This is a genomic window from Kitasatospora sp. NPDC057965, from assembly GCF_042887135.1.
Taxonomy (GTDB): domain Bacteria; phylum Actinomycetota; class Actinomycetes; order Streptomycetales; family Streptomycetaceae; genus Kitasatospora.
Genome location: NZ_JBHVPZ010000010.1, coordinates 187692 through 242924, shown reverse-complemented (window position 1 = coordinate 242924; position 55233 = coordinate 187692). Strand labels below are relative to the sequence as shown.

Here is a 55233-nt window from a genome sequence, read left to right as displayed (position 1 = left end):
CCGGCGAGGTCGCCGCCTTCCACGAGGCCGGCGTCTACGACCTGGCCGACGCGGTCAAGGTGGTGGTCCACCGCAGCCGCCTCCAGCAGAAGCTCGCCGGCACCGGTGGCATGCTCGCCGTCGCGCTCACCGAGGCCGAGGCACTGCGCCGGCTCCGCCCGTACGGGGACGCAGTCTCGGTCGCGGCCGTCAACAGCCCCGGCTCGCTCACCCTCGCCGGAGACGAGGCGGCGCTGGCCGAGCTCGCCGCGGCGCTCACCGCGGAGCAGGTCTTCGCCCGGCCGCTGACCGTCGAAGTCCCGTACCACAGCGCCCGGATGGAGCTGATCAAGGACGAGCTGCTGGAGTCGCTGGCCGACCTCAAGGCCCGCCCGGCGCAGGTCCCGCTCTACCTCACCGGCCGTGAGGGCACCGCGCACGGCACCGAGCTCGACGCCGGGTACTGGTGGCACAACGTCCGCGACAGCGTCCGTTTCCGGCAGGCCGTGGAGCGGCTGGCCGACGACGGCTACGGGCTGTTCCTGGAGATCGGCCCGCACCCGGTGCTCGGCCGCTCGATCCAGGAGACCGTCGAGGCCCACCCGGGCACGGCGGACCGGCCCGAGGTGCGGACCCTGCCCTCGATCCGCCGCCAGGAGGACGAGCGGGTCGTCTTCACGGCCTCGCTGGCCGCGCTGCACAACCTCGGGGTCGCGCTCGACTGGTCGGCGCTCCAGCCGGCCGGCCGGATCGTCCCGCTGCCGCGCTACCCGTTCCGGCGCGACCGCCACTGGGTGGAGCCGCGGCCGGTCGAGCAGGTCCGGCGCGGGGAGGTCGACCACCCGCTGCTCGGCCGTCGGCTGCCCGGTGCCGAACCGGCCTGGGAGGCCCGGCTGGACGCCGAGGCCCTGCCCTACCTGGAGGACCACCGGATCCAGGGCGACGTGCTGTTCCCGGCCGCCGGCTACCTGGAGATGGCCGTCCAGGCGGTCCGCGCGCTCACCGGCGGCACGGACGCCGCGCTGGCCGACATCGAACTGCGCAAGGCGCTGTTCCTGCCGGACGAGGAGAGCCGCGCCGTCCGGCTCACCCTCAGCGCCGAGCACGGCTCGTTCACCGTCGCCACCGGCGAGGGCGCCGAGCGCACGGTGCACACGGTCGGCGCCGTCCGCCCCGCCCAGCGCCGCCGGCCCGGCCGGCCGCTGGACGTCGAGGCGGTGCGCGGGCGGGCCGTGCGCCGGCTCGCCGGGCCCGACTGCTACGCCGAACTCGCCGCGCTGGGTTACCACTACGGCCCCGCCTTCCAGGGCATCGAGGAGGTCTGGATCGGGCCCGGCGAGGCGCTGGCCCGGATCCGCCCGACGGCGCCGGTCGCCGGGCAGGGCGAGCGGCACCAGGTGCACCCGGTGGTGATGGACGCGTTCTTCCAGACCCTGCTGACGCCCCAACTGCTGGACGGCCGCCCCGAGTCCGCGGGCATCCGGCTGCCGGTGGGGATCGCGGAGGTCCGGCTGGACGCGGTCGGCGAGCGCCCGCTCTGGGTGCACGCCACCGTCACCCGGGACGGCGGCAGCGAGCTCGTCGGTGACCTCGCGGTGCACGACGAGAACGGTGCGCCGCTCGGCGGGATCACCGGCTTCCGGGCCGCCGACGTCGAGCAGGCGGCCACCGCCGTCGGCCTGGGCACCATCGACGGCTGGCTCGCCGAACCCTCCTGGTCGGAGCTGCCGGCCGCCGAGGACACCACCGACCTGCTGGCCGAACACCCCGACCACTGGCTGCTGTTCGCCGACCGCAGCGGGGTCGCCGACGCGCTGGCCGAGCGGATCGCCGCCCGCGGCGGCAGCTGCCTGCTGGTCCGCGCCGGCGGCGGCTACCGGCCCCCCGAGGGCGACCGCCCGGCCACCGTCGACCCCGGTTCGGCCGAGGACCTCGCCCGGCTGCTGGCCGACCGCCGGGCCGCCGGAGCCCCCGACCCGGCCGCCGTGGTCCACCTGTGGAACCTCGACCGGCCCGGGCTGGCGGGGGCCGACCACGCCGTCGTCGCCGGCCACACCGCCGAGGGCGCCTACAGCCTGGTCACTGTCGCCGCGCTGCTGGCCGCCGAGCTCCCCGACAGCCGGCTGCACGTCGTCACCCGCTCCGCCCAGTCCACCGGCCCCGGCGAGCTCGTGGAACCGCTGGCCGCCCCCGCCTGGGGCATCACCCGGGTGCTGCGCCACCAGGAACTCCCCTCCCACCAGGGCAAGCTGGTCGATCTCGGCCCGGCCGCCGAGACCGGGGCTGCCGCCGAGACCGGGGCCGCCGTGGAGGCCGAGGCGCTGCTGCGGGAGTTCGCGCTCGCGGACGAGGACGAGATCGCGCTGCGCGGCGGGCGCCGGCTGACCAGTCGGCTGCGGACGGCCGAGGGGCTGAGCCGGCCGCTCGCGCCGCGGCTGCGGCCGGACGCCGCGTACCTGGTGACCGGGGCCTTCGGGGCGCTCGGGCGGCTGCTCTGCCGCACCCTGGTGAAGCGCGGGGCGCGGCGGCTGATCCTGGTCGGCCGCAGCCCGCTGCCGCCGCGCGAGCGGTGGCGTGAGCTCGATCCGGCGAGCCCGGCCGGGGAGCGCGCCGCCTTCCTGCGCGAGCTGGAGGCGCTCGGGGCCGAGCCGGTCCCGGCACCGCTGGACGTCACCGACGAGGCCGCGCTGGCCGCCTGGCTGGCCGAGTACCGGCGGCTGGACCGCCCGCCGATCCGGGGCGTCTTCCACCTCGCCGGGCAGGTCAGGGACACCCTGGTCGGCGAGCTGGACCGGGAGACCTTCGAGGCCGTCTACGGCCCCAAGGTGCTCGGTGCCTTCGCCCTGCACCGGCAGCTGGCCGGCGAGCCGCTGGACCACTTCGTCCTGTTCGCCTCGATCGCCTCGCTGCTGACCACCGCCGGACAGACCAACTACGCCGCCGGCAACGCCTTCCTGGACGCCCTGGCGCACCACCGCCGCGCCCTGGGCCTGCCCGCGCTCAGCCTCGACTGGGGCCCGTGGGCCACCGGCATGATCGAGGAGCTCGGCCTCATCGACCACTACCGGTACAGCCGGGGCATGAGCTCGCTCGCCCCGGAGACCGGGATGGCGGTGCTGGAGCGGGTGCTCGGCCAGGACCGCGCCCAGCTGCTGGTCGCCACCGTCGTCGACTGGCCGGTGTTCCTCTCCTGGTACCCGGCCCCGCCGCCGTTGGTCGCCGAACTCGCCGCCGCGGCCCGGGAGACCGCCCCGGCGGCCGGGCGGACCGGCCTGCTGGACGCCCTGCGGGCGGCCGGCGAGGAGGAGCGGCGGGTGCTGCTCACCGAGCGGTTCACCGCGCTGGCCGCGACCGTGCTGCGGGTGCCGGTCGAGCAGATCGACCCCGCCGCGGGCCTCGGCGGCCTCGGCCTGGACTCGCTGCTCGCGATGGAGCTGCGGGCCCGTCTGGGCAGCGAACTCGGCGCCACCCTCCCGGTGGTGGCGCTGCTCGGCAACACCCCGGTGGCCGAGCTGGTCGCCCGGCTGCACGAGTCGCTGGCCGAGCTGCTGGACGAGCAGGCGGACGGCGCCGGCGCGGTCGAGGCCGAGCGCCACGAGGACGAGTCGGCCTACCCGCTGACCCAGAACCAGAAGGCGCTCTGGTTCCTCAAGCAGCTCAACCCGGACGGTTTCGCCTACAACATCGGCGGCGCCGTCGAGGTCCGGGTGGAGCTGGAGCCCGAGCTGATGGCGCTGGCCTTCCGGACCATGGTCGAGCGCCACCCGAGCCTGCGGGCCAACTTCGTGCTGGACGCCGGCCGGGCCGTGCAGCGGATCTCCGCCGCGGTGGAGCCGGACTTCGGGGTCTTCGACGTCGAGGGCCTGGCCTGGGACGACATCCACGCGATGATCGTCCGCGAGTACCGCAAGCCGTACGACCTGGAGCGGGACCCGCTGGTGCGGTTCCGGCTGTTCCGGCGCGGACCGGCCCGCTGGGTGATCATGAAGGCCGTCCACCACATCATCTCGGACGCGATCTCCACCTTCACCTTCATCGAGGAGCTGCTCGCCGTCTACGAGGGGCTGCGCCGCGGCCGGGTTCCCGAGCTGCCCCCGGTGGCCGCCCGCTACCTGGACTTCCTCAACCGGCAGAACGCCTTCCTGGCCGGCCGCGAGGCGCCGAAGATGCTGGAGTACTGGCGCTCGCACCTGCCCGCCGAGGTGCCGATCCTCAGCCTGCCCACCGATCGGCCGCGCCCGGCGGTGCAGACCCACAACGGCGCCTCCGAGTTCTTCGTCCTGGACGAGGAACTCAGCGCCCGGGTGCACGCGCTGGCCCGGGAGCACGGCGTCACCGTCTTCATGGTGCTGCTCAGCGCCTACTACCTGCTGCTGCACGCCTACGCCGGCCAGGACGACATCATCGTCGGCAGCCCGGTGACCGGCCGCACCGACGAGGAGTTCGCCGGCGTCTACGGCTACTTCGTCAACCCGCTGCCGCTGCACGTCTCGCTGGCCGGCGCCCCGACCGTCGCCGAGCTGCTGGACCGGGTGCGGACCACCGTGCTGGGCGGGCTCGACCACCAGGAGTACCCGTTCGTGCTGCTGGTGGAGAAGCTCGGGCTGCAGCACGACCCGAGCCGCTCGGCGGTCTTCCAGGCGATGTTCATCCTGCTCCACCACAAGGTGGCCACCGAGAAGTACGGCTACCACCTGGAGTACATCGAACTCCCTGAGGAGGAGGGGCAGTTCGACATCACCCTGTCCGCCTACGAGGACGAGGCCGAGCACCGCTTCCACTGCGTCTTCAAGTACAACACCGACCTCTTCCTGCCCGCGACGATGGCCCGGATGGCCGGCCACTACGTCAATCTGCTGGACGCGCTGACCACGGCCGGTCCGCAGCGCGCCGCCACCGGTCTCGAACTGCTCGGCCACGAGGAGCGCGCGGTGGTGCTCCGGCAGTGGAGCGGCGCCGACCGGCGGGTCCCGTTCGGTGAGCCGGTGCACCGGCTGGTGCTGCGCGCGGCGGAGGCGGACCCGACGGCGCCCGCGGTGGCCGCGCCGGCCGAGTCCGGCCCGACCGCCCGGCTGTCCTACGGCGAGCTGGCCGAGCGCTCCCGGCGGGCCGCCGCCCGGCTGCGCGCGCTGGGCGCCGGACCGGGCGGCGTGGTGGCGATCTGCCTGCCCAAGTCGCCGGAGCTGATCACCACCCTGCTCGCGGTGCTCCGCACCGGCGCCGCCTACCTGCCGCTGGACCCGGGCCACCCGGTGGACCGGCTGGCGTACATGGTGGAGCACGCGGGCGCCGCGCTGCTGGTCGGCGACGACGCCGAGCGGCTCGGCGCGCTGCCCGCCCGGCTGGTCACCACCGCCGAACTCGACGCGGACGACGACGGGTTCACCGACGCGGTGGTGAACCACCACGACCCGGCGTACGTCATCTACACCTCAGGCTCCACCGGCCGGCCCAAGGCGGTGCGGGTCTCCCACGGCAACCTCGCCTCGGCCTACCGGGCCTGGCAGGCCGAGTACCGGCTGGACACCGACGCCCGGGTCCACCTCCAGATGGCCGGCCCGGCCTTCGACGTCTTCACCGGGGACGTGGTCCGCGCGCTCTGCTCCGGCGGCGCCCTGGTGCTGATCGGCCGGGAGCTGCTGTTCAACACCGCCCGGCTGTACGAGGTGATGCGCGCCGAGCGGGTGGACGCCGCCGAGTTCGTCCCGGCGGTGGTCCGCACCGTCCTGGACCACTGCGAACGCACCGGGCAGGACCTGGCGTTCATGCGGCTGCTGGTGGTCGGCTCGGACGTCTGGAAGGTCGAGGAGTACCAGCGGCTGGGCGCCCTGTGCGGGCCCCGGACGCGGCTGGTCAACTCCTACGGCCTGACCGAGACCACCATCGACAGCGCCTACTTCGAGGGCCCGGCGGACGGCCTGGAGCCCAGCCGGATGGTCCCGATCGGGCGGCCGTTCCCCAACAGCGCCTTCTACCTGCTCGACGCGCAGGGCCGCCCGGTGCCGCCCGGCGTCACCGGGGAGCTGTGGATCGGCGGCTCCGGCGTCGCGCTCGGCTACCTCGGCGACGAGGAGCAGACCGCCGGCCGGTTCGCCACCCTGCCGCTCGGCGGCGCCGACGGCGGCGAACCCCTGCGGCTCTACCGCACCGGGGACCTCGCCCGCTGGGACGCCGAGGGCGGGGTGCACCTGCTCGGCCGGGCCGACACGCAGATCAAGGTCCGCGGCCACCGGATCGAGCTGGGCGAGATCGAGACCCAGCTCGCCGACTGGCCCGAGCTGGAGCGGGCGGTGGTCACCGTCCGGCCGGACCGCGACGGCGAGCACGTGCTCTGCGCCTACTGCGTGCCCGCCCCCGGACGGACCTTCGACCACCGGGAGCTGCGCCGCCACCTGGCCGGCTACCTGCCGACCTTCATGATCCCGACGCACTTCGTCGAGCTGCCCGCGCTGCCGCTCACCGCCAACGGCAAGGTGGACACGGCCGCACTGCCCGAGCCCCGCACCGACACCGCGGAGGCCGCCGAGCCGCCGGTCACCCTCTACGAGGTCCGGATGGCCGAGCACTGGCGGGCGCTGCTGGGGGTCGAGGAGCCCGGCCTCCAGCACGACTTCTTCGAGTCGGGCGGCTCCTCGATCAAGCTGATCGAGCTGATCCACGGTCTGCAGGCCGAGTTCAACATCAGCATCCCGGTCAGCCAGCTCTTCAAGGTCACCACCCTGCACGGGATGGCCAAGACCGTCGAGCACATCATCACCGGCCGGATCGAGGGCGCCCAGCCGTACCTCTGGTTCAACCAGGACCAGCAGCAGACGCTGTTCTGCTTCCCGCCGGCCGGCGGCCACGGGCTGGTGTACCGGCAGTTCGCGGCCCACCTGCCGGAGTACCGGACGGTCGCCTTCAACTACGTGTCGGGGGACGACAAGGTCGACCGCTACGCGGACCTCGTCGAGGTGCTCCAGCCGGAGGGCCCGTGCGCCCTGCTCGGCTACTCGCTCGGCGGCAACCTCGCCTTCGAGGTGGCCAAGGAGCTGGAGCGGCGCGGCCGGGCGGTGCCCAATGTGGTGATCATGGACTCGCACCGGATCCCGGAGTCCTTCGACCTCGGTGACGAGCACCTCCAGGCCTTCGAGCGGGAGCTGGCCGAGCACCTCCAGCGGCACACCGGCTCCGCCGCGGTCGCCCAGGAGACCCGCGAACAGGCCCGGGACTACCTGCGGTTCTGCAGCCGCACGCCCAACCTCGGGGTGGTCACCGCCGCGCTCAGCGTGATCTCCGACGACGAGAAGGTGGCGCTGTACGAGGCCGGGCAGCACGGCGCCTGGCACGGCAGCTCGGCCACCCGGACGGCGGTCTTCAAGGGCTTCGGCACCCACGCCGAGATGCTCGACCGCGACTTCATCGCCCACAACGCCGGGCTCGCCCGGTCGATCCTCACCGGAGCCGCCCCCCATGCGTCCTGAGACGGTCCGGGGCCGAGTCCCGAGTCTGCCCGCCCCCGCACGAGAGACGGATCCGCCCATGCTCCGCCAGCACCCGCCGCTGAGCTACCCCTTCGAGCCAAACGGCCTCGAACTCGACCCCCGCTACGCCGAGTTGCGCGAGCAGCCGCTGGTCAGGATCCGGATGCCGTACGGCGACGGCGCCTGGCTGGCCACCCGGTACGAGGACGTCCGGGCGGTGCTCGGCGACCCGCGGTTCAGCCTGGCCGCCGCGATGAGCGAGGACCAGCCGCGGATGCGCCCGGTGGCCCGCACCGGCGCCGGCCTGTTCTCCACCGAGCCGCCCGAGCACACCCGGCTGCGCTCTCTGGTGGCCAAGGAGTTCAGCGCCCGCCGGGTCGAGGGACTGCGCGTGCGGGCCCGGGAGCTGGCCGACGAGCTGCTCGACGGCATCCTCGCCAAGGGCCAACCCGCCGAACTGGTCGAGGACTTCGCGATCCCGATGCCGACCACCATCATCTGCGAGGTGCTCGGCATCCCGGCCGAGGACCACCGGATGCTCTGGCGGTGGGCGGAGACGGTGCTCTCCGCCGTCACCCCGGGCGAGGTGCTGGCCGTCGACGGGCAGGCGTTCATCGACTACATGGCCGGGGTGCTGGAGCTGCGCGGCCGCGAGCCCGGCGACGACCTGCTCACCACGCTGGTCCGGGCCTGCCGCGAGCAGCGGCTGATCAGCGAGGAGGAGCTGCTCTCCATCGCCTGCGACCTGCTGATCGCCGGCTTCGTCTCCACCACCAACCAGATCGGCAACTTCTTCCACCAGCTGCTGGTGAACCCGGAGGAGTCGGCGAGGCTGCGGGAGAACCCCGGGCTGATCCCCAAGGCCGTCGAGGAGCTGATGCGCTACGTGCCGCTGCTCACCGGCTTCAGCCTGCCCCGGTACGCCACCGAGGACGTCGAGCTGGGCGGGGTGGTGATCCGGTCCGGTGAGGCGGTGATGATCGCGACCGCCGCCGCCAACCGGGACCCGGAGGTGTTCGAGGAGCCCGAGCGGCTGGTGCTGGACCGGCCGGCCAACCCGCACATCGGCTTCGGCCACGGCGTGCACTACTGCATCGGCGCGCACCTCGCCCGGCTGGAGCTCCAGGTGGCGATCGAGCAGGTGCTGACCCGGTTGCCGGGGCTGCGGCTGGCCGTACCCGAGCGCGAGCTGCGCTGGAAGGAGGACGCGATGGTGAACGGTCTGCAGGCGCTCCCGATCGCCTGGTGAACGCCCGCCCCCACGGACGCCACGGCAAGGCAGGGCACGGCAGAGCACGGCCGGACCAGGCACGGCCGGACAAAACACGGCCGGACAAGGCAAGGACGACGAGGAAGGCCAGTAATGGCACGGCAGACAGACACCGCACGCCGGCGGGAGTCGATGATCATCGTCGGCGGCGGTCTCGGCGGCCTGTCCACCGGGTGCTACGCCCGGATGAACGGCTACCGCACCAGGATCTTCGAGATGCACGAGATCCCCGGCGGGTCCTGCACCGGCTGGGACCGCAGCGACTTCACCTTCGACTGGTGCATCAGCTGGCTGCTCGGCAACGGCCCGGGCAACGAGATGTACCAGATCTGGCTCGAACTGGGCGCGCTCCAGGGCAAGGAGATGCGGCACTTCGACGTCTTCAACATCGTCCGGGGCCGGGACGGCCGGGCGGTCTACTTCTACTCCGACCCGGACCGGCTTGAGGCGCACCTGCTGGGTCTCTCGCCGGTCGACGCGGCGCCGATCCGGGAGTTCTGCGCGGGGATCCGGACCTTCCGCCGGGCGCTCGCGGCCTACCCGTTCCTCAAGCCGGTCGGGCTGATGGGCCGGCTGGAGCGCTGGCGGATGCTGGCCTCCTTCACGCCGTACTTCAACACCATCCGCAAGTCGATCGCGGTGCTGATGACGGACTTCTCGCAGCGGTTCAGCGACCCGCTGCTGCGCGAGGCGTTCAACTTCATCCTCTACGAGAAGCACCCGGCCTTCCCGGTGCTGCCGTTCTACTTCCAGCTCGCCTCGCACGCCAACCAGGCGGCCGGGGTGCCGGAGGGCGGTTCGCTCGCGCTGGCCCGGTCGATCGAGGACCGCTACCGCGGGCTCGGCGGGGAGATCACCTACAACGCCAAGGTCGAGGAGATCCTGGTCGAGGAGGACCGCGCGGTGGGCGTGCGGCTCAGCGACGGCCGGGAGTACCGGGCCGACATCGTGGTGTCCGCCGCCGACGGCCACACCACGGTGATGAAGCTGCTCAAGGGCCGGTACCTCAACGACACCTACCGCCGGCTCTACACCTCGCTGATCGACGAGCCGGGCCAGCTGTCGCCGGGCTACGTGGCGCTCTTCCTGGGCCTGCGCAAGCCCTTCCCGGCGGGCGACCCGTGCACCACCTACCTGCTGGGCGAGCGGGAGGCGGCCGCGCTGACCGGGATCCGCTGCCCCTCGATGAACGTCCAGTTCCGCACCCGGCACTACCCGGAGCTGGCGCCGTCCGGTTCCACCGTGGTGTTCGCGACGTACTTCTCCGACATCGCCCCCTGGCGGGCGCTGTCGGAGGGGCCGGAGCGGTCCTCCCGGGTGCGGCGCGGCGAGGAGCTGCACACCCTGCCGGTCAAGCACGGCCGGGAGTACGTGGCGGCCAAGCGGCGGGTGCGCAACGGCATCGTCTCCTTCCTGGACGAGCGCTTCCCCGGTTTCAAGGACGCGGTGGCCGTGGCCGACGTGTCCACCCCGCTCACCCAGGTCCGCTACACCGGCGTCTACGACGGCACCTTCCCCGGCTGGAACCCCTTCGTGGAGGGCGCCGAGACGGTGGAGGAGGAGATCAAGCGGAGCGGCCCGGTGCTGCCCGGGCTGTCGAACTTCTACCTCTCCGGGGTCTGGGCGACCATCGGCGGGCTGATCCGGGCGGCCGCCGCCGGGCGGCACGTCATGCAGTTCGTCTGCCGGGACGACGGGCTGGAGTTCACCGCCGAGATCGACCGGAGCGCCCCGCCGCCGACGCACCTGGTCATCCCGGTGGGCCGGCCCGCCGAGCCGGCCGGCCGGACGGCGCCGGTGGCAGCCGGTGAGGCGGCGCGGGACGAAGGCCGCGAGGACAGCGAGAACGTGCAGACGGGAGCCCTGGCATGAGGATCGAGAAGTGGGTGGTCCGGGAACACCTGGACGGCGTGCCCGACGTCAACCGGATCTACGAGAAGGTCGTCGAGGACGTCACGATCGACCTGCGGCCGGACGAGATGCTGTTCCGGACCAGGTACGTCTCGGTGGACCCGTACCAGAACGGCCTGGCGTTGGAGACGCCGGTCGGCCACCACATGGGCGCCGACTCGATCATGGAGGTGATCGGGGCCGGGCCGGAGGCGGCGTTCGCGGTCGGCGACCTGGTGCAGGGCTTCGGCGGCTGGCGCACCCACGTCGTCCACAACGGCGCCGAGGAGCTGTGGACGACCGGCATCTTCCCGATGGTCTTCCCGGCCTACCGCCGGCTGGACCCGTCCTGGTACGACGAGCGGCTGCCGCTGTCCACCGCGCTGGGCATCATGGGCGCGCCCGGGATGACGGCGTGGGGCACGCTCACCCGCTTCCTGGAGGTCCGCCCCGGCGACACCGTGGTGATCAGCGGCGCGTCCGGCTCGATCGGCACCCTGGTGGGCCAGTTGGCGAAGCGGGCCGGCGCCGGCCGGGTGGTCGGCACCACCGGCTCGCCGGGCAAGGCCGAGTACCTGCGCGAACTGGGCTTCGACGAGGTGGTGGTCTACGCGCAGGGCGACGACGCGGAGAAGGTCCGGCAGGCGCTGCTGATCGCCGCGCCGGACGGCGTCGACCGCTACTTCGACAACCTGGGCGGGGCCGTCACCGACGCGGTGTTCACCATGCTGAACGTGGACAGCCGGGTGGCGGTCTGCTGGCAGTGGGCGACCACGGTGAACGGCGAGCTGACCGGGCCGCGGCTGCTGCCGTACATCATGTTCCCGCGCACCACGATCCGCGGGATCTTCGCCCAGGAGTGGTTCACCGAGCCGCTGCTGGCGCAGATGCACCGGGAGCTCGGCGGGCTGGTCGGCAGCGGGGAGATCCGCTACCACCAGACCGTGCACAAGGGGTTCGACGCGATCCCGCAGGCCTACCGGAGCCTCTACCTGGACCGCGACGTCAACCGGGGCAAGGTGCTGGTCGAGGTGTGACCCGGTCCCGGGCGGGGACGGATCGGCCCCCGCCCGGGACGCGGTTCAGCCGTTGCCGGGCCCGGTCGTCGGGCCCGGCCGTTGCCGGGCTCAGTCCTCGTCGGGGCCGCCGACGTCGGAGCCGTCCGGGGTGCCGGTGATCGCGTACCCCTGGCGGCGCGCCTCGTAGCAGGCCACCGTGGCGGCGGCGGAGACGTTGAGCGAGCCGACCCGGCCCAGCTGCGGCACGTAGACCACCTGGTCGCAGAGGGCGAGCGCGTCCGCCGTCACCCCGCGGTCCTCGTGGCCGAGCACAAAGGCGACCGCCGGGGTCAGCTCGGCGGCGAACATCGGCACCGCGTCGTCCGCGAGCTCCAGGCCGACCACCTTGAAGCCATCGGCCTTGGCGGCCTCGATCGCCTCGGCGACGGTGGGGAAGTGCTCCACCTTCAGGTACTTGTCGGTGCCCATCGCGGCCTTCTGCGCGCCGGACGAGCGCACCGACGGGGTGTCACCGGTCAGGTAGAGCTTCTCCGCGCCCATTGCGGCGCCGGTCCGGACGACCGAGCCGACGTTGAAGGGCGACTGGAGGTTCTCCAGGATCATCGCGAGCCGGAACTCGTTGCCACGCCGCCACGAGCGGTGCAGCCGCTTCAGTTCGGTCCCGCGGAGCTGCTTCACGACGTCGTCCCTCGTCCACTCTCGGGGCCCTCGCCCGCCGTCGGGCGGGGCCGCGCTTCCAGAATCCGGAACCCGTTGACCGAGGTCAGCCGGGTGGTCGGCCAGCCCTGCTCGTTCAGCCACTTCTGCAGCGAGTCCGAGCCGAGGTGCTTCTGCACCACCAGGAAGGCGGAGCCGTCCGGGGTCAGCCGGCCGAGCCACTGCTCCAGCAGCCGGCGCAGCGCCGCCTTGCCGATCCGGATCGGCGGGTTGGAGTAGATCGCCGCGAACCGCAGTTCGGCGGGGACCTCCTCGGGCAGCGCGGCCTCGACGTTGCCCAGCCCCAGCGACTCGGCGTTGTGCCGGACCAGTTCCAGGGCGCGGCCGTTGACGTCCACCGCCCAGACCGGGAGCCGCTTGCGGCGGGTCGCCCAGGTCAGCGCGATCGGGCCGTAGCCGCAGCCGACGTCCAGGATCGGGCCGCGCACCCGGGGCGCCGGCGCGTGCTCCAGCAGGATCCGGGTTCCCGGGTCCAGCCGGGTGCGGGAGAAGACGCCCGCGTCGGTGGTGAGCTCCAGGGTGAGGTCCGGCAGGGTGACCGTGATCGGGCGGCGCTCACTGGCGACCTCGGGTGCACCGGTGAAGTAGTGCGAGCCGGACATGAATTCCCCGTCGTTCGTAAGGGCCTCGGGGCCACCGGGAGGTGTGGGTAAGCCCTGCTGGTACGGCTCCGATCGTACCCCGGTGGCCGGGAGGCCCGTTCTGCCCGGCGGGCGTGGGAGGAGGCAACACGCCGACGCGCCGTCGGCGCTTCGCGCCCGGGCGGAGGCCGACGGATACTGCCAGTACCCCACCGGGCAGTGGCCATCGGGTCAGAGGAAGCCTCCGAGGAACCTTCGAGGAACGAGGACGGACGCCATGCCGCAGAACCACGAGGACTACCTGGACGAGGCCGACGAGGCCGCGGAGCCGGACGAGCAGACGGCCGAGGACGAGTACGACGAGCTGGCCGAGCGGCGGTCGCTGGGCGCGGACCCGGCCACCGACGTCGCGGACGCCGCCGAACAGAACCGGATCGTCCAGCTCGACCAGGACGAGTACCGGGAGTAGGGCCGGTCGCCGGGCCCGCCCGCGTCGGAAGCCCGGGGTCAGAGCGCCCCGCGGCGCTGGAGCCAGCTGAACGCCGCCCAGCCGGGGAGCACCGGCAGCAGGAGGGTGAGCAGCCGGAAGAGCGTGACGGTGGCCGCGATCCCGCCGTCGTCCATCGAGGTGGCCCACTTCAGGCCGGCCGCCAGCGCGCCGTCCACGAAGCCGGCCCCGCCCGGGGTCGGCGCGGCGCTGCCCGCCGCGTTGCCGACCAGGAACACCACGCCGACCGCGGCGAAGCCCGGCTCCGACCCGACCGCCCGGGCACAGCAGTACAGGCAGCTGATCAGCGTGATCGACACCAACAGCTGCCCGGTGAAGCCGACGGCCAGCCGCCCCGGGTTGCGCAGCAGCTCCACCAGCCGGGGCAGCACCTCGGCGGTCAGCGGACGCAGCCGGGCGACCAGCCAGCGCCGGGCGGGCGGCACGGCGGACACCGTGGCCAGCACGGCGCCCGCCACCGCGATGCCGCCGACCACGAACGGCAGGATCTCCAGCTCGGAGCCGCCGGCCTCCAGGCCGGTCAGGTAGACGAAGGCGCCGACCTGCAGCAGGTGCAGCACCAGTCCGAGCAGCTGTCCGACGCCGACGCTGGAGAGCGCCTGGGCGGTCGGGATGCCGGCCCGCTGGAGGAAGCGGGTGTTCAGGGCGACGCCGCCGACCCCGCCGGGGGAGACCAGCTTCACGAAGGAGCCGGCGACCTGCGCCAGCACGGCGTTGCGGAAGTCCAGCCGCTCGGGGACGAAGCCGACGAAGCCCATCGCCCCCATGACGTGGCTGGTGGCCGCGGCGAGCAGGGCGAGGACGAGCCAGAACGGGTCGGCGTCGGCGACGGCGGTGAGCGGGTTGCGCTCGGTGGCGAAGAACTGCGGGATCAGCAGCCAGCCGGCCACCACGCCGCCGCCGACGGCGAGCACGGTGCGGGGGCGCAGCCGCTCCAGCCGGACCGGTCGGACCGGGGCCTGCGGGCGGCTGTGGAGGATCTCGGTACGGATCTGCTCCAGCAGGTCGGGCTCGGGCGGCGCGGGCGGTCCGGGCGGTGCGGCCGGTGCGGTCCGTCCGGACCGTTTGAGGGCGAGCCGGGTGCCGCGGGTCAGCGCGATCGGCTGGAGCAGCGGCAGGGCGGCGGCGACCGCGTCCGGGCCGAGCGCCGCCACCGCGGCGCGCACCGAGCGTTCGGCCCCGGTGCGCAGCGCGAGCGTGGTGAGCAGCTGGGCGACGTCGCAGCGCAGCACCAGCTCGCTCGCGGCGATGTCGCCGTCCGCGAGGTTCACCAGGTGCACCGCCCCCGCCGCGTCCACCAGCAGCGCGGAGGGCACCAGCGCGCGGTGCGCGATCGCCCGCCGCTGGAGCAGGGCCAGCTGGCCCCAGGCGTCGGCGAGCAGCGCGTCGGTGAGCTCCTCGTCGCCCAGCTCGTCCAGGGTGCGGCCGGGCAGCCGCTCGTAGGCGACCAGCGCGGTGTCCGGGCCGAGCTCGGCGGTGGCGGCGATCCGGTGGGTGCGGACCCCGGCGGCCACCGCCGCGTAGGAGACCAGGGCCTCGTGCTCCAGCCCGGTGCGCAGCGAGCGCAGGGCGCGCGGGTGCGGGGCGGTGCGCAGCCGCAGCCGCCGCCAGGCCCGCTGCACCAGGGCGGCGGTGACCGCCTGCCGGTCGAGCAGCTGGACGTCGAGTTCGGGGCGGCCGTCCTGCTGGCGGACCAGGTAGCGGTCCGGGCCGGCCGGGGTGGCGGCGGCCGGGCGCAGGCCGGCCTCGCGCAGGCTCTGCAGGAGCCGTCCGGGCCGGGGCCGCGGGTCGGGGGTGCCGACGGCCCAGCGGGTGCCGTGGGCGGCCGTCCAGCCGATCAGCAGACCCAGCAGCAGGGCGGTCGGGGTGGCGGTCCCGCCGGCGAGTCCGGCCAGCGCGGAGAGGCTGAGGACGGCCCACGGCACCCGCCGTTCGCGGGCCGCGGAGGCGATGAGGAAGGCGAGGACGGGGGCGAGGTAGCCGTACACCGGCTCGGTGCGGGCGAGCGGGTCGCCGGGCAGCGGCCGGGTGAGCGCGGAGGCCAGGGAGAACGGTGCGCGCCCGTCGATCCACAGGTCGACGGCGAGCGAGGCACCGTAGGCGAGGACGGCGGCCAGTACGCCGTCGGCGAGCTGCTGGAGGACGTGCCGCCGGTCCGCCGCGGTGCCGAGCAGCCGGCAGGCGCCCGAGAAGCCGGGCAGGAGCAGCAGCGCGGCGGTGCTGAGGCCGGTGGCGACGCCGCCCAGCGGGTGCGGCACCAGTGCGGCGAGAGCGGCGGCGTCCTCGGCGAGGCCGTTGGTGGTGGCCCGGGCGTAGTCGGCGCCGAGCAGGGTGAGGGCGATCACGGCGAGGCCGGCGAGCAGCCGGATCAGTGCCGCGGGCTGCCGGATCCGGCCGGTGCCGGATATGCCCGGGGGCGGGGGGTCCCCGGTGCCGCCGGCCGTGCTGATCGTCGCGTTCCCCGTCACATCCGCCACTGGTGCATGCTCCCACGCGCCCTCCGGGTGCGTGTCCCGGGGAGCGGGGCGGGCCCGGCGTCACTACTGTGCGTTCCATGAGCGACTGCGAAGACCTCGCCGCCGCACCCAGGGACATCGCGCCGCTGCCGCCCGTGGACGGCTGCGCCGACTGCCTGGCCCAGGGGCGCCGGGACTGGGTGCACCTGCGGCTCTGCCTGGACTGCGGCCACATCGGCTGCTGCGACTTCTCGCCGCAGCGGCACGCCACCGCGCACTTCCACAACAGCTCCCACCCGGTGATCCGGTCCTACGAGCCGGGGGAGGACTGGCGGTGGTGCTTCGTCCACGAGCTCATGGGGTGACCGGGTCGAGGGGATGACCGGGTTGACGTTCCGGCCGCCATGGGTTGAGGTGTAATTCCCGACCAATCGGGACATAACGCCCGTGCGGCCTCCGGCCGGGTTCCGTCTGGCCGGCGGCCACCGAAGGGAGGCCGACGATGACCGAACGAACAGCGGGAAGCTCTCCCAGACTCCGCCGCGGCGCCCGGGACCTGCTGGAGCGCCGGGGCATGGCGGCGACGCCGGACACGCTCCCGCCCCGGCTGCGGACCGGCGTCCCGCAGGCCGCCGCCGGCGCCGGGGCCGCGGGCGCCGACTCGTTCCGGCACGGCGGCCGGGACGCGGTGACCGCCGTCCCGCACGCCGCGCCGTCGCAGCACGCCGAACTCCGGGGACACCGGCACCGCGGTGCCGAGAAGCACAGCGCGCACTGAGCGCCCCGCCCCGGTCGGCGCCCTGACCCGCGTTCAGGACGTCGGCCGGGGCCGTGCGGTGGCGTTGGCGGTGGTTCTGTCAGTGGTCTGCGGTACCTTTCCTGCCGATCGAGGACAGCAGGTGAGCGGGGGCACGGGCGATGGCCGAGCTGATGACGGAGGAGCCGGTCGAGCTCCAGCTGGAGCGGTACCGGACGGAACTGACCGGGTACTGCTACCGCATGCTCGGCTCGGTCTTCGAGGCCGAGGACGCGGTGCAGGACACCATGGTCCGCGCCTGGCGCGGGTACCGGGGCTTCGAGGGTCGTGCGGCGCTGCGCTCCTGGCTCTACCGGATCGCCACCAATGTTTGTTTGGACGCGCTGAACGGCCGCAACGCCCGGGCCCGGCCGATGGACCTGGCGGGCCCCTCCACGGTGGCCACCGCGACCGACGCCCAGCTGCCCGAGGTCACCTGGATCGGCCCGGCGCCGGACGGCCGGGTGCTGCCCGAGAGCGGTGATCCGGCGGAGGTGGCCGCGCAGCGCGAGTCGGTGCGGCTGGCCTTCGTCGCCGCGCTCCAGCGACTGGCGCCCCGGCAGCGGGCGGTGCTGATCCTGCGCGAGGTGCTCGGCTGGCGGGCCAACGAGGTCGCCGAACTGCTCGGCGTCACCGTCGCCTCGGTGAACAGCGCGCTCCAGCGGGCCCGGGCGGCGCTGGCCGCCGACCCGGCTTCCGCCCGGCCGGCCCCGGCGCTGGACGAGGACCACCGGGCCCTGCTGGACCGGTACGTCGCGGCCTTCGAGGCGTACGACATGGACGGCCTGGCGGCACTGCTGCACGAGGACGTCACGCTGAACATGCCGCCGTTCGCGCTCTGGCTGACCGGGCACGCGGACCTCAGGGAGTGGATGCTCGGGCCGGGCCACGGCTGCCGGGGCTCTCGGCTGGTCGCGGCGCGGGCCAACGGCAGTCCGGCGTTCGGCCAGTACCGGCCGAGCCCGGACGGCGGGCACGAGCCGTGGGCGCTGATCGTGCTGGAGGTGTCAGCGGGCCGGATCACCGGGCTCACCAACTTCCTCGACACCGACGTGCTGTTCCCGTTCTTCGGCCTGCCGCCGCGGCTGGCGGCCGGGGAGTAGCGCCGCGGCGTCCTCCTCGACCAGGAGGACACCGGCCAGCCCGCTGAACGCGAGCAGTTCGCGCAGCGGGCCGCCGGTGTTGAGCAGGACGAGTCGCACGCCGTGCCGGGCGGTGGCCAGCCGCAGCCGGGCCAGGGCGTCGACGACGGCCAGGTCGGGGGCGGTCAGGGCGCCCAGGTCGCAGCTCAGCAACCGGTCGGCGGACGCCTTCGCTTCGGTCTTCGGTTCGGTCTTCGGTTCGGTCTCCACGGAGATCAGACCGGTGCGGCGGACCGGCCTCATCGGCCACCGGAGAAGATTTCCGAAAAACTTCGCCGAAGAGCGATGAGTTTCCGATGTGCCTCCGGTCTACCCCTGTGAAAGCGCGGCACCGAGCGGCGCTCCTCCGACCCGAAGGAACCACCACCATGACCGAGAACCTCGGCACCCTGTCCATCGTCCGTGAGCTGCGGGCCACCCCGGCCGAGGTCTTCCGGGCGTACGTCGAGCCCGCGCAGTTCGTCCGCTTCTGGGGCCCGGTCGGCACCCACGTCCCGCTGGACACCGTGACCATCGAGCCGGAGGTCGGCGGACGCTTCGACAGCACGATGGTGATCGAGGCGACCGGCGACCGCTACCCGTTGCGCGCCCGGTTCACCGCGATCCGCGAGGACGAGATGCTGGAGTTCTTCGAGGAGGGCGTCGGCCTCACCGGCCGGATCACCCTGAGCGACCTCGGCGACGGCCGCACCCGGGTGCTCATGGAGCAGGAGAACGTCCCGGCGATGTTCCTGGGCCCGGAGGCGGAGGCCGGCCACAACTCCAGCTTCGACCGCCTGGTCGAGCACATGGCCGCCCGGAGCTGACCGTTCCGCCGGCTGGCAGAGTGGGGCGCGTCGTTTCCCCGCACCCCAGGAGGCCCAGCCGTGCCGGTCGAGCCGTTGAAGTCCCGTGAAGAGTGGTTGGCCTCGCTGCCGCGGATCTACGCGGCGGCGGGGTGCGTCCTGCGGGACGCCTCCGGGCGGATCCTGCTGGTCAAGGCGGGCTACCGGGAGCACTGGCAGTTCCCGGGCGGGACGATCGACCTGGGGGAGGGGCCCGCGGAGTGCGCGGCCCGGGAGCTGCTGGAGGAGACCGGCATCGTCCGGGAGGCCGGGGAGCTGCTGGCCATCTCCTGGACCCACCCGTCGGACGAACTCGACCACCCGGCCGAGCACTTCCTCTTCGACTTCGGCGCCGTCCCGGACGGTACCCCTGTGACCGTCCCGGACGGCGAACTCGACGACCACCGCTGGGTCGAGGACGAGGAAGCGCTCGAACTGCTGGGCCCGGCGCGGTCGTTGCGGCTGCGCGCGGCCCTGGCGGCGCAGTCGGACGGGCGGGTCCGGATCGTCACCACCCATGTGTCGGGCTTCTGAGCGACCGACGGAGTCCCGGAGCCGCGCCCGTCCCGCGCGGCCCCGGAACGGTCCGGTCAGGCCTGGCCCTCGTCGTCGTCCGCGGTCGACGCGACGAAGGCGGCGAGGAGTTCGCCGATGAGGCGCTCGACCTCCGCCTTCTCGACGCCGAGGTCGTTCAGCACCCCGGCGCCGTTCTCCAGCTCCAGCAGGGCGAGCAGGATGTGCTCGGTGCCCACGTAGTTGTGACCGAGCTTCAGCGCCTCCCGGAAGGTCAGCTCCAGCGCCTTCTTGCCCCGGGCGTCGTACGGGATGAGCGCCGGCACCTCGGCGTCCGGGGCCGGCAGCACGGCGGTGGCGGCCGTGCGCAGCGCCTGGGGGGTGACGCCCTGGGTGGCGAGCACCCGCACGCCCAGGCCGTCGGGCTCGACGAGCAGGCCGAGCAGCAGGTGCTCGGCGCCGATCTCGGCGTTGCCGGCCTGACGGGCCTCCTCCTGCGAGGCCATCACGACGTGCCGGGCCCGGTCGGTGAACCGGCCGAAGCCCTGGCTCGGGTCGAGGTCGTTGGGGGTGGCCGGGTCCTTGGGGACGAAGCGCTTCTGGGCGGCCTGCTTGCTGACGCCCATGCTGCGGCCGATGTCGGTCCAGGAGGCGCCGGAGCGGCGGGCCTGGTCGACGAAGTGGCCGATGAGGTGGTCGGCGAGCTCGCCGAGGTGGTCGGCGGCGATGACGGCGTCGGAGAGCTGGTCGAGCGCGTCGGCGTGGAGCTTCTTGATCGCGTCGATCAGATCGTCGAGGCGCAGCTGAGTGGTCTTGGGAACGATCGGATTCTCCATAGCGTCAACCTTAGGTTGTCGATCCCAGATCGTCAACCATCGGTTGACGCCGAAGTGGCCGGCCTCCCTACCGCTTCTCCCAGACGTAGGCCGCCGAGACCGGGTGGCTGCGGTACTTCTCCCACTTCGGCTTGAGCGCGATCCACCCCTCGTCCACCACCGCCTCCCGCATCTCGACCAGCGTCCAGCCCGCCGCCAGGCCGGCCGTGAGGTGGTCGGAGACCAGGTGGACGTGGGTGGTGATGGCGACGTCCGAGCCGTCCGCGCCGGTGAAGTGGGTCGGCATGCCGGCCGCCATGATGAAGGACGGGTGCAGCCCGACCAGGACGCAGCGCCCGCCCGGGCGGGCCAGCCGGAAGGCCTCGCGGTAGTAGGGGCCGAGGTCGGCCAGGTGCTCGTCGATCAGTGAGGAGATCACCAGGTCGTAGCCGCCGGCGGGGAGTCCGGTGGCGGCGACGTCCCCCTCGGTGAGGGTGTCGTGGGCGCCGCGCTCCTCGGCGCGGGCCAGCATCTCGGGCGTGAGGTCCACGCCGTCCAGTGCCAGGCCCTCGGCGGCCCGGCCGCGCAGCCAGGCGCCGGTCCGGCCGGTGCCGCAGCCGAGGTCGGCGGCCCGGCGCACCTCCGGCCAGGCGGGCAGGGCGAGCCGGTCGAGGACGGCGAGGTCCATCGCGTCCTCGACGGTCTGCTCGTAGGTGTCGACCCACCCGGCGTAGCCCGTCCGGACGTCCACGGTGGGGTAGTTGCGGGTGTCGAAGTCGGAGAAGTCCACCATGCCCGGAAGTATTGAGCGCTCACCGGGCCGACCGCGAACGATTATCGGAGCGCCGGAATGAACCCTCCGGGGCGGGAGGTCGGACCGATCGGCCTCCCACTCCCGGGTGGCGGTCCGTCAGGAGGGCAGCAGGCGGCGGCGGACGGCGGCGAGGTCGGCGGGGGTGACGCCGGCGGACAGCAGGTAGGGGGTGGGCGCGAAGTCGGCGAGGGTGGCGGTGACGGCGGCTTCCGCGGTGGTGCCGGCCTCGGTGAGGACGGCGTCGATGCGGCGGTACTGGTCGGGGAGGCCGAGCATGCCGTAGAGGGGGCGGACGTTGGGGGCGCTCTGGAGGTAGTCCGTGACGATCTCGGCGGGGGTGACGTCCGCGAGGGCGAGCAGCAGGAGGGCGGCCAGGCCGGTGCGGTCGCGGCCGGCGCCGCAGTGCACGACCAGGCCGCCGGGGCGGGCGCCGGCGATGGTGGTGATCAGTTCGGCGGCGGCGTGCGGGCAGTGGTCGAGGTAGGGGCGCAGGGCCAGCGGGGTGCCGTCGAGGTGGCCGTAGCTCTTCCACCAGGCGGGGCCGGCGAGTTCGTCCAGCGGGACGCGGATCAGCTCGACGCCCTCGGGCAGCGGCAGGAGCGGCTTGTACTCCGTGATGTCGCGCAGGTCGACGACGGTGCGCACACCGTGGTCGAGGACGGCGTCCCAGCCCTCGGCGGTGAGCCGGTCCAGGTTGTCGGCGCGGACGATCGCGCCGCGGGTGGTGCGGGCGCCGGTGGTGGTGCGCAGTCCGCCCAGGTCGCGGACGTTGAGGCAGCCGTCCCAGACCAGGGTGCGGTCCTCGGTGGTGGTGGGTTGCGCATCGGCCCGGCTCATCGGTTCCCCGTTTCCTCGACGAGGGGGTCCCGTTACCCCCTCGTGATGTGTGGACTTCCGGTGGAGCCGGATGGTTCCTGGGATGTTCGGATGATCAGTGGGGTGGGGTGATCAGGCGGCGGCCTCGGTGCGGACCAGCTTCACCATCGGCTCGGCGGCGGTCCGGCCGAGCACCGAGCCGGCGGCCAGCCCGGCGACCAGCAGGACGGTGGACAGCCACGCCATGGTGGCCACCGGCAGCGTGAAGGCGCCGACCACCCGGGCCGCGCACTCGGCGAGCAGCGCGCCGCCCCAGATGGCGGAGAACAGCCGCTCGTGGCGACGGAAGGAGCGCGAGCCCGCCGCGAGCCGGTCCCAGGCGGCCTCGCGGGCCGGGTCGCCCTTGGTGAGGAAGGGGCGCAGCGCGGCGGACATCAGCGGACGGGCGGTCGGCGCGGAGGCCAGGATCGCCAGCGCCATGAAGCCGCTGAGCACCGAATCCTTGGCGAGCATCAGCCGGGCGTCGCCGCTGACCGCCGTGAGTGCCAGGCCGACCAGGTTCACGCCGAGCATCAGGGCGGCGAAGCGGTTGAGCGTGCGCTCCCCGACCAGGCCGAGCACGGTGCGGGCGACCGGGAAGGCGCTGCTCCAGGCGAGGGCGGCGAACTCGCTCAGGCCGAGGCCGGAGTGGAGGAGGTAGAAGCCGGCGAGCGGGCCGGCGATGTCGACGGCGAGCGGGCGGAGGGCCTTGCCGAGAGGGTGGGGAGCGGTGCCGGCGGTGGCGGTGGCGGCGATCTGGCTCATGGTGGGTTCCTCCCCGGACTGGCTGCTCGGTCGGCGGGCCGCTGCCCGCTCCGTCGTGCCTCCAGTCTTCCGAGCGGGCCGCCCGCCCAGCAGTGCCGTGCGTTGCCGGATCCGCATGACAGTTGTCACGGCGCGCACCGTGACAGTGCCGTTGAGCAGGGTGAACGCCGTGCGGCGTCAGGGGTGGCCGAAGTCCCAGAGCGGCCGGCCGAGGGTGTCCACGCAGCGCACCACGGCGAAGAGCCGGTCCCCGGCCGCCTCGTCCGAGGCCGCCTCGTTCCCGGCCGACTCGTCCTCGGCGGAGAGGAACCCGTGGGCGACGCCGCGCAGCACCGTGCGGGCGGCCGCGTCCGCCCTGGTCCAGGCGCCGGTGAGGACGAGCGCTCCGTCGACCAGCTCGGCGCGCTGGACGCGGGCCACCGGGACGGCCAGCAGCGCGGTGTTGACCTGTTCCAGCTCGGCGGCCGAGAGGTAGGTCTCGCCGGTGGCGGCGCCGCGCTCCCGTTCGGCCCGGCGGCGCAGCTCGGGCAGCCCGTAGTGTCGGACGGCGGCCACCGAGTCGTCCAGGGTGACCCGCCAGCGCGGTCCGGGCAGCACCTCCCACCAGACGTCCTCGCCGACCGGCAGCAGTTCGCCGATCCGGGCGCGCCAGGACTCGATGCCGTAGACGGCGCGCGGGTCCGGGCGCGGGCCGGGGAGGGCGGCGGCGGTCCAGTCGGCGCGGTGGACCAGGCTCAGGTCGAAGGTGTAGCGCAGCCGGCCGTCGGCGCGCTGCTCGACCAGGCCGAGCAGCGCCCAGTGGGTCGGGTCGGGGAGGCTGAAGGTCCGCCGCCAGCCGGTGAGGCCCAGGAGGCGGAGGGCGGGCGCGAGGTGGTCGCGCAGGCCGCGCTCGAAGAGCTCGTGGGCGGCGGAGGTCATGGCGTTCCTGGGGGTGTGGGGGAGCGGCCGGCGATGCCCGGGGCGCGAGGAAGGGGGAGGGCGCGAGGGCGGCGGCGCAGCGGCCGGAAATGAATCGTTCACCTACAACGTAGGTGACATGGCGATTCCAATGCCGCAGACGAAGGCCAGATGGTCTCGGGACCTTCGACCCGAAGGTCCCGAGGGGGCCTGTTTGCGGCCTGTGCCGTGACGCCCGGGCGATCGGCGCGTCGACGGGCGACGGTCGGGACCCGCCGGAACGGCCCGTTCGCCCGCATGGCGGATGATGTGGCGGGTGCAGAGTGCAGAACGCCCCGGAGCGGGCACCGACAGCCCCGTCGGCCGGTCCGGACCGGTCCCGACGTCAGGCCCGCCACCCGGTCCGCCCACGGGCGCGGCCACCACCCCCGTCGAGCTGACCGAGGCCGTCCGGGCCGCGCAGGGCGGGGACGAGGAGGCCTTCCGGCTGCTGTTCCGGAGTGTCCAGCCGGGTCTGCTCCGCTACCTGCGGGTCTTGGTCGGGGGCCGGCCCGAGGACGCCCAGGACGCCGAGGACATCGCCTCCGAGACCTGGCTGCAGATCGCCCGCGACCTCGGCTCGTTCACCGGCGACGGTGACGGCTTCCGCGGCTGGGCGGCGACCGTCGCGCGGCACCGGGCGCTGGACCACCTGCGGGCCCGCCGCCGCCGGCCGGTCGCCGACCTGCCCTTCGAGTACCTGGCCGAACTGGCCGGCGGGGACGACACGGCGGGCGCGGCGCTGGCCGCCGTCGGCACCTCGGACGCGCTGGCGCTGATCTCCCGGCTGCCCCGGGACCAGGCCGAGGCGGTGCTGCTGCGGGTGGTGATGGAACTGGACGCGGAGAGCGCCGCCCAGGTGCTCGGCAAGCGCTCCGGCACCGTCCGGATGGCCGCGCACCGGGGACTGAAGCGGCTCGCCAAGCTGCTGGAACAGTCGTTTCCGGCGGGCGCGGGCGCGGGCGCGGGCGCGGGCGGACCGGGGATCCCGGCGGCGCGGCCGGGCCGGGACGGGGATCCGGCCGGCGGTCCGGCCGGGGGGCCGACCGGCGGCGGGGCGGTCCGGAAGGGACTGGGGAGGACCGCGAAAAAAAATTCTCCGCAGGGTGTGACAGAACGCCGGGCCGCGACGCTGAAGGACATGAGATGAGCACCAACCGATCCCGCCGGATCGACCGTGACACCGCCGAGCGACTGCTCGCCGGTGCCGTGGGCGGCCCGTCGGCCGGGCGGGACGCCTCGCTCACCGGCCCGGACGGCACCACCGGGCACACGGGGACCCTCCCGCCCGAGCACGGGCCGGAAGAACGGGTCACCCGGGTGCTCGCCGCCGCCGCGGCGCCGGCGACGCGGGGCGAACTGGCCGGGGAGGAAGCGGCCCTGGCCGCGTTCCGGGAGGCCCGTCTCGCGCCCGCACCCGCAGTACCCGCCGCACCCGCACCCGTCCGGAGACGTTCGATGGCAACCGCCGCGCTGACGAGGGCCTTCAGTACGAAGGCCGCCGTCGTCATGCTCGGCGCCACGGCGCTCGGCGGAGTCGCGGTCGCGGCCGGAACGGGCAACTTCCCCTCGGCCCTGGGCGGAGGGTCGGACGAGCCGCGGCACGCGGTCGCCCCGGTGACCTCCACCGCGACGACCGCGACGGCCACGGCGGGGGCGCGCTCCGCCGCTCCGTCGGCCGAGCCGTTCACCGCCGCCGCGGCCGGTGGAACCTCCGGCGCCCCCTCGGACGGCTCCTCGTCCGGCCCCTCGGGCGGTCCGGCCACCGCCGCTCCGTCCACCCCGGCGAACCGGCCGTCGACGCCGCAGCCGTCCACCGCCACGCCGGGGGACGGGCGCGGTCCGTCGAACCCGGCGGCCCACGCGGCGCTCTGCAAGGCGTTCTCCGACCGGGCGGGCAAGGGCGAGCGCCCGCGCACGACGGTCGGCGATCCGCAGTTCGGCGGGCTGGTCGCGGCTGCCGGCGGGCCGGACAAGGTGGAGGAGTACTGCGCCCGACTGCTCGCCGCCGTGGGTGGCGACGACCAGCAGGGCGGTCCGGCACCGTCCCGGTCCGGCGCCGCGGCCTCCGGGAACGGTGGGGGCGGCAACGGCCAGGGCTCGAACGGCCAGGGGAGCAACGGCCAGGGTTCGAACGGCCAGGGGACCAACGGTCAGGGCTCCAACGGTCAGGGCTCCAACGGCCAGGGGACCAACGGTCAGGGCTCCAACGGTCAGGGCTCCGGCAACAGTTCGGGTTCCGGCGCGAACGGCGGTGGCAACGGCAACGGCAACGGCAACGCGGCCCGGCCGTCGAAGGCCGCCACCGCAGGGCCCACACCACCCGCGGCGACCACGGCGGCCCCGCCGGGGCAGCCGAGGACCGACCGCCCGGACCGGCCCGACGTCACCTCGGACAACACGAGGTGACCCACGATCTCCGGATGGGCGGCGAGCGACTCCCCCCGGGCCCGTCGCCCATCCGGAACGCTCCACCCCGCACCACCGCAGTAGCCGCACCACCGCAGTGACCGCAGGACCGCACCACCGCAGTACCCCGCTCCACCCGAGGACTCCGGGTGGTCGGCCGGCCCCCCGTGCCGGCCGTCCACCCGGCCGGCCCCGGCCGGGACGGCAGGCGCACCCCGGAACGCGCCCGCCGGCCCGGCCGGACCGGAACCCGCCGGCCCGCCCGCCCGCAGTCAGGGCGGGCCGGCACCCCGCCCGACCAGTCCGACCCGCACCGACCGTGACCGTCGTCCCGTACGACCCATGAGCCGGCGGTCGGGGATCCGCTGCCCGGTTCCCCGGCCGCCCACCCCTCCCGGGCAGGCCGCCGCCGCCCTGGGCCGGTCGTCGCCGGGGGCTATCGTGCACAGGTGCACGAGGCGGTCCGGGACCCCGGGCGGGGCCTCTGAGGGGAGCGGTTCCAGGTGATCGGACGCGCGCTGAACGGGCGCTACGAACTCGTCGAGATACTCGGCGTCGGCGGCATGGCCACGGTCTGGCGCGGAGTGGACCACGTGCTGGGCCGTCAGGTGGCCGTCAAGGTCCTCAACGGGGGCCTCGCCGACGATCCGCGGTTCGCCGAGCGGTTCGGCCGAGAGGCGCAGCACGCCGCGATGCTGGTCCACCCGAGGATCGTCATGGTCTTCGACTCCGGGGTCGACCAGGGCTCGCCGTACATCGTGATGGAGCTGGTGCACGGCCGCTCACTGGCCGCGCTGCTGGCGCAGCGGCCGGTCCTGCCGGTCGAGCAGGCGGTCGGGATCGCGGCCGCGGTCTGCGAAGGGCTGGCCCACGCGCACGCGGCGGGCCTGGTGCACCGGGACATCAAGCCCGGCAACATCATGATCACCGACGACGGTGGGGTGAAGGTCGTCGACTTCGGCATCGCCCGGGCGGGCTCCTCGCACAACCTCACCCAGACCGCCTCGGTGCTCGGCACGGCCGCCTACCTGTCGCCCGAGCAGGCCACCGCGAGTCCACTGGACGGCCGCACCGACCTCTACGCGGTGGGCTGCGTGCTGACCGAAATGCTCACCGGCGCGCCGCCGTTCGCCGCCGAGACGCCGGTGGCGATCGCCTACAAGCACGTCGGCGAGCAACCGCTGCCGCCCTCGGCCCGGCGTCCCGGCCTGCCGCCCGCACTGGACGCGGCGGTGCTGCGGCTGCTCGCCAAGCACCCGGCCGGCCGCCCGGCGGACGCCCTCGCGGCGCGGGCCGAACTGCTGGCCTGCGTCCCGGGGTCGGTGCCCGCCGACCCGACCACCGAACTGCTCGCCGCCGCTCCGCTGCCGCCCGCCCACCTCGCCGCTCCCGGGCCGGACCAGCAGCACACCACCCTGCTGCCGCCCCAGCCGGCGCCGCCGGCCCCCACCTCGGTGATGGCGCCGATCCCGGCGGCCCCGGCGCCGATGCCGGAGCCCGAGCGGGACAGCCGCCGCAAGCCGATCGTGCTCGGCGCCCTCGGCCTGGCCGGTGTCGCCGGCGCCGCGGTGCTCGCGCTCACCGCCTTCGACGACCCGGCCAGCCCCGCCGCCGCGCCGTCCGCCCGTCCCACCGCGAGCGCCCCCGCCGCCCCGCCGTCCACTCCCGCCCCGACCCCGACCCCCACGCCCACACCGACCGCCACCACCCCGTCGGCGCGGCCGACCCCGACGGCCCCCGCCACCACCCCGGCCCCGCACGACCCGGCGCCGCTGGTCCAGATCAACGCCCTGCGGCAGAGCATCGCGCAGACCCAGGTGGAGAAGGAGCGCGCCCGTCAGATCGACCTGCTGCGCACCCTCGACGAGGCCACCGCCCGTCTCAACGAGGGCCGGCCCGACGACGCCGCCGCCCGGTTGAAGGGCGCCCAGCGGACCGTCCGCGACCTCGCCAAGAAGCACGCCATCGATGGCCCGACGTACCAGAACTGGAACTCCGCCCTCTCCTCGCTGATCACCTCCCTCAACGCCGTCGCCGACCAGGAGGACTGACCCGCCATGAGCACGCACCACGAGCTCTTCGTCGAGCGCGCCGACGGCGTCTCCGACGAACAGCTGGTCGCGGACGTCGAGGCCGCCTGCGGCGTGCCCCTGCTCCCGAGCGGGAACGAATTCGACGACTGGTACGCGGGGTTCGAGCACACGAAGGTCCGGCTGGCGTTCTCCCACGACTTCGAGGAGGACAAGGGCATCCCCTTCGAGCGCTACGACTCCTGCCTCGACGTGAAGGACCTCGACGGCGATCTGGTCCGCCAGGAGGCCACGGCCCGCCGCTGCTACGACGCCCTCGCCGCCACCGGCCGCTACCGGCTCGCCCTGGTGCTCGACCTCCAGCGTCTGATCCTGGCGACGGATCTGCCGCGCGGCTGAGCCCGGGTCAGGCGCCGAGGAAGCGCTGGAGCTGCTGGAGCACGTAGTTGGCACCGGTGTAGCCGATGCCCTGGAACCACAGCTGGTCGTCGACGGGGAAGGCGCGGTGCGCCCTGACCGCCTCCAGGGACTGCCAGGCGGGGCTCGCCAGGGTGGCGTTGAGGCCGTTGCGGTCCGGGTCGCCGTAGTCGGCGTAGAGGAGCAGGTCGCCGTCGGCCCTGGCGAGCTGGTCGGGCGGGAGCTCGATGTCGGACTGGTCGGTGTTCTGGGCGTCCGGGCGGCCGAGGCCGGCGTCGGTGAGCACGGACCCGGGGAAGTTCTGCTTGCCGAAGAGCCGGATCCCGCCGCCCTCGACGAAGCGGAGCAGGCTGACCTTCCGGCCGCCCGCCTTGGCGTTCGCCAGCGCCGTCACCACCTGGTTGACGTGCCGCTGGTAGGAGGTCGCGAAGGCCGTCGCCGCGGCCTGGCGGCTCAGCGCCTGGGCGTGGGTCTGGACGTTGGCCTTCCAGGGCGCGCCGGTGGTCTGGGTGAGCACGGTCGGGGCGATCGCCCGCAGCTCGTCGTACCGGTCGCCGTCGCGGGCCTGGTTGGACAGGATGAGGTCGGGCCGCAGGGCGCGGACCGCGGCGAGGTCCGGGGAGCCGGCCGGGCCGACGTAGGCGGTCCGGGCGAGCCGGGAGGCGGGCCAGTAGTCGGGGAAGCCCCCGTCCGCCGCGGGCCGGGCCGCGCCGACCGGGGTGATGCCGAGGGTGAGCGCGGAGTCCAGTTCGGCGGTGTCCAGGGTGACCACCCGCATCGGCGCGCCGGGCACGGTGACCGGTCCGGTGGCGGTGGCCACGGTGACGTCCGGCAGCGGGGTGGGGGAGGGGGTCTCGCCGGCCGCGAGCCCGGGCGGCGAGGGCGCGGTGCGGTGCGTGGTGCAGCCGGTGAGCGCGGCGCCGCCGAGCCCGCCGAGCGCGGTCAGCAGAGTGCGGCGGGTGAGCGGGGACATCGGCACCTCGGACGACGGGGGCGGGCGGGCACGGCGCGTCGATTATGTCCGAATTGGTGCGTCATGGGTGCATAAAACGTCGCTACGCGTCGGCCCCGGCCCGCTACGCGTCCGCCCCGGCCCGTTGTACCGGCGCCCCGGCCGTCCACGGCGCGCCCGGCACCACCAGCGGCGTCCCGGTCACCGGATCCGGCACCACCACCGACTCCAGCCCGAACACCTCGCGCACCAGCTCCGCCGTCACCACCTCGGCCGGCGGGCCCTGTGCGACGATCCGCCCCTCGCGCATCGCCACCAGGTGGTCCGCGTACCGGGCGGCCTGGTTGAGGTCGTGCAGCACCGCGACGATCGTCCGCCCGCGCTCCACGTTCAGCCGCCGCACCAGGTCCAGCACCTCCACCTGGTGCGCGATGTCCAGGAAGGTGGTCGGCTCGTCGAGCAGCAGGATGTCGGTGCCCTGGGCGAGCGCCATGGCGATCCACACCCGCTGCCGCTGCCCGCCGGACAGCTCGTCCACCCCGCGCTCGGCCAGCTCGGCCGTCGAGGTGCGCTCCAGCGCCTCCGCGACCGCCTCCTCGTCCTGCGCCGACCACTGCTGCCACCAGCTCTGGTGCGGCTGGCGGCCGCGCGCCACCAGGTCGGCCACCGCGATGCCCTCGGGGGCGCTCGGCGACTGCGGCAGCAGCCCGATCCGCCGGGCGATCTGCTTGGTCGGGACGCGCGCCAGCTCCTCGCCGTCCAGCAGCACCGCGCCGCGGGCCGGCTTCAGCAGCCGGCCCAGCGCGCGCAGCAGGGTGGACTTGCCACAGGCGTTCGGCCCGACGATCACCGTGACCTTGCCGTCCGGGATCCGCAGCGAGAGCTTCTCGGCGACGGTTCGTGCCTCGTAGGCGAGGGTCAGCTCGCGGGCCTCCAGGCGGTGGGCGGACACCCGGTCGACGGCCCCGGCGGACTCGGCGGGCTCGGTGTCGACGGCGGGCTCGGTGTCGACGGCGGGCTCGGTGTCGACGGCGGGCTCGGTGTCGACGGCGGGCTCGGTGTCGACGGCGGGCTCGGTGTCGACGGACTCGGCGTCGGCGGGCATCGGGACCTCCACGACTCAGGAACCTCCACGGCGGGAGCGGATCAGTAGCCACATCAGGTACGGCGCGCCGACCAGCCCGGTCACCACGCCGACCGGCAGCTCGGTGGGCGCCAGCAGCCGACGGGCCAGCAGGTCGGCCAGCACCACCACCAGTGCCCCGGTGAGCGCCGAGCAGAACAGCGGGATCTGTGCCGAGCGGGCCAGCCGCACGGCGATCTGCGGGGCCATCAGCGCGACGAAGTCCACCGGACCGGCCGCCCCGGCCGCGCAGGAGGCGAGCACCACGCCGAGCAGTGCCATGCCCAGCCGGATCCGGTTCAGCCGCAGCCCGAGGCCGACGGCAGTGGCGTCGTCGAAGGAGATCGAGCGCTGCGCCCGCGCCGCCCACAGCGCCACCGGCACGGAGGCCAGCAGCACCCAGGCGAGCCAGCCGGCCTGGTCGTAGCCGGAGCCGTTCAGGCTGCCGGTCATCCACACCTTGGCGGCCTGCGCCTGGAAGCCGTCGCCCTTGGTGAGGAACACCGAGGTCAGCGAGGAGAGCGCGACGGAGATGCCGATGCCGATCAGGACGAAGCGCTGGGCGTGCAGTCCGCGCCGCCAGGCCAGCAGGTAGACCAGTACGCCCGCCGCCAGCCCTCCCGCGACGGCGGCGTAGGGCACCTGGCCGGTGGAGCCGACCACGCCGTACGCCAGCAGGCCGACCACGGTGGCGGTGGCGCCCCAGGAGACGCCGACCACGTCCGGGCTGGCCAGCGGATTGCGGGCGACGGTCTGGATCAGCGCGCCGGCCAGCCCGAGCGCGGTGCCCACCAGCAGGCCGACCACCACCCGGGGCAGCCGGAACTCGCCGACCACCAGCTCGTGCGGGCTCGGCTGCCCGAACACCACCTTCAGCACCTCGCCGGGCGCCACCGTGGACTCGCCCAGGCAGAGCGAGGCGACGACGGTGGCGGCCAGTGCCACCAGCAGGCCGAGCGCCGCGTACGCCGAGCGCCGGTGCAGCAGGAAGGAGGCGCTCCGGGCGCGCACCACGGTGTAGCCGCGCAGCGGAACCGTCGGGGCCGTCATGCCGCCACCACCTTCCGCCGCCGGACCAGCGTGACCAGCACCGGCACACCGACCAGCGCGGTCATCACCCCGGCGGGCACCTCGGAGGGCGGGAACAGCACCCGGCCGAGCGTGTCGGCGAGCAGCAGCAGCGCCGGGCCGAGCACGGCGGAGAGCGTGAGCACCCAGCGGTGGTCGGCGCCGGCCACCGCGCGGGCGGCGTGCGGCACGGCCAGGCCGACAAAGGCGACCGGTCCGGCCGCGGCGACCGCGGAGCCGGTCAGCACGGTGGCGCCGAGCGCGCCGACGGCCCGCACCAGCCCGGTCTTCGCGCCGAGCCCCTTGGCGGTGTCGTCGCCGAGCGCCAGCGCGTCCAGGCCGCGCGCCACCGCGAACACCAGCACCGTGCCGACGGCCAGGAACGGCAGCAGCTGCCAGGCGACGTCCGCGGTGCGGCCGGAGAGCGAGCCGACGTGCCAGAACCGGAACTGGTCCATCGCGGCCGCGTCGGTGGTGAGCACCAGGGTGTTGAGCGAGGCGATGAACGCGGACACCGCCGAGCCGGCCAGCGCCAGCTTGACCGGCGTCGCCCCGCCCCGGCCGCGTCCGGCCAGCCCGTAGACCACCACGGTGGCGATCACCGCGCCGGCGAAGCCGAACCAGACGTACCCGGTGAGCGTGGAGATCCCGAACGCGGAGATCGCCAGCACCACGCCGGCCGCCGCGCCCTGGCTGACGCCGAGGATGCCGGGGTCGGCGATCGGGTTGCGGGTGATGCCCTGCATGACGGTGCCGGCCAGGCCGAGCGCCGCGCCGACCGCGAGGCCGACGACGGTGCGCGGCACCCGCAGCTCGCGGATCACGACGGCGTTGGTGGTGTCCCCGCCGTGCAGCAGGGCGTCGACGGTGTCGCCGAACGGGATGTTCCGGCTGCCGACCGCCAGGCTCAGCAGCACCGCGGCGGCCAGCACGGCCAGCGCGGCGGCGAGCCACAGGATGCGGCGGCGCAGCAGGCGGGCTCTGCCGGGCGCGGTGGTGTCGGTCATGGCTCTCTCTCGCAGATAGCTGAGGCAAACCTAAGTTCCCCGCCGAAGCCGGGGCAAATCGTTCCTTCGGTCCGGCCCGGCCGTTGGATAGCCTGGCGGTATGCCTGTGACCTCGGACGCCCCGCTCACCGTCGGCTTCGACCTCGACATGACGCTGCTGGACACCCGGCCCGGCATCCGCGCCACCTACCTGGCGCTGTCGGCCGAGACCGGGACCGCCATCGACGCCGACCTGGCGGTCACCCGGCTCGGGCCGCCGCTTCTCCACGAGCTGCGCAACTGGTTCCCGGAGGCGCGGCTGGAGGAGGTCGCGGACCGCTACCGCACGCTGTACCGGGACCACGCGTTCGCGCCGACGGTCGCGCTGCCCGGCGCGCACGCCGCCCTGGACGCGGTCCGCGCGCACGGCGGCCGGGTCACGGTGGTCACCGGCAAGTACGAGCCGAACGCCCGGCTCCACCTGGAGCACGCGGGTCTGCGGGCGGACGCGGTGGCCGGCGACCTCTGGGCGGAGACCAAGGGCGAGGCGCTGCGCGAGCACGGCGCCACCGTCTATGTCGGCGACCACCTGGGTGACATCCGGGGCGCCCGGCACGCGGACGCCCTCGCGGTGGCGGTGGCCACCGGCCCGTACGGCGTCGAGGAGCTGCGGGCGGCGGGCGCGGACGTGGTGCTGCCCGACCTCACCGCCTTCCCGGCCTGGCTGGCCGGGCACCTGGCCGCGGCCTAGGCGTTCGCGCGGGCCCGGCGGCGCTGGGAGCGCGCGGAGAGCAGCAGGCCGGTGAGGGCGAGCAGGAAGCCCAGCGGCATCAGCATGCTCAGCCAGTACGCGGCCGTGGGCAGCGGCGTCAGGTGCAGGAACAGCGGGACGAAGGTGACGAGCGTGGCGAGCGCGCCGAGCCCGAAGACGATCGTCCCGGCCTTGACGCAGGCGTCGCCGCGGTCGGTGCTCTGGCTGCTCACGGGTCTGCTCCTCTGCGGCCGGGACGGCGGGTTCGGCTGCCGTCCCAGTCTCGCAGAGGCCGCCGGCGGCCGTTCCCGCGCGGCCGCCACGAGGGCGGGCGGTCCCGTCACGTTGCGCAGTTTTCCGGGCGCTGGGAGTTTTGATCCCTGCTGGGCGGGGGTATGCAGGCTGTGCCGAGGGGTGCGATCAGTGCGCCCCGTTCTCTCCGACCGGGGGTGCGAGCCTGTGGACAGCGCCGAGCCGCGCCCCGGCCGTGCCGGTTCCGGGCCGCCCGTGGCCGCCGGACTTCCGGACGGATCTTGTGCGGAACGCGGATGAGACAGTGACGGACCGTTAGTCTGCTCCTCACAGCGTGCTGACCGTGCGCGCCCCCGCGGCGTGTCCCCCCGGGCCGGCCCGCTCTTCCACCACCCAGTGATCCCCGGCCAGGGCCGGGATCCCTCACACCCACATCGAGGACTGTTCGAGATGCCCACCGGCCAGGTCAAGTGGTTCAACGAGACGAAGGGCTTCGGCTTCCTGTCGCGCGACGACGGCGGCGACGTCTTCGTCCACACCAAGGCGCTGCCCGCCGGGATCACGTCGCTGAAGCCGGGCCAGCGGGTCGAGTTCGGCGTGGTCGCGGGGCACCGCGGCGACCAGGCGATGCAGGTCCAGCTGCTGGACGCGCTGCCGTCGGTGGCCGCCGCCCAGCGCAAGAGCCCGGACGACATGGCGGCGCTCGTCCAGGACCTCATCACGATGATGGACGCCGTCCTGCCGGGTCTGCAGCACGGCCGCTACCCGGCCAAGCCGGCCGGGCAGAAGCTCGCCGTGCTGCTGCGCGGGGTGGCCGACCAGTTCGACGTGTAGGGGCCCGCGCGGCGGGGCTCAGAAGTCCAGCGCACCCGGGCCGAGCGGCGGCACCAGTCCCTCCGCGGCGGCCCGGGTGAGCAGCGCGCGCACGGCCGCGTGCCCCTCCTCGCCGAGGTCCGCGGTGAACTCGTTGACGTACAGCGCGATGTGCCGGGCCGCGACGTCCGGGTCCATCTCCTGGGCGTGCTCCAGCACGTACCTGCGGCTGGCCTCCGGGTCGTCCCAGGCCTGCCGGACGGAGCCGCGGATGGCCTCGGTGAGCGCCCGCAGCCGCTCCGCGCCCAGCGAGCGCCGGGCGATGATCGCGCCCAGCGGGATCGGCAGGCCGGTCTCCTGCTCCCAGGCCTCGCCCATGTCGGCGAGGCAGCGCAGGCCGTAGTCCCGGTAGGTGAAGCGGGCCTCGTGGATGACCAGACCGGCGTCCACCCGGCCGTCCCGGACGGCGGGCATGATCTCGTGGAACGGCAGCACCACGACCTCGCCCAGGCCGCCGGGCACCGCCCGCGCCGCCCAGAGCCGGAACAGCAGGTAGGCGGTGGACCGCTCGGAGGGGACGGCCACCGTCCTGCCGCTCAGGTCGTCGCCGCTCTCCGGGCGGGTCAGCACCAGCGGGCCGCAGCCGCGTCCGAGCGCGCCGCCGCAGGGCAGCAGGGTGTACTCGTCCAGCACCCAGGGCAGGGCGGCGTAGCTGACCTTGAGGACGTCCAGCTCGCCGCGCTCGGCCAGGCCGTTGGTGACGTCGATGTCGGCGAAGGTGACCTCGGGGGACTCCGCGCCCGGGACCAGGCCGTGCGACCAGGCGTGGAAGACGAAGGTGTCGTTCGGGCAGGGCGAGTACGCGATGCTCAGCCGTTCAGCCACGGCCGGCCTCCTTCACTAGCGCGGGGTGGGGCAGGACGGCGAACGCGCGCTCCAGCGCGGCCAGCGCCTCGCCGATCCGCCACGCGGACCGGTCGCGCGGGCCGACGGCGTTGGAGACGGTCCGCAGCTCGAACGACGGCACGCCGTGCCGGGCGGCGGCCTCGGCGACGCCGAAGCCCTCCATCGCCTCGGCCACCGCGTCGGGATGGCGGGCGGTCAGGGCGGCGGCGCGCGCCGCGCTGCCGGTCACCGTCGAGACGGTCAGCACCGTCCCGGCGACCGCGCCCGGGACCTCGGCGGCCAGGGTTTCGACGGCCAGCGCCACGGCGGCCGGCGGCGGGGTGTGCCGGACGGTCCCGAAGCCCAGCTCGGTGACGTCGGCGAAGCCCTCGGGGGTCTCGGCGCCCAGGTCGGCGGCGACGATGCCGGTGGCGACCACGGTGGTGCCGATCGGCGCCCGGGGGGCGAAACCGCCGGCGATCCCGGCCGAGAGCACCAGGTCGTAGCGGGCGGCGGTGAGCGCGGTGGCGGTGGCGGCCGCGGCGGCGCCCGGGCCGACCCCGCCGGCCAGCACGTCCACCGTCACGCCCGAGGGGTGCGCGACCCGGTCCAGCGCCCCGCCCGGCAGCGCCACCCGCTCCGCGGGGGCCCCGGCGGCGGCGCCCAGGCCGCGCAGCACGGCGTCGGCCTCGGCCGGCACCGCGACGACGACGAGCAGCCGGGCCCGCGCGGGGTCCGACTGCTCGTCGGGAAGTCGTACCGTCACCGGACGACCGTCAGCTGTCCTGGGTGTTCAGCTGGAAGTACCACACGGCGTAGATCGACTCCGGTGTCTTCGGGTCGGTCTCGACCACGGTGATCAGCGTCTTGCCGGAGGCGTTGAGCGCCTTGCTGGCCGGAACGGCGCCCGAGAAGGTGGCGTTGCGCGCCGCCGAGGCCAGGATGAACCGGCCGCCCTGGCCCTGCTGGCCGCCGTTGGTGTTGGCCCACCAGCCGCGGTCCGCCACGTCCGGGCTGACGCCGATGCCGATCCGGTCGCTGACGACCACGTCGGACGAGGGGATGGTGCCGGCTTCCAGGGCCTTGCCGGCCCTGTCCTGGCACTCCTCCTGCTGCTGGTCGGTCAGCGGCTGGCCGCCGTTGAAGCAGAACGGGTCGTGCGCCTGCGACGAGTTGCCCACCAGCAGGGTGGCGCGGTGGTCGCTGATCTCGTGCTGGTTCGACGCGTACGCGATGGACCCGCCGACCGTGCCGGCGGCGATGACGACGACGGCGCCGAGGCCGGCGACTGCGCGGGTGCTGAGGCTCATGCGTCAGAGGCTACCGGGCTTTCGCGATCACGCTACGCGGGGGTCGGCAACGTGTTGCCTCCGGAGAGCGGGACTCAGGCCACCCGGGGCGCGGCCGGGCGGGTGCGCAGCCCGACCCGCAGGAGCGAGCGCAGCGTCCAGAGCAGCACCGCACCGACCACCGCGGCGGCCACCGACAGGCCCAGCGTGCCGTTCAGCGGCAGCAGGATGCCGACCGCGCCGCCCGCCACCCAGGACAGCTGGAGCGCCGTCTCCGAGCGGGCGAACGCGGAGGTCCGCACCGACTCGGGCACGTCCCGCTGGATCAGCGCGTCCAGCGACAGCTTGCCGAGCGAGGCCGCCAGCCCGGCCGTCCCGGCGACCGCCACCACCGTCACCGTGCCGTACCAGAGCGCGGCGGCGGCCGTGGCGCAGCAGGCCAGCAGCAGCATCGCGGTGACCGTCAGCTCCGGGCCGCGGGGCCGCAGCCAGGAGCCGAGCACCGAGCCGAGCGCGTTGCCCGTACCGGCGGCCAGTGCCACCAGGCCGAGCGCGAGGGTCGGCTGAAGGCCGCCGACCGGGTCTTCGCGGAGCAGGAACGCCAGGAACAGCACCAGGAAGCCGACCAGCCAGCGCATCGCCGCCATCGCGCGCAGCGCCAGGATCACCGAGGGGCCGACGGTGCGCAGCGAGGCCTTGGGCCGCTGCGCGGCGGGTGCCGTGCCGTCCTCGCCGCCGCCGGGCGGCACGCCGTGGTGGCCCGTCGGGTGCTCCTCGGCGTGCAGCACGGCGCGCTGCTCGCCCTTGGCGGAGTCCACCGCGTGCGGCAGGTGGAAGGCCATCAGGGTGCCCGCCACGAAGACCAGGAAGGCACCGCGCAGCGGCCAGCCGGGACCGATGAGGTGCAGCAGTCCGCCGACGCCGGCCGCGACCATGGTGGCCAGCAGCCCGGCCAGGGTGACCCGGGAGTTCGCCTTCACCAGGGAGAGCCGGCTGGGCAGCAGCCGGGGCACCACCACGCTGCGCACCACCCCGTACGCCTTGGAGGCGACCAGCACGCCGAGCGCCTCCGGGTAGAGCGCCAGCCCGCCGCCGGCCACCACGCCGGCCATCGTCCAGGCGAGCACCGCGCGGGCCAGCATCGACGTCGCCACCGCGGCCCGGCGGCCGTGCGGCAGGCGGTCCAGCAGCGGGCCGATCACCGGGGCGAGCAGGGCGAACGGCGCCATGGTGACCAGCAGGTAGAGCGCCACCCGGCCGCGGGCCTCGCCGGTGGGCACCGAGAAGAAGATGGTCGAGGCGAGCGCCACGGTGATCAGCATGTCGCCGAAGGCGTTCAGCGCGTGCAGCTCGATGAGCTTGGCCAGGCCCGACTCGCCGGCGCCCTCGGCGGCGGTGGCCCGGCGGATCCGGCGGCCGGTGCCGTGCACCACCTTGCCGGTGCGGGAGCCGGCCGCGGAGGCGGTGCGGACCAGGAAGTGCCGGCGCGGCTCGTCCTCCTCCGCGGCCTCCTCCGCGGCGAGCGGTGCGACCGGGGCGGGCGGTGCGACAGAGCCGGGCGGTTCGACGGAGCCGAGCGGTGCGGCCGGTTCGAGCGGTTCGGAGGGCTCGGTGGCGGGCAGTGACGAGGGGTCCACCGACCGCGGTTCGTTCGCGGAGTGGACCGGAGGCTGCTGTCGCGGCAGCGCGTTCGCCTCGTCCGGACCGTCGGTCCGCGAGGCGCGCACTGCGTGCTGCGACGGGTTCTCGTCCGCCACAAGCCCATCCTGCCCCAGATTCGGGACGACAACGCGGGATTCCGCTCCGCGCCGCGCGGTCGACGGCCCGCGTTCCCGTTCCGGACGTTCCGGAGCCACTCCGGACGCCCCGGACTGTGCCGGGCGGCCGACCGGCGGGTAGCCTGCCCAAGGTCCGCCCGAGGGCCCGACCGGCGCCGGGCGGACCAGACGAGCGGCGCGGCCGGTATCCGCGGCGGCCCGCGGTCGCGCAGAATGGACGAGGGAAACCGAGCCGCGACGGAACAGGCAACTCGCCGTGGGCGACAGAAGAACTGGGAGAGAATCGACGCCGTGAGTGCTGCGATGCGAAGCCGTACCCCTGATCGGCTCTGTGCCGAGGCCGTCGAACTCGCCCGCCAGGCCGCCGAGGACGCCGTCGGCGCCGAGACCGTCGGGGCCCACCTGGGTGTTCAGGCCGAGGCCGACCGGGTCGTCACCCACACCTTCGAGTGCCTGGACGCGGCCTACCGTGGCTGGCACTGGGCCGTGACGGTGGCCCGCGCCCCGCGCGCCAAGAACGTGACGCTGGACGAGGTCGTGCTGCTGCCCGGCGCCGACGCGATCCTCGCCCCGCAATGGGTGCCGTGGAGCGAGCGGCTGCGCCCGGGCGACATGGGCCCCGGGGACCTGCTCCCCACCGACGCCGACGACCTGCGCCTGGAGCCGGGCTGGACCGGCGAGGACGAGCCCGCGCCGAACTCCGCGGTGGCCCAGGCCGCGCAGGAGGACGTGCTGGTCTCCGACCCGGACATCCAGCCGGCGCCGGGTCGCGCCCAGATCAGCGCCGTCGCCGACGAGCTGGGCCTGGGCCGCAGCCGGGTGCTCTCCCGGCTGGGCATGCACCTGGCCGCCGACCGCTGGGAGAAGGCGCACGGCCCGCAGACGCCGATGGCGCAGTCCGCCCCGGCCTCCTGCGTCAGCTGCGGCTTCCTGATCCCGATCGGCGGCACGCTCGGCCAGGCCTTCGGCGTCTGCGGCAACGAGTTCGGCCCGGCCGACGGCCAGATCGTCTCCTTCGCCTACGGCTGCGGCGGGCACTCCGAGGCGGCCGTGATCCCGGCCCCGCCGGCGCCCGCCGAGCTGATCCTGGACGAGCTGGTGGTCGAGCCGCTGCCGCTGCACCCGGACCGGCTCTCCGGCTCGGTCGAGCCGGACGCGCCCACCGAGGAGCTCGGCCACTCCTGAGCACCACCGCTTTCCGGCGGCCCGCCCCACCCGTGGGGCGGGCCGCCGCCGTTTCCGCCCCCGCGTGGGCGGGCCGCGGCCGGGGGCGTGTCCGGGGCAGTCCTTCCGGCAGGGAAGAATGCCCTCGTAGGGCACAACAGGGCGGCGGAAGGCGGCAGGTCCAGTGGAACCTCGGATTCTCGGCAGCGGCACGGACGAGCACCTCGCGGACCCCTTCGGCAGCGCCGAACTGCGCCGTCGGGTGCTGGACGCCTGGGCCGCCTCCCCGGCCCGGTTCCGGGAGGACGCCAACGCCGAGGAGGAGCTCGCCCTCGGCGGCTACCGCGACCGGCTGGTCGTCGAGCTGGCGCAGAACGCCGCCGACGCCGCCGTCCGCGCCGGGCACGGCCCCGGCCGGCTGCGGCTCACCCTGGCGGACGGCGTGCTGGCCGCCGCGAACACCGGCGCGCCGCTGGACGCCGCCGCCGTCGAGTCGCTGTCCACCCTGCGCGCCTCCTCCAAGCGCGGCGAGCACGAGACCACCGTCGGCCGGTTCGGCGTCGGCTTCGCCGCCGTCCTCGCGGTCACCGACGAGCCCGCCGTGCTCGGCTCGGCCGGCGGCGTGCGCTGGTCGCTCGGCGAGGCCCGGGCACTGGCCGGGACGCAGCCGGCGCTCGCCGAGGAACTGCGCCGCCGGGACGGCCACGTGCCGCTGCTGCGCCTGCCGTTCGCCGCCGAGGGCCCGGCGCCCGAGGGGTACGACACGGTGGTGGTGCTGCCGCTGCGCGACGCCGCCGCCGAGGACCTCACCCGCCGGCTGCTGGCCGGCATCGACGACGCGCTGCTGCTCACCCTGCCCGGCCTGGCCGAGGTGGTGGTGGAGACCTCGGAGGGCACCCGTACGCTGACCCGCTCCGCCGCGGAGCCGCGTCCGGACGGCGTCACCGAGGTGACGGTCACCGACGACGCCGGCGGGGGGCACCGGCGCACCGTCTGGCAGACCGCCGAGGCGGCCGGCGCGCTCGCCGCGGAGCTGCTCGCCGACCGGCCCACCGAGGAGCGCGCCCGCCCCTACTGGACGGTGACCTGGGCGGTGCCGGTCTCCGAGGAGGGCGACCCGCAGCGGCCCGCGATCGACCCGGTGCTGCACGCGCCCACCCCCAGCGACGAGCCGCTCGGCCTGCCCGCGCTGCTGATCGCCTCCTACCCGCTGGACTCCACCCGCCGGCACGTCGCCCCCGGCCCGCTCGCCGACTTCCTCACCGAGCGCGCCGCCGACGCCTACGCCGACCTGCTGCGCGCCCGCGGCGGCGACCTCGGCTCGCTCGGCCTGGTGCCCGGCCCGCTCGGCCAGGGCGCGTTGGACAACGCGCTGCGCGCCGCCGTGCTCTCCCGGCTGCCCGGTACACCGTTCCTGCCGCACCCGGCGCCGGTCGAGGAGGGCACCCCCGCGCTGCGGCCCCGGGACGCCACGCTGCTGGAGGGCGCGGACGGCTCGGTGGTCGAGGCACTGGCGCCGATCTTCCCCGGCCTGCTGCCGGCCGGCCTGGAGCGCCGCACCGAACTGCGGGTGCTGAACGTCCGCCGGGTCCCGCTCGCCGAGGTGGTCGACCAGCTGGGCGGCCTGGACCGGGAGCCGGCCTGGTGGCGCAACCTGTACGCGGCGCTCGGCGGCGCCGACCCGGAGGCGCTCGGCGCGCTGCCGGTGCCGCTCGCCGACGGCCGGACGGTGACCGGTCCGCGCCGGGTCCTGCTGCCCTCCGACGCCGCCGACTGGGCGGCCTTCCCCGGCTACCCCGAGTCGCTGGCCGACGCGCTCGCCGTGCTCGACCTGCGGCTCGCCCACCCGGAGGCCGCCCACCCGCTGCTCGCCAAGCTCGGCGCCGGCGCGGCCACCCCGGCCGGGGTGCTGGACACGCCCGAGGTGCGGGCCGCCGTCGCCCGCTCCTACGAGCTGGCCGAGGACGACCCGGACGCCGCCGCCGACCTCGCCGAGGCGGTGCTGGCGCTCGTCAGGGCGGCCGCCCCGGCGCCCGGCGAGCACCCCTGGCTGGCCCGGCTGGCCCTGCTCGACGACGAGGGCGAGCCCGTCCGCGCCGGTGAGCTGCTGCTCCCCGACAGCCCGCTCGCCGCGCTGGCGCGCGAGGACGACGCGGCCTGGGTGGACGACGACCTGCTGGAGCGCTGGGGCCCGGAGGTGCTCGCCGCCGTCGGCGTACCGGCCGACTTCGTGCTGGTCCGCGCCGAGGACGTGGTGCTCGACCCCGACGACCTGGACCGGCTCGACCCGACCGCGCCCGCCGACCGGGCGGCCGGCGGCCACCCCACCGGGCTGATCGACGAGGCGCCGGACGGCCTGGCCGACTGGGCCGAGGACGCGCTGGAGGCGCTGCACGCCGACGACGGGGACACCGTGGGCGTCCCGCCGGTCGCCGCCGAGCTGCTGGCCGTCCGCGACCTGGACCTGGTGGACGACGACGCCTGGCCGCAGGCGCTGGCCGCGCTGGCCCGCCCGCCGTACCGGGACGCCGTCGTCACCCCGGTCCGCACGCTGCTGCCGGACGGCTCGTACGCCGACCTGCCGCCGTACACCGCCTGGTGGCTGCGCGACCACCCGGTGCTGGACGGCCGCGAGCCCGCCGGGCTGCGCGCGGCCGGCGCCGACCCGCTGCTGCGCGGCCTGTACGACGAGGCCCGCACCACCCTGGACGAGCAGTTCCTGCACGCGCTGGGGGTGCGCACCACGCTGACCGCGCTGCTCGCCGAGCCGCACGGGCCGGACGAGGTGCTGGACCGGCTGACCGACCCGGCCGCCGAGGTCGGACACCGCCAGCTGCACGGCATCCACAGCGCGCTGGCCCGGATCGAGGTGGAGCGGATCGACCCGCTGGACGTGGTGCGCGCGGTGCCGCCGCTGGACCGGGCCACCGGCCGCCGTCCCGACCGCACGATCGTGGTGGACGCCGCCGAGGCGGTCGTCGCGGACGCCCCCGACCTGGTGGAGCTGCTGCACGACCACCCGCTGCTGCCGGTCGCCCCGGCGCTGGCCGCCGACCTCGCCGAGCGGCTGCACGTCTCGCTGGCCAGCGAGGTGGCCGGCGGGCGGGTGCTCTCCCAGGGCGTCCTGCACCGGGTGCCGGCCGTGGTGCGGGAGCTGCTGCCCGGCTGCCCGGTCGCGTACGAGGAGCACGAGGACCTGCTGGTGGTCGGCCCGGACGGCGAGGAGGCCGCCGTGGACTGGCGCTGGGACGCCGCCGCGGACACCCCGGAGGCGCCGTACGACCCGGAGTCGGCCGAGGAGGCGGACGAGGACGACGAGTTCGAGGTGCCGCCGGTGCCCGGGCTGCTGCACGCGGCCACGCCGGAGGGGCTGGCCGCCGGGCTGGCCTGGTCGGTCGGGCAGTGGCACCGCCGGTTCGAGGTGCTGGCCGCGCTCAGCGAGCCGGACCGGGCGTACGAGCTGTCCGCCGCCCGCGACTTCGAGGGCTGAGCCCGTCGGCCTCCGGTGCCCGCTCCGGTCAGGAGCGGGTGCCGGAGCGGGTCCGGCCGCGGGCGATCAGCCGCAGGTAGACCGTGAGGGTGGCCACCACCCAGGTGGAGGTCAGCACGGCGGCGACCGCCTTGGTCAGCCGTGGTCCGGGGTGGATCCCGGCCAGCGCGCCGACCCCGGCCATCGCCAGGGCCAGCAGCCCGGTGGCCAGCAGCCCGCCCAGGAAGGCCGCGAAGGCCTCCAGTTCACCGCCCCTGCGCGCCATCGCGGCACTCCCCCCGTCGCCCGGTCCCCGGGTCAATGATCGGTCCGGCGGCGCATGATCCGCCAGACCACCTCCAGCACCACTCCGGCGATCAGCGCGATGCCGACGCCGACCCACGGGTCCCGGGTGCCGGACAGCGAGAGCTGGAAGAAGTCGGAGAGCCAGGGCACCGTCATTACCAGCGCGAACGCCCCGCACATCGTCCCGATCAGCAGCAGCCGCCACCAGTTGTACGGGCGGGCCACGATCGCCAGCACCCAGATCGCGACCAGGAAGAGCGTCAGGGTGGCCACGCTGGTGTCCGACTCCAGGTCGGTGGCGTGGTTGGCGCGGGCCAGCGCGTACGCGGTGAAGGTCGCCGTCCCCGCGATGACACCGCCGGGGATCGCGAGCCGCAGCACCCGGCGCACGAAGCCGGTGCGGGCGCGCTCGTTGTTGGGCGCGAGCGCCAGGAAGAAGGCCGGCACGCCGATCGTCAGGGTGGACAGCACGGTGGAGTGCCGGGGCAGGAACGGGTACGGGGAGTGGGTGAAGATCACCAGCAGCGCCAGCAGTACCGAGTAGACCGTCTTGACCAGGAACAGCCCGGCCACCCGCTCGATGTTGCCGATCACCCGGCGGCCCTCGGCGACCACCGAGGGCATCACCGCGAAGGAGTTGTTCAGCAGCACGATCTGGGCGACCGCCTTGGTCGCGTCGCTGCCGCTGCCCATCGCCACGCCGATGTCCGCGTCCTTGAGCGCCAGCACGTCGTTGACGCCGTCGCCGGTCATCGCCACGGTGCGCCCGCGCGACTGCAGCGCGCCGACCAGCTGGCGCTTCTGCTGCGGGGTGACCCGGCCGAAGACGGTGGTGCGCTCGGCGGTGTCGGCGAGAGCCTGCGGCTCGGTGGGCAGGGTGCGCGCGTCCACCGGGTGGTCGGCGCCGGGCAGCCCGAGGTGGGCGGCGACCGCGCCGACCGAGACGGCCGAGTCGCCCGAGATCACCTTCGCCTGGACCCGCTGGCCCTCGAAGTAGCGCAGGGTGTCGGCGGCGTCCTCGCGCAGTCGCTGCCGCAGCACCACCAGGGCGAGCGGCCGCAGTTCGGCGGCCGGGTCCGGGGCGTCCAGCGGGACCGGCGAGCGGCCCAGCAGCAGCACCCGCAGGCCCTGGGCGCCCAGCTCGTCCACCTCGGCCAGCGCCGGGTGGCCGGCGGGCAGCAGCACGTCGGGGGCGCCGAGCAGCCAGCTGGCCTCCTCGCCACGCGGCTCCAGCAGTTGGACGCCGCTCCACTTGCGGGCGGAGGAGAACGGCATCGCCTCGATCACCCGCCAGCCGTCGCGGCGCTCGCCGCTGCCGTCGCCGTAGGCGTCGATGACGGCCTGCATCGACGGGTTGGGGCGGGCGTCGGCGCCGGCCATCACGCCGAGCGCCTGCTTGACCGTCTCCTTGAGGGCGCCGTTCTCCGCCAGGGCGTCGCCCGCCGGCTCGCCCCGGTCACCGCCGTCGGTGATGATCCGCAGGTCGACGACGTCCATGCCGCCCTCGGTCAGGGTGCCGGTCTTGTCCAGGCAGACGGTGTCCACCCGGGCCAGTCCCTCGATCGCGGGCAGCTCCTGCACCAGGCACTGCTTGCGGCCCAGCCGGACCACGCCGATCGCGAAGGCCACCGACGTCAGCAGCACCAGGCCCTCGGGCACCATCGGCACGATCCCGGCGATCATCCGGCGGACCGCCTCGCGCCAGTCCCGGCCCTCCACCGCCAGCTGGCTGATGATCAGACCGATCGCGGTCGGCACCAGCAGCCAGGTGATGAACCGCAGGATGCTGTCGATGCCGGTGCGCAGCTCCGACTTCACCAGGGTGAACCGGCTCGCCTCCTCGGCCAGCTGCGCCGCGTACGCCTCGCGGCCGACCTTGGTGGCGGTGAACGCGCCGGCGCCGGCCACCACGAAGCTGCCGGACATCACCGGGTCGCCGGGGTGCTTGAGCACCGGGTCCGGCTCGCCGGTGAGCAGCGACTCGTCGATCTCCAGGCCGTCCGCCTCGGTGACCTCGCCGTCGACGATCACCTTGTCGCCGATGCCGAGCAGCACGGTGTCGTCCAGCACGATCTCGCCGACGGCGACCTGCGTGGCGGCGCCGTCCCGGCGCACCTGGGGCCTGGCCTCGCCGATCAGCGCGAGGCTGTCCAGGGTCTTCTTGGCGCGCAGCTCCTGGATGATGCCGATCGCCGTGTTGGCGACGATGACCAGGCCGAACAGGCCGTCCTGGAGCGGGCCGACGACCAGGATGATCGCGAACATCACGCCGATGATCGCGTTGAACCGAGTGAAGACGTTCGCCCGGACGATCTCCCGGGTGGAGCGGCTGGAGCGGACCGGGACGTCGTTGACCTCGCCGCGGGCGACCCGCTCGGCCACCTCGGCGGAGGTCAGCCCGCCGCGTCGGCCGGGCAGCAGGCCGAGCGGGTGGGCGCCGTCCGGCTGGTCACCGGTGGGCTTGTCCTCGGCGGGCTGCGCGGGCTGCGTCATGGCACCGACTCTACGGGTGCCTTATGTCCGGTGCGTGCTACTAAAGGACCATTCAGTCCGACCGAGTGGCCGGATTCTGCGGCTCCGCCGCGGCCGCCGCCCGGCTGCGCGCGATGGCGTCCCGGCGGGCCCGGCAGTACCAGAGGCCGATCAGTCCGAGTCCGCCGCCGGCCAGGCAGATCCACGGCCAGCTGCCGTGGCCGTGGTCGGACAGCGTGCCCCAGAACGGGAGCAGGACCACGAACGCCACGAACCAGAGCACCGTGCCGCCGCCGACGATCGCGACGTCGTTGGCCTCCAGCGGCGGGGGCGAGGGGTGCAGTGGCGTCTTGGGCATGGGCCCTAGGGTACGGTGCGGCCGCACGTCCGATCGATTCTGCGCGGGGACTGTTCGCGCCTGTTACGTGGGTTCTTCGTTCTACGCGCGAAGATAGCGTACGGGCGATCGGGGAACCCATACTTGTTTTTCCGGTCGGTCGCGGCATGCTCAGGACATTGTGCTTCGTGCCCGTCCCACCGGGGCGCCCGGTGCCACCGTCGTTCCCGGGCGGGTCCCCCTCTCCTCCGCCCCCCACAGAGGACGCAGCATGCCCGTGGCCCAGCCGACCACCGAGTCGCCCGAGCCCGCCCAGCCCGACACGCCGAAGCCCCCGTCCGGCGCGCTGGACCGCTACTTCCGGATCAGCGAGCGCGGCTCCTCCCTGCCGCGCGAGATCCGCGGCGGCGTCGCCACCTTCTTCACCATGGCGTACATCCTGGTGCTGAACCCGATCATCCTGGCCAGTGCCACGGACATGACCGGCGCCCACCTGGACAGCGCCCAGCTGGTCACCGCCACCGCGCTCACCGCCGGCCTGACCACGCTGCTCATGGGCGTCATCGGCAACGTCCCGATCGGCCTGGCCGCCGGCCTCGGCGTGAACACCATCGTCGCCCTCCAGCTCGCACCCAAGATGACCTGGCCGGACGCCATGGGCATGGTCGTGCTGGCCGGCTTCGCGATCATGCTCCTGGTCGCCACCGGCCTGCGCGAGCGGGTCATGAGCGCCGTCCCGCTCGGCCTGCGCAAGGCCATCGCGATCGGCATCGGCCTGTTCATCACCCTGGTCGGCCTCGTCGACTCCGGCTTCGTCACCCGCATCCCCGACGCCGCCCACACCACCGTCCCGCTCCAGCTCGGCGTCGGCGGCCACCTGCACGGCTGGCCGGTCCTGGTCTTCGTGCTCGGCCTGCTGCTCACCCTCGTCCTGCTGGTGCGCAAGGTCCCCGGCGCGATCCTGATCTCCATCGCCGTGATGACCGGCGTCGCCGTGGTGATCGACAAGCTCGCCGACATCCCCGCCCTCAGCTGGGGCCTGACCGTCCCGGCCTGGCCGGGCAACCCGGTCGCCGCGCCCGACTTCGGCCTGGTCGGCGAGGTCAGCCTGTTCGGCGGCTTCGAGAAGGTCGGCGTCCTCACCGGCGTGCTCTTTGTCTTCACCGTGCTGATGTCCTGCTTCTTCGACGCGATGGGCACCATCCTCGGCGTCGCCGACGAGGCCCACCTGCTCGACGAGAAGGGCGACCTGCCCGGCATCAACAAGGTCCTGATGATCGACGGCATCGCCACCGCGGCCGGCGGCGCCACCTCGTCCTCCGCCAACACCTGCTTCGTCGAGTCCACCGCCGGCGTCGGCGAGGGCGCCCGCACCGGCTTCGCCTCCGTCGTCACCGGCGGCCTCTTCGTGGTGGCCCTCTTCCTCACCCCGCTCGCCACCATGGTCCCCGCCCAGGCCGCCACCCCCGCGCTGGTCACCGTCGGCTTCCTGATCCTCGCCAACTCGGTGCGGGACATCGACTGGGCCGACTACACCATCGCGATCCCGGCCTTCCTGACCATCGCGATGATGCCGTTCACCTACTCCATCACCAACGGCATCGGCTTCGGCTTCATCACCTTCTGCATCCTGCGCATCGCCACCGGCCGTGCCCGCGAGGTCCCGCTCCCGATGTACGTCGTCTCCGCCGTCTTCGCCTTCTACTACCTGATGCCGGCCCTCGGCCTGCTCTGACCCCTGCCGGGCTTCCGACGGCCCCGCGCTCCCCCTCCGGAGCGCGGGGCCGTTTTGATGTCGGGAATGTGGTGGAGTTGATATCGTTTTCTTGTTGTCGACTGCTGGAGGAACAGCCATGGCGCGCACGGTGATCGACCTCGACGACGACCTCCTGGCCGAGGCGCAGCGTCTGTTCGGCACGACCACCAAGGTCGCGACGGTCAATGCCGCGCTGCTGGAGGCCGTGAAACTGGCCCGGCGGATAGAGCTCGCCGACGCCATCGCCAACGGGGAGTTCGACCTTCTCGACGAGCCGGGCAAGTCGGCGGCGGCGTGACCCGGGAGCGCTTCCTGATCGACAAGTCGGCCCTGGCGCGCTGGGGAAAGCCGACGGTGCGGCCCGTCCTCGACGATCTCTCGCAGCGCGCGCTGCTGGCGGTGACCGCGGCAGTCGAGATGGAGGTGCTGCACAGTGCTCGCAGCGCGGCGGAGGCGGATCGGCTGAGCCGTCTGCTCAGGGGGTTCGACTACCTGCCGTGCACCGACGAGGTCTGGGACCGCGCGAAGGACATCCAGCGGCGGGCCCTGTTCCGGGGCAACCACCGTGCTCTGTCGATGGCCGACATGCTGATCGCCGCCACCGCTGAGCGACACGGGGTCACGGTCCTGCACTACGACGGCGACTACGACATGATCGCGTCCATCGCCGGCCAACCTGCTCGCTGGGTCGTGCCGGCGGGGACCGCCGACTGAGTTCGTCCACGTGGTCGGCGCCTTCGATCGCCATCGCCATCGCCATCGGCTTCGGCTTCATCACCTTCTGCATCCTGCGCATCGCCACCGGCCGTGCCCGTGAGGTCCCGCTCCCGATGTACGCCGTCTCCGCCGTCTTCGCCTTCTACTACCTGATGCCGGCCCTCGGCCTGCTCTGAGCCCCGGCGACGGGTCACCGGCCCGCACTCCTCGTGGCGGAGTGCGGGCCGGTGGCGTCGGTGCGGGCCGCAGGGCTCAGTCCTCGTCGGAGAACTCGTGCGTCTCGCGGCTGAAGGGCCGGGGGACGACGGCCAGGCGGTCGGCCGGCCAGAGGTCGTCCCGTTCGTTGAGGCTGAGCTCGTCGCCGCGCCGCAGCAGCCAGACGGTCTCGTAGTGGTACTGCAGCACCGCGTCGCCGGGGATGCGCTCCAGGAGGCCCGAGACCAGCCGGACGACGTCGTCCTCCTGCCCCCGCAGATCGGTGGTCTTGTCGAGCCGGAAGACCACCGACACGGTCGGGGTGATGCGGAGGTCCGTGACCAGCGGGTTCCACGGCCTGGGGTTGGGGCTGAACACCCGGATCCACGTGCCGAACCTGGTGGCGACGCCTTCGGAGAGCAGGTCCGCCGCCTGCGTGGTCGCATCGAACAGCCTGCCGCCCTGCGCGACGTCGTTCAGCGTGTCGGCCACCTCGGTGACGGACATCGATGTGGCCAGGTTGAAGCCGTGGGAAATCGACATGGCTGGGATCCGTTCGGACACGCTACGGGTAGACGTGCAGGATATTGCCCTGCCGGTCGATGCGGCTTTCTGAACTGGAGTTTCGCCACGGTGCCGGTGATCCCGGAAGCCGCATTCTCGGCCGGGGAGGATGGGGCCGGTGCGCCGGGAGTGAATTTGCGACGGGACGGGAATCCCGGGGCCGGCCGGTGGGCGGAGGCGTCAGTGGACGCAGAACTCGTTGCCCTCGGGGTCCTGCATCACGGTCCAGGAGCCGCCCGGTTCGGCGATGTCGTGGAGGAGGGTGGCGCCGAGGGCGGTGAGGCGGGTGACGGTGGCGGCGCGGGCGTCGGGGCCGGGGTGGAGGTCGAGGTGGAGGCGGTTCTTGCCCTGCTTCGGCTCGGGGACGCGCTGGAAGAGGATCCGCCGGCCGAGCCCGGTGTCGCTGGTGGGGTCGTGCGGGTCCTCGGGGTGGCGGACGGCGGCGAGGGTCGGCCAGGCGTGCCGGCCGTCGACCTCGGTGATCCGGTCCGGGGTGATCGTGCCGGCCGAGAGCAGACCGGCGATCAGGGTGCTGTGGTCCTCGGCGGTGTAGTCGAGGGCGGCGGCCCAGAAGGCGGCCTGGCGGTGCGGGTCGGCGGCGTCGATGACGAGCTTCCAGTGCATGGTCATGTAACCGGTTATAGGGGTTGCGGGCCGGTCGGGGCAAGAGTGGATCTCAAGGGGGCGCCGGTGTAGGGGAGTTGACCGGGGGAATACTCCGGGCTGAGACGGGGGAGGGGAGCGGTTCGATGGTCAGACAGGATCCGCCCACGGGGGTCGAGGCGCAGTTGCTGCCCGAGCTGTTCCGGACGGCCGACCAGGCGTCACTGTCCGGGCAGCAGCAGACGTTGCGCTGGTACCGGGGGCTCATCTCGATGCTGGTGGTCGCGGCGGCGGTCGGTTCGCTGCCCGGGCCGGACGACAAGGGGGCCTCCGACATCACGCCGCTGTTCTCGGTGGTGGCGCTGCTGGTGGCCGGGTACTTCTGGGCGCGGCTGCGCCGCAGCAATCCGCAGGGGCGCTGGTACGAGGCGCGGGCGGCGGCCGAGTCGGTGAAGACGCTGGCCTGGAAGTACGCGGTGCGGGCCCGGCCGTTCGAGGGTGACGCGGAGTCGGCGGACGTCGACCGCGGCTACCTGCTGCAAGTGGAGGACGTGCTGCGGGCGTTCGAGGATCCGGCGATCGTGCCGCCGGAGTCGGTCGCCGAGATCACCCCGGAGATGCGCCGGGTGCGGGCGGAGTCGCTGACCGCGCGGCGGACGCTCTACCTGCGCACCCGGGTGGAGGGGCAGCGGACGTGGTACCGCTCGCGTGCCGAGTCCTGCGAGTCGCAGGCGGTGACCTGGGGGCTGGGCGTGGCGGGGCTGATCATCGTCGGTGCGGCGGCGGCGATCGCGCAGGCGACCGGGGCGCTGCAGGTGCACGTCTTCGGCGCCACCTCGGCGGCGGCCGCGGCGGTGATCGCCTGGACGCAGCTGAAGCAGCTCCGTCCGCTGGCGGCCGCGTACCAACTGGCGGCGCGGGAGCTGGAGAACGTCGGCAACCAGCTGTCCGACCTCGACCCGCGGATGCCGGACGCCGAGCAGCGCTGGGCCCGGCTGGCCGCCGAGGCGGAGGACGCGGTCTCCCGCGAGCACACCACCTGGCGGGCGCGGCGGGCCTTCCCGCGCTGAGCCGCACGGGTCCCGGGCCGCCCCGCGCCGGCGGGGCGGTCAGGCGTCCAGCGGGGCCAGGCCGAACGGGTGGCCGGCCGGGTCGATCAGCACCTTGAGCGTACGGCCGTGCTGGTAGGTGGGCTCGGTCGCGCCCAGGGTCAGGGCGCGGGCGGTGGCCGCCTCCAGGTCGTCCACGTAGAAGTCCAGGTGGAAGTGCTTGCCGCCGTCCGGCTCGGTCCACGGCTCCGGCCGGTACCCGCTGACCCGGCCGAAGCCGAGCGGGCTGCCGCCCTCCGGGTTGTCCAGGATGGCGAACCGCTCGTCCGCGTGCCGGGTCTCCCATCCGAGCAGCGCGCCGTAGAAGGCGGCCAGTGCGACCGGGTCGGCGCAGTCGATGGTGACCATCGCGAGGCGGGCGAAGCCGGTGTCGTTCTGCTCGGCCGGGTCGACCGTGGTGGCCTGTTCGGCGGCGACGTCGGTCATGGCTGGTCGACCCTTCTGCTGGGCGTGGTGCGGCGCCGGGTCCCGCGTGGACCGGGTCCCAGGACCAGCATCGCACCGGGAGTCACGGAGAGCACGGCCAGCCGGAGCGGGGAGGGGGAGAAAGCCGCCCGGCGGCGGGCCGCGGGCTGTTGACCAGCGCGAATCGGTCAGGGGCGTTCCGGATCGCCGCACAATCGGCACGGTGCGGGCATCGGCGGCGAAACGCCCCGGCCTGGACGCGTACGGGCTGATGGCGGCGCTGGACGCGGCGCGGAAGGCGGCCGGTGACCTCGGCGCGGCGGCGGCGGTCGACACCCGGCGCTGAACCCCTGGACGGGTCCGGGCCGCGGACGGTCGGAAACCAATTTTCTTTAGCCAGAGTAATGACGTAGGCTAACAACATGCCCGAGATGTCCGAGCAGGACCTCGCAGCCATCAGTCAGCTGCGGTCGTCCGCCATGCGCCTCTCCCGTCGACTGCGCCACCAGCGGGTCGAGGAGTCGCTCAGTCCCACCGAGATCGGGGTGCTGGGCACCCTCGCCCGGTGCGGGAAGGCCACGCCGGGTGAGCTCGCCCGGAAGGAGCACGTACAGCCGCCCTCGATGACCAGGATCGTCGCGATGCTGGAGGAGAAGGGCCTGGTGCGGCGCGAACCGCACCCGGAGGACCGCCGGCAGGTGGTCGTCAGCAGTACCGAACAGGCCGAGACGATCCTGGCGGAGTCCCGCCGGCGTCGCAACGCCTGGCTCGCCGAGCTCGCCGAGGGGCTCGACGAGGAGGAATGGGCGAAGCTCCGCGAGGCCGCGCCCGTGCTCTACAAGCTCGCACACCTCTAGGCACGGCTTTCCGGTAGCCGCCGGAGACGAAGGAGAACCGCATCACCGCAGGACCGAAGACCGACACCAGGAGCGCGACGGCCACGCCACGGGCCGTCGCGCCGCGAGGGGAGACCACGTGACACCGCCGGCCGCAGCCAGCGCCGCCGCCACCCGTACCCGGACCGACGAGCAGACCACCGACCCCGCCGCGGCGAACGCCGCGGCCGCCGACGCCCAGGCACCCGCCCCGACGGGGCTGCCCGGCAACGGCGACGACGACCCCGACGAACGCACCGCGGCGGACGACCCCGCCGCTCCCGGCCGCACCCGCGCGGCCGCGTCCCCCACGGCGGACTCGCCGACCGGCGCCGCCTTCACCAGGCCCGGGGGGATGTTCTCCTCACTGCGCGTTCGCAACTACCGCTACTACTTCGCCGGCCAGGTGGTGTCCAACACCGGTACCTGGATGCAGCGCATCGCCCAGGACTGGCTGGTCCTCAGCCTCACCGGCAGCCCGCTCGCGGTCGGCATCACCACCGCCATGCAGTTCCTGCCGATGCTGCTGCTCGGCCTGTTCGGCGGGGTGCTCGCCGACCGGATGCCCAAGCGCCGGCTGCTGATCCTCACCCAGGGCGCGATGGGCCTGCTCGCCGCCGGCCTCGCCGTGCTGACCGTCGGCGGTGTGGTGACCCCGTACTACGTGTACCTGTTCGCGCTGCTGCTCGGCCTGGTCACGGTGGTCGACAACCCGACCCGGCAGGCGTTCGTCTCCGAGATGGTCGGGCCGAAGGACCTCGCCAACGCGGTCAGCCTCAACGCCGCCAACTTCCAGACCGCCCGGCTGGTCGGCCCCGCCGTCGCGGGTCTGCTGATCGCCGCGGTCGGCAGCGGCTGGGCGTTCGCGCTGAACGCGCTGTCGTTCGCCGCCGTGATCGGCGGGCTGCTCGCGATGCGGGAGAGCGAACTGCGCCCGACCGCGCCGATCGCCCGTGAGAAGGGCCAGTTGCGGGAGGGGCTGCGGTACGTCAAGGAGCGGCCCGAGCTGCTCTGGCCGATGGTGCTGGCCGGCTTCATCGGCACCTTCGGCTTCAACTTCCCGACGCTGCTGGCGGGTTTCGCCTCCGACACCTTCCACGTCGGCGCCGGGCAGTACGGCCTGCTGAACACCGCGATGGCCGTCGGATCGCTGACCGGTGCGCTGATCGCGGCCCGCCGGGGCGTGCCGCGGCTGCGCAGACTGGTCGGCGCCGCCCTCGCGTTCGGCACGCTGGAGGTGGTGGCGGCGTTCGCGCCCGGCTACTGGAGCTTCGCGCTGCTGCTCACCCTGATCGGGGTGTTCGGGCTGAGCTTCAACACCTCGGTCAACGCCTCGCTCCAGCTGGGCACCGACCCGGCGATGCGCGGGCGGGTGATGGGACTGCTGATGCTGGTCTTCGCCGGCGGGACGCCGATCGGCGCGCCGATCGTGGGCTGGGTGACCGCCTCGTACGGGCCCCGGGTGGGACTGCTGACCTGCGGCCTGGTCTCGGCCGCGGCGGCCGGTGCGGTCGGCCTGGTGCTGGCCCGCAGCGCCGAGCTGCGGCTGCGGCTGGACCTCCACCCCGGGCGCGGGGGCCGGGTGGTGGCGCTGGTGCCGCGTCCGGCGGCGAGCGCCAAGCCTGAGCTGGCCACGGCCTGCTGACGGCCTGCCGACAGCCTGTTGATGTGCTGAGGGCCCGCCCCGGAACGCCATGACGGCGCTCCGGGGCGGGCCCGTCGGCTCAGAGCCGGATCGCCAGGATCTGCCCCGGCCACGGGCCGGCCGGTTGCTCGACCTCGAAGGACTCGGTCTCGGTGAAGCCGAGCGCCCGGTACTGGCCGACCAGCTTGCGGTCGTCGCCGCCGAAGCAGTCCACCCGCAGCAGGCCGATGCCGCGCCGGCGGGTCTCGTCGAGCGCGTCGGCGATCAGCGCCGAGCCGATTCCCGAGCCCTTGCGGCTCCGGTCGGTCACCAGGTTGCGGATGTACAGCTCGGGCTCGTCCACCGGGGTGGCGTACTCGGGGCGCTGCTCGGACAGCACGCAGGAGCCGACCGTGCGCCCCTCGTCGTCGATCGCGAGCCGGATCAGGAACGCCTCGCCGGTGTACTGGCCGATGTGCTCGACGCGGGCGGGGATGTCGCTGAACGACCGGTCGCCCCACTGCCGGGTGCGGCCCCGGGCGGCCAGCCAGGCCACGGCGCCGTCGAGTAGGGACAGGATGTCGGGGATGTCCTCGGGGCCCCCGTTGCGGATCTTCATGGGAATCCGTTCTAGTCCAAACCGTCCCGCGCGGGAAGATGGCCCCATGAGGCTCTTCGTGGCGGTGCTGCCTCCGGTGGAGGCGTTGCAGGACCTGGCCGACGCGGTGGCCCCGGTGCGCGGGCTGCCGGGGGCGGACCGGCTGCGCTGGACGACGGCCGACGCCTGGCACCTGACCCTGGCCTTCTTCGGCGAGGTGCCGGCCGACCGGGTGACGGAGCTGGAGGCCGCGCTGGCGGAGGTCGCCGAGGCCCACCCGGCGCACACGCTGCGGCTGGCCGGCGGCGGGCGGTTCGGCGACCGGGTGCTCTGGGCGGGGGTGGAGGGGCAGGACTGGGCGCTGCGCCGGATCGCCGAGGCGGTGTACCGGGCCACCGCGGCGGTGGTCGGCGAGACGGACGCGTTCAGCTTCCACCCGCACCTGACGCTGGCCCGGGCCGGCTCCTCGCGCGGCCGGCGGCGGGCGGAGCAGCGGCTGGCGGCCGCCGAGCTGGACGCGCTGGCCCGGGCGCTGGACGGCTACCGGGGGCCGGAGTGGGAGGCCGCCGAGCTGCACCTGATGCGCAGCGAGCAGGGCGGCGGCCCCGTCCGCTACACCTCGCTGTGCTCCTTGCCGCTGGCCCGCTGGGAGGCCGGGCCGCCGTAGCGGCGGTGGCCGGATCGCCAACCTCGGCGTCCGGCCGCGAACCGGCCGGGGGTACGCTCGTTGACCGTGGATCCCAAGACTCGAATGCGAATCGTGACCGCCGCGCTGGTCCTGCTGCTGGTCATCGTGCTGGTCAGCTCGCTGGTCAACCGGTAAGGACGGAGACGGGAGAAGGGCCCCCCCCCCCCCCCCGGGGCCCGGCGACCCCCGCAGCGAGGGGCCCGGTCACACCCGCCCGCACCACGACAACCGAGCATAACACGACGCCCACCCCGA

General features: G+C 74.4%; 51 protein-coding genes (1 of these 51 cut by a window edge). 26 read left to right on the top strand and 25 right to left on the bottom strand.

The genetic code is table 11. The features are described 5' to 3' along the window. The 4 genes from ACFVVU_RS15860 to ACFVVU_RS15845 all read left to right on the top strand — a co-directional run. Positions 1–7442 carry the 3' portion of an amino acid adenylation domain-containing protein gene (locus ACFVVU_RS15860; RefSeq protein ID WP_387790322.1) on the top strand. Its footprint begins 2026 nt before the window's first position, so 7442 of the gene's 9468 nt are visible here — the last part of the coding sequence; its start codon lies off the left edge, out of view; the stop codon is at positions 7440–7442. Between the two features lie 58 nt (positions 7443–7500). Further along, entirely contained in the window at positions 7501–8691 is a 1191-nt protein-coding gene (locus ACFVVU_RS15855; protein WP_387790321.1) for a cytochrome P450, read from the top strand. Positions 8692–8805: 114 nt separating this feature from the next. Beyond that, positions 8806–10584 carry a phytoene desaturase family protein gene (locus ACFVVU_RS15850; protein WP_380680794.1) on the top strand — a complete coding sequence of 593 codons (1779 nt, stop codon included), beginning with the start codon at positions 8806–8808 and terminating at the stop codon, positions 10582–10584. After that, positions 10581–11639, top strand: a complete 1059-nt coding sequence (locus ACFVVU_RS15845) for an MDR family NADP-dependent oxidoreductase (protein WP_387790318.1) — start codon at positions 10581–10583, stop codon at positions 11637–11639. Before ACFVVU_RS15850 ends, ACFVVU_RS15845 begins: the two co-directional genes overlap by 4 nt. Before the next feature lie 90 nt (positions 11640–11729). Here ACFVVU_RS15845 and ACFVVU_RS15840 read toward each other — a convergent pair whose 3' ends face one another. Further along, complete coding sequence (locus ACFVVU_RS15840) at positions 11730–12299, bottom strand: TrmH family RNA methyltransferase (protein ID WP_380680800.1); 570 nt, start codon at positions 12297–12299, stop codon at positions 11730–11732. After that, a complete protein-coding gene (locus ACFVVU_RS15835; protein WP_380680803.1) occupies positions 12296–12940 on the bottom strand; it encodes a class I SAM-dependent methyltransferase in 645 nt (214 codons plus the stop codon). Before ACFVVU_RS15835 ends, ACFVVU_RS15840 begins: the two co-directional genes overlap by 4 nt. A gap of 256 nt (positions 12941–13196) precedes the next feature. Between ACFVVU_RS15835 and ACFVVU_RS15830 the strand changes: the two genes are divergently transcribed. Beyond that, the gene (locus tag ACFVVU_RS15830; protein WP_380680806.1) at positions 13197–13388 is read left to right on the top strand and encodes a hypothetical protein; all 192 of its coding nucleotides are present in this window, start codon (positions 13197–13199) and stop codon (positions 13386–13388) included. Between the two features lie 38 nt (positions 13389–13426). Here the strand turns inward: ACFVVU_RS15830 and ACFVVU_RS15825 are convergent, their stop codons facing one another. Next, positions 13427–15904, bottom strand: coding sequence for a YbhN family protein (locus tag ACFVVU_RS15825; RefSeq protein WP_387790316.1), 2478 nt, complete (start codon positions 15902–15904; stop codon positions 13427–13429). Positions 15905–15981: 77 nt separating this feature from the next. On the opposite strand from ACFVVU_RS15825, the gene ACFVVU_RS15820 reads away from it, so the two are divergent. The 3 genes from ACFVVU_RS15820 to ACFVVU_RS15810 all read left to right on the top strand — a co-directional run bounded on the left by ACFVVU_RS15820 (position 15982) and on the right by ACFVVU_RS15810 (position 17782). Then, the gene (locus ACFVVU_RS15820; protein ID WP_355360047.1) at positions 15982–16248 is read left to right on the top strand and encodes a UBP-type zinc finger domain-containing protein; all 267 of its coding nucleotides are present in this window, start codon (positions 15982–15984) and stop codon (positions 16246–16248) included. A 137-nt stretch (positions 16249–16385) separates the two neighbouring features. Beyond that, positions 16386–16661: a hypothetical protein gene (locus ACFVVU_RS15815; protein WP_387790314.1), complete on the top strand. Its 276-nt coding sequence runs from the start codon at positions 16386–16388 to the stop codon at positions 16659–16661. 140 nt (positions 16662–16801) lie between these two features. Further along, positions 16802–17782 (top strand): sigma-70 family RNA polymerase sigma factor, encoded by a 981-nt coding sequence (locus ACFVVU_RS15810; protein ID WP_387790313.1) that lies wholly within the window; start codon positions 16802–16804, stop codon positions 17780–17782. On the opposite strand, the gene ACFVVU_RS15805 is transcribed toward ACFVVU_RS15810, so the two are convergent. Continuing rightward, positions 17687–18064, bottom strand: coding sequence for an STAS domain-containing protein (locus ACFVVU_RS15805; RefSeq protein ID WP_387790311.1), 378 nt, complete (start codon positions 18062–18064; stop codon positions 17687–17689). The two genes, ACFVVU_RS15810 and ACFVVU_RS15805, sit on opposite strands and share 96 nt — an antisense overlap. Positions 18065–18189: 125 nt before the next feature. Here ACFVVU_RS15805 and ACFVVU_RS15800 point away from each other — a divergent pair, with 125 nt between their 5' ends. Continuing rightward, positions 18190–18627: an SRPBCC domain-containing protein gene (locus ACFVVU_RS15800; protein WP_387790309.1), complete on the top strand. Its 438-nt coding sequence runs from the start codon at positions 18190–18192 to the stop codon at positions 18625–18627. 60 nt (positions 18628–18687) lie between these two features. Further along, entirely contained in the window at positions 18688–19179 is a 492-nt protein-coding gene (locus ACFVVU_RS15795; protein WP_380680824.1) for an NUDIX domain-containing protein, read from the top strand. A 56-nt stretch (positions 19180–19235) separates the two neighbouring features. Here ACFVVU_RS15795 and ACFVVU_RS15790 read toward each other — a convergent pair whose 3' ends face one another. The 5 genes from ACFVVU_RS15790 to ACFVVU_RS15770 all read right to left on the bottom strand — a co-directional run bounded on the left by ACFVVU_RS15790 (position 19236) and on the right by ACFVVU_RS15770 (position 23325). Next, on the bottom strand, positions 19236–19994 hold the full coding sequence (locus tag ACFVVU_RS15790) for a Clp protease N-terminal domain-containing protein (RefSeq protein WP_380680827.1): 759 nt from the start codon (positions 19992–19994) through the stop codon (positions 19236–19238). A gap of 67 nt (positions 19995–20061) precedes the next feature. After that, on the bottom strand, positions 20062–20766 hold the full coding sequence (locus ACFVVU_RS15785) for a class I SAM-dependent DNA methyltransferase (RefSeq protein WP_387790307.1): 705 nt from the start codon (positions 20764–20766) through the stop codon (positions 20062–20064). Between the two features lie 117 nt (positions 20767–20883). After that, complete coding sequence (locus tag ACFVVU_RS15780) at positions 20884–21624, bottom strand: tyrosine-protein phosphatase (RefSeq protein WP_380680833.1); 741 nt, start codon at positions 21622–21624, stop codon at positions 20884–20886. Positions 21625–21735: 111 nt separating this feature from the next. Next, the gene (locus ACFVVU_RS15775; RefSeq protein ID WP_387790305.1) at positions 21736–22407 is read right to left on the bottom strand and encodes a VC0807 family protein; all 672 of its coding nucleotides are present in this window, start codon (positions 22405–22407) and stop codon (positions 21736–21738) included. Between the two features lie 177 nt (positions 22408–22584). Further along, complete coding sequence (locus tag ACFVVU_RS15770; RefSeq protein WP_387790303.1) at positions 22585–23325, bottom strand: hypothetical protein; 741 nt, start codon at positions 23323–23325, stop codon at positions 22585–22587. 286 nt (positions 23326–23611) lie between these two features. Between ACFVVU_RS15770 and ACFVVU_RS15765 the strand changes: the two genes are divergently transcribed. From ACFVVU_RS15765 to ACFVVU_RS15750, 4 genes are all read left to right on the top strand, one after another. Next, positions 23612–24493: an RNA polymerase sigma factor gene (locus tag ACFVVU_RS15765; RefSeq protein ID WP_387790351.1), complete on the top strand. Its 882-nt coding sequence runs from the start codon at positions 23612–23614 to the stop codon at positions 24491–24493. After that, positions 24490–25752, top strand: coding sequence for a hypothetical protein (locus ACFVVU_RS15760; RefSeq protein WP_387790301.1), 1263 nt, complete (start codon positions 24490–24492; stop codon positions 25750–25752). The genes ACFVVU_RS15765 and ACFVVU_RS15760 overlap by 4 nt, the downstream gene beginning before the upstream one ends. Positions 25753–26255: 503 nt before the next feature. Then, the gene (locus tag ACFVVU_RS15755) at positions 26256–27803 is read left to right on the top strand and encodes a protein kinase (protein ID WP_387790300.1); all 1548 of its coding nucleotides are present in this window, start codon (positions 26256–26258) and stop codon (positions 27801–27803) included. A 6-nt stretch (positions 27804–27809) separates the two neighbouring features. Then, a complete protein-coding gene (locus ACFVVU_RS15750) occupies positions 27810–28181 on the top strand; it encodes a hypothetical protein (protein WP_387790298.1) in 372 nt (123 codons plus the stop codon). 7 nt (positions 28182–28188) lie between these two features. Here the strand turns inward: ACFVVU_RS15750 and ACFVVU_RS15745 are convergent, their stop codons facing one another. From ACFVVU_RS15745 to ACFVVU_RS15730, 4 genes are all read right to left on the bottom strand, one after another. Next, on the bottom strand, positions 28189–29172 hold the full coding sequence (locus ACFVVU_RS15745) for an ABC transporter substrate-binding protein (RefSeq protein WP_380684371.1): 984 nt from the start codon (positions 29170–29172) through the stop codon (positions 28189–28191). A gap of 103 nt (positions 29173–29275) precedes the next feature. Further along, on the bottom strand, positions 29276–30256 hold the full coding sequence (locus ACFVVU_RS15740) for an ABC transporter ATP-binding protein (protein WP_387790296.1): 981 nt from the start codon (positions 30254–30256) through the stop codon (positions 29276–29278). A gap of 15 nt (positions 30257–30271) precedes the next feature. Then, positions 30272–31324: a FecCD family ABC transporter permease gene (locus tag ACFVVU_RS15735; protein ID WP_380684369.1), complete on the bottom strand. Its 1053-nt coding sequence runs from the start codon at positions 31322–31324 to the stop codon at positions 30272–30274. Next, on the bottom strand, positions 31321–32349 hold the full coding sequence (locus tag ACFVVU_RS15730; protein ID WP_380684368.1) for a FecCD family ABC transporter permease: 1029 nt from the start codon (positions 32347–32349) through the stop codon (positions 31321–31323). Before ACFVVU_RS15730 ends, ACFVVU_RS15735 begins: the two co-directional genes overlap by 4 nt. Positions 32350–32449: 100 nt before the next feature. On the opposite strand from ACFVVU_RS15730, the gene ACFVVU_RS15725 reads away from it, so the two are divergent. Beyond that, on the top strand, positions 32450–33079 hold the full coding sequence (locus tag ACFVVU_RS15725) for an HAD family hydrolase (protein ID WP_387790294.1): 630 nt from the start codon (positions 32450–32452) through the stop codon (positions 33077–33079). Here the strand turns inward: ACFVVU_RS15725 and ACFVVU_RS15720 are convergent. After that, complete coding sequence (locus ACFVVU_RS15720; RefSeq protein WP_380684366.1) at positions 33076–33312, bottom strand: hypothetical protein; 237 nt, start codon at positions 33310–33312, stop codon at positions 33076–33078. The two genes, ACFVVU_RS15725 and ACFVVU_RS15720, sit on opposite strands and share 4 nt — an antisense overlap. Positions 33313–33781: 469 nt before the next feature. Here ACFVVU_RS15720 and ACFVVU_RS15715 point away from each other — a divergent pair, with 469 nt between their 5' ends. Next, positions 33782–34165: a cold-shock protein gene (locus tag ACFVVU_RS15715; RefSeq protein WP_350541364.1), complete on the top strand. Its 384-nt coding sequence runs from the start codon at positions 33782–33784 to the stop codon at positions 34163–34165. Between the two features lie 18 nt (positions 34166–34183). Here the strand turns inward: ACFVVU_RS15715 and ACFVVU_RS15710 are convergent, their stop codons facing one another. From ACFVVU_RS15710 to ACFVVU_RS15695, 4 genes are all read right to left on the bottom strand, one after another. Continuing rightward, positions 34184–35029 (bottom strand): 1,4-dihydroxy-6-naphthoate synthase, encoded by an 846-nt coding sequence (locus ACFVVU_RS15710; protein WP_387790292.1) that lies wholly within the window; start codon positions 35027–35029, stop codon positions 34184–34186. Beyond that, positions 35022–35795 (bottom strand): futalosine hydrolase, encoded by a 774-nt coding sequence (locus ACFVVU_RS15705; RefSeq protein WP_387790290.1) that lies wholly within the window; start codon positions 35793–35795, stop codon positions 35022–35024. The genes ACFVVU_RS15710 and ACFVVU_RS15705 overlap by 8 nt, the downstream gene beginning before the upstream one ends. Before the next feature lie 10 nt (positions 35796–35805). Beyond that, positions 35806–36339, bottom strand: coding sequence for a hypothetical protein (locus ACFVVU_RS15700; protein ID WP_380684363.1), 534 nt, complete (start codon positions 36337–36339; stop codon positions 35806–35808). Positions 36340–36413: 74 nt separating this feature from the next. Continuing rightward, positions 36414–37793, bottom strand: coding sequence for an MFS transporter (locus ACFVVU_RS15695; protein ID WP_380684375.1), 1380 nt, complete (start codon positions 37791–37793; stop codon positions 36414–36416). A 606-nt stretch (positions 37794–38399) separates the two neighbouring features. Between ACFVVU_RS15695 and ACFVVU_RS15690 the strand changes: the two genes are divergently transcribed. Together ACFVVU_RS15690 and ACFVVU_RS15685 are read left to right on the top strand one after the other, a co-directional pair. Beyond that, on the top strand, positions 38400–39281 hold the full coding sequence (locus ACFVVU_RS15690) for a DUF3027 domain-containing protein (protein ID WP_380684374.1): 882 nt from the start codon (positions 38400–38402) through the stop codon (positions 39279–39281). 163 nt (positions 39282–39444) lie between these two features. Further along, entirely contained in the window at positions 39445–42750 is a 3306-nt protein-coding gene (locus ACFVVU_RS15685; protein ID WP_387790288.1) for a sacsin N-terminal ATP-binding-like domain-containing protein, read from the top strand. Positions 42751–42778: 28 nt separating this feature from the next. Here the strand turns inward: ACFVVU_RS15685 and ACFVVU_RS15680 are convergent, their stop codons facing one another. Genes ACFVVU_RS15680 through ACFVVU_RS15670 form a run of 3 tightly spaced genes read right to left on the bottom strand, consistent with a single transcriptional unit; the run spans position 42779 to position 45865 of the window. Further along, positions 42779–43015 (bottom strand): hypothetical protein, encoded by a 237-nt coding sequence (locus ACFVVU_RS15680; protein ID WP_387790287.1) that lies wholly within the window; start codon positions 43013–43015, stop codon positions 42779–42781. 32 nt (positions 43016–43047) lie between these two features. After that, complete coding sequence (locus tag ACFVVU_RS15675; protein WP_380686481.1) at positions 43048–45528, bottom strand: HAD-IC family P-type ATPase; 2481 nt, start codon at positions 45526–45528, stop codon at positions 43048–43050. A gap of 52 nt (positions 45529–45580) precedes the next feature. After that, positions 45581–45865: a DUF2530 domain-containing protein gene (locus tag ACFVVU_RS15670; RefSeq protein WP_380686483.1), complete on the bottom strand. Its 285-nt coding sequence runs from the start codon at positions 45863–45865 to the stop codon at positions 45581–45583. 250 nt (positions 45866–46115) lie between these two features. On the opposite strand from ACFVVU_RS15670, the gene ACFVVU_RS15665 reads away from it, so the two are divergent. From ACFVVU_RS15665 to ACFVVU_RS15655, 3 genes are all read left to right on the top strand, one after another. Continuing rightward, the gene (locus ACFVVU_RS15665; RefSeq protein ID WP_387790284.1) at positions 46116–47579 is read left to right on the top strand and encodes an NCS2 family permease; all 1464 of its coding nucleotides are present in this window, start codon (positions 46116–46118) and stop codon (positions 47577–47579) included. 118 nt (positions 47580–47697) lie between these two features. Next, positions 47698–47898 (top strand): type II toxin-antitoxin system VapB family antitoxin, encoded by a 201-nt coding sequence (locus ACFVVU_RS15660; protein ID WP_045692353.1) that lies wholly within the window; start codon positions 47698–47700, stop codon positions 47896–47898. Further along, entirely contained in the window at positions 47895–48314 is a 420-nt protein-coding gene (locus ACFVVU_RS15655; protein WP_387790282.1) for a PIN domain nuclease, read from the top strand. Before ACFVVU_RS15660 ends, ACFVVU_RS15655 begins: the two co-directional genes overlap by 4 nt. A 255-nt stretch (positions 48315–48569) precedes the next feature. On the opposite strand, the gene ACFVVU_RS15650 is transcribed toward ACFVVU_RS15655, so the two are convergent. Beyond that, a complete protein-coding gene (locus tag ACFVVU_RS15650; protein ID WP_387790280.1) occupies positions 48570–49055 on the bottom strand; it encodes a SitI3 family protein in 486 nt (161 codons plus the stop codon). A 201-nt stretch (positions 49056–49256) separates the two neighbouring features. Then, on the bottom strand, positions 49257–49706 hold the full coding sequence (locus ACFVVU_RS15645; protein WP_387790278.1) for a VOC family protein: 450 nt from the start codon (positions 49704–49706) through the stop codon (positions 49257–49259). 119 nt (positions 49707–49825) lie between these two features. Between ACFVVU_RS15645 and ACFVVU_RS15640 the strand changes: the two genes are divergently transcribed. Beyond that, complete coding sequence (locus tag ACFVVU_RS15640; RefSeq protein ID WP_380689258.1) at positions 49826–50749, top strand: DUF4231 domain-containing protein; 924 nt, start codon at positions 49826–49828, stop codon at positions 50747–50749. Between the two features lie 39 nt (positions 50750–50788). Here the strand turns inward: ACFVVU_RS15640 and ACFVVU_RS15635 are convergent, their stop codons facing one another. Beyond that, positions 50789–51214 (bottom strand): VOC family protein, encoded by a 426-nt coding sequence (locus ACFVVU_RS15635; RefSeq protein ID WP_380689255.1) that lies wholly within the window; start codon positions 51212–51214, stop codon positions 50789–50791. A gap of 202 nt (positions 51215–51416) precedes the next feature. On the opposite strand from ACFVVU_RS15635, the gene ACFVVU_RS15630 reads away from it, so the two are divergent. From ACFVVU_RS15630 to ACFVVU_RS15620, 3 genes are all read left to right on the top strand, one after another. After that, positions 51417–51539: a hypothetical protein gene (locus ACFVVU_RS15630; protein ID WP_387790276.1), complete on the top strand. Its 123-nt coding sequence runs from the start codon at positions 51417–51419 to the stop codon at positions 51537–51539. Positions 51540–51615: 76 nt separating this feature from the next. After that, positions 51616–52050 (top strand): MarR family winged helix-turn-helix transcriptional regulator, encoded by a 435-nt coding sequence (locus ACFVVU_RS15625; RefSeq protein ID WP_380689251.1) that lies wholly within the window; start codon positions 51616–51618, stop codon positions 52048–52050. A 118-nt stretch (positions 52051–52168) separates the two neighbouring features. Further along, a complete protein-coding gene (locus ACFVVU_RS15620; protein WP_387790274.1) occupies positions 52169–53713 on the top strand; it encodes an MFS transporter in 1545 nt (514 codons plus the stop codon). Between the two features lie 79 nt (positions 53714–53792). Here ACFVVU_RS15620 and ACFVVU_RS15615 read toward each other — a convergent pair whose 3' ends face one another. Beyond that, positions 53793–54311 (bottom strand): GNAT family N-acetyltransferase, encoded by a 519-nt coding sequence (locus ACFVVU_RS15615; RefSeq protein WP_380690329.1) that lies wholly within the window; start codon positions 54309–54311, stop codon positions 53793–53795. 46 nt (positions 54312–54357) lie between these two features. On the opposite strand from ACFVVU_RS15615, the gene thpR reads away from it, so the two are divergent. Then, complete coding sequence (thpR, locus tag ACFVVU_RS15610) at positions 54358–54957, top strand: RNA 2',3'-cyclic phosphodiesterase (RefSeq protein ID WP_387790272.1); 600 nt, start codon at positions 54358–54360, stop codon at positions 54955–54957. Positions 54958–55233 lie beyond the last annotated feature (276 nt).

What these genes read in the sequence shown, in the direction of transcription:
- ACFVVU_RS15855 (WP_387790321.1), top strand. Translation starts at nt 7,501, where the DNA reads ATGCTCCGCCAGCACCCGCCGCTGAGCTACCCCTTCGAGCCAAACGGC.
- ACFVVU_RS15850 (WP_380680794.1), top strand. Translation starts at nt 8,806, where the DNA reads ATGGCACGGCAGACAGACACCGCACGCCGGCGGGAGTCGATGATCATC.
- ACFVVU_RS15845 (WP_387790318.1), top strand. Translation starts at nt 10,581, where the DNA reads ATGAGGATCGAGAAGTGGGTGGTCCGGGAACACCTGGACGGCGTGCCC.
- ACFVVU_RS15835 (WP_380680803.1), bottom strand. Translation starts at nt 12,940, where the DNA reads ATGTCCGGCTCGCACTACTTCACCGGTGCACCCGAGGTCGCCAGTGAG.
- ACFVVU_RS15830 (WP_380680806.1), top strand. Translation starts at nt 13,197, where the DNA reads ATGCCGCAGAACCACGAGGACTACCTGGACGAGGCCGACGAGGCCGCG.
- ACFVVU_RS15820 (WP_355360047.1), top strand. Translation starts at nt 15,982, where the DNA reads ATGAGCGACTGCGAAGACCTCGCCGCCGCACCCAGGGACATCGCGCCG.
- ACFVVU_RS15815 (WP_387790314.1), top strand. Translation starts at nt 16,386, where the DNA reads ATGACCGAACGAACAGCGGGAAGCTCTCCCAGACTCCGCCGCGGCGCC.
- ACFVVU_RS15810 (WP_387790313.1), top strand. Translation starts at nt 16,802, where the DNA reads ATGGCCGAGCTGATGACGGAGGAGCCGGTCGAGCTCCAGCTGGAGCGG.
- ACFVVU_RS15805 (WP_387790311.1), bottom strand. Translation starts at nt 18,064, where the DNA reads ATGAGGCCGGTCCGCCGCACCGGTCTGATCTCCGTGGAGACCGAACCG.
- ACFVVU_RS15800 (WP_387790309.1), top strand. Translation starts at nt 18,190, where the DNA reads ATGACCGAGAACCTCGGCACCCTGTCCATCGTCCGTGAGCTGCGGGCC.
- ACFVVU_RS15790 (WP_380680827.1), bottom strand. Translation starts at nt 19,994, where the DNA reads ATGGAGAATCCGATCGTTCCCAAGACCACTCAGCTGCGCCTCGACGAT.
- ACFVVU_RS15785 (WP_387790307.1), bottom strand. Translation starts at nt 20,766, where the DNA reads ATGGTGGACTTCTCCGACTTCGACACCCGCAACTACCCCACCGTGGAC.
- ACFVVU_RS15780 (WP_380680833.1), bottom strand. Translation starts at nt 21,624, where the DNA reads ATGAGCCGGGCCGATGCGCAACCCACCACCACCGAGGACCGCACCCTG.
- ACFVVU_RS15775 (WP_387790305.1), bottom strand. Translation starts at nt 22,407, where the DNA reads ATGAGCCAGATCGCCGCCACCGCCACCGCCGGCACCGCTCCCCACCCT.
- ACFVVU_RS15770 (WP_387790303.1), bottom strand. Translation starts at nt 23,325, where the DNA reads ATGACCTCCGCCGCCCACGAGCTCTTCGAGCGCGGCCTGCGCGACCAC.
- ACFVVU_RS15765 (WP_387790351.1), top strand. Translation starts at nt 23,612, where the DNA reads ATGTGGCGGGTGCAGAGTGCAGAACGCCCCGGAGCGGGCACCGACAGC.
- ACFVVU_RS15760 (WP_387790301.1), top strand. Translation starts at nt 24,490, where the DNA reads ATGAGCACCAACCGATCCCGCCGGATCGACCGTGACACCGCCGAGCGA.
- ACFVVU_RS15750 (WP_387790298.1), top strand. Translation starts at nt 27,810, where the DNA reads ATGAGCACGCACCACGAGCTCTTCGTCGAGCGCGCCGACGGCGTCTCC.
- ACFVVU_RS15745 (WP_380684371.1), bottom strand. Translation starts at nt 29,172, where the DNA reads ATGTCCCCGCTCACCCGCCGCACTCTGCTGACCGCGCTCGGCGGGCTC.
- ACFVVU_RS15740 (WP_387790296.1), bottom strand. Translation starts at nt 30,256, where the DNA reads ATGCCCGCCGACGCCGAGTCCGTCGACACCGAGCCCGCCGTCGACACC.
- ACFVVU_RS15735 (WP_380684369.1), bottom strand. Translation starts at nt 31,324, where the DNA reads ATGACGGCCCCGACGGTTCCGCTGCGCGGCTACACCGTGGTGCGCGCC.
- ACFVVU_RS15730 (WP_380684368.1), bottom strand. Translation starts at nt 32,349, where the DNA reads ATGACCGACACCACCGCGCCCGGCAGAGCCCGCCTGCTGCGCCGCCGC.
- ACFVVU_RS15725 (WP_387790294.1), top strand. Translation starts at nt 32,450, where the DNA reads ATGCCTGTGACCTCGGACGCCCCGCTCACCGTCGGCTTCGACCTCGAC.
- ACFVVU_RS15715 (WP_350541364.1), top strand. Translation starts at nt 33,782, where the DNA reads ATGCCCACCGGCCAGGTCAAGTGGTTCAACGAGACGAAGGGCTTCGGC.
- ACFVVU_RS15700 (WP_380684363.1), bottom strand. Translation starts at nt 36,339, where the DNA reads ATGAGCCTCAGCACCCGCGCAGTCGCCGGCCTCGGCGCCGTCGTCGTC.
- ACFVVU_RS15690 (WP_380684374.1), top strand. Translation starts at nt 38,400, where the DNA reads ATGCGAAGCCGTACCCCTGATCGGCTCTGTGCCGAGGCCGTCGAACTC.
- ACFVVU_RS15680 (WP_387790287.1), bottom strand. Translation starts at nt 43,015, where the DNA reads ATGGCGCGCAGGGGCGGTGAACTGGAGGCCTTCGCGGCCTTCCTGGGC.
- ACFVVU_RS15675 (WP_380686481.1), bottom strand. Translation starts at nt 45,528, where the DNA reads ATGACGCAGCCCGCGCAGCCCGCCGAGGACAAGCCCACCGGTGACCAG.
- ACFVVU_RS15670 (WP_380686483.1), bottom strand. Translation starts at nt 45,865, where the DNA reads ATGCCCAAGACGCCACTGCACCCCTCGCCCCCGCCGCTGGAGGCCAAC.
- ACFVVU_RS15665 (WP_387790284.1), top strand. Translation starts at nt 46,116, where the DNA reads ATGCCCGTGGCCCAGCCGACCACCGAGTCGCCCGAGCCCGCCCAGCCC.
- ACFVVU_RS15660 (WP_045692353.1), top strand. Translation starts at nt 47,698, where the DNA reads ATGGCGCGCACGGTGATCGACCTCGACGACGACCTCCTGGCCGAGGCG.
- ACFVVU_RS15650 (WP_387790280.1), bottom strand. Translation starts at nt 49,055, where the DNA reads ATGTCGATTTCCCACGGCTTCAACCTGGCCACATCGATGTCCGTCACC.
- ACFVVU_RS15645 (WP_387790278.1), bottom strand. Translation starts at nt 49,706, where the DNA reads ATGACCATGCACTGGAAGCTCGTCATCGACGCCGCCGACCCGCACCGC.
- ACFVVU_RS15640 (WP_380689258.1), top strand. Translation starts at nt 49,826, where the DNA reads ATGGTCAGACAGGATCCGCCCACGGGGGTCGAGGCGCAGTTGCTGCCC.
- ACFVVU_RS15635 (WP_380689255.1), bottom strand. Translation starts at nt 51,214, where the DNA reads ATGACCGACGTCGCCGCCGAACAGGCCACCACGGTCGACCCGGCCGAG.
- ACFVVU_RS15625 (WP_380689251.1), top strand. Translation starts at nt 51,616, where the DNA reads ATGCCCGAGATGTCCGAGCAGGACCTCGCAGCCATCAGTCAGCTGCGG.
- ACFVVU_RS15615 (WP_380690329.1), bottom strand. Translation starts at nt 54,311, where the DNA reads ATGAAGATCCGCAACGGGGGCCCCGAGGACATCCCCGACATCCTGTCC.
- thpR (WP_387790272.1), top strand. Translation starts at nt 54,358, where the DNA reads ATGAGGCTCTTCGTGGCGGTGCTGCCTCCGGTGGAGGCGTTGCAGGAC.